This window comes from Geobacter sp. SVR, assembly GCF_016865365.1.
Lineage (GTDB): Bacteria > Desulfobacterota > Desulfuromonadia > Geobacterales > Pseudopelobacteraceae > Pelotalea.
The window spans coordinates 2,873,165-2,929,565 of sequence record NZ_AP024469.1; the positions used below are offsets into that span (position 1 = coordinate 2,873,165).

Sequence of the window (56,401 nt, forward strand, 5' to 3'; positions counted from 1 at the left end):
AAACTGAACGATTTCGTCGAGGAGGTCGAAGGGCTGGAGGAGCTCTCGGCCCCGCCCCGCCGGTTCCCGCAGGAACTTGACAGGGTGGCAAAATCCTACTATAACCTCAACGTTAAGCTTCGCAAATCCCAGCAGGAACTGGGTATCCGCAAGGACAAGGTACGGCAGGAGTAACCGAGCAGCAGTCAGGCCGCGAGGCATCATGATGCAGACCGAAAACAATCATCCGGTCGAATTCGCACAGCCCGAACCCGAGGCGGGCGAGCTGCTGGCAGTCGTGATCGAGGCGGACATCAGGCGCCTGAAGACCTTTTCCAACCGGGGTCTCTGGGCGCTTTCGCTGTTCCTGCTGATCTCCCTGATGGCCTGGCGCGACTTTCCCCTGCTGCCGCTCCCCGACACCATCATCGCCTCCCTGGGCGCTCCCCCCTCACCGCAAGTGATCAGCACCGTGCTGCTCCTGTACACCTTTTCCGCCATCATCCTCAGCCTGTCACGCATGATGGCCGCCATGGAGCATAAAAGCAGCTTCTGCCACGTGGGCTACCTGACCGGCTTCTTCCTGTTCTACCACTTTGCCAAGGCCCTGAATGACAACTACTGGGCCGTGCTCGGCGCGGGCTTCACCATCCTGAGCGTGGAGAGCTACCGCATCTGGAGCTACTGCAACGAATTCATCAAAAAGAAAACAGAACAGCTGGAGTATGTACGCCGCACGGGCCGGATGCCGTTGGAGGAGTAGCCATCATTTTCCCGGAGCCGGTGAATGTGGGGATATGGCAGGGGCAAAAGCCAGCGCGGATGCGGTGGCTTTTTTGAATTCATCAGGTACATTTCCACTTAGGGCCGGATTACTGCCGGGCACAGAGAGGTAAAACGCCATGACCACTACCCGCCGCTATTCCCCGGAGGCCCTCCAGCATTCCAAGGAAAAATCCGATGCCATGCTGGAATGGCTGCGGGGCCGCGGCAAAACCATCATCGTCATCCACGACAATCCCGATCCGGACTGCCTGGCATCCGCCATGGCTCTGCGCCATCTCATTGCCGTGAAGCTGAACCGGGATGCGGTCATGACCTTTTCCGGCATGATCGGGCGCAGTGAAAATCTTGCCATGACCAAAGAGCTGGGCATCATGCTCACTCCCCTCGAACTGGTGGATCTGAGCGAAGTCAGCGCGGTCTGCATGCTGGACACCCAGCCCGGTACCGGCAACAATTCGCTCCCCCCGGACTGCCGTGTGGACGTCGTCATCGACCACCACCCCCTGCGGGAGGCAACCGAGCGGTGCCGTTGGGTGGATGTTCGCGAAGAGTACGGCGTCACCGCCACAATTATTTACGAATACCTGCTGGTCCAGCAGGTCCCTATCGGCACCGCCCTGGCCACGGCCCTGTTCTGCGCCATCAAAGCCGATACCCAGGACCTGGGGCGCGAGGCTACCCGCCACGACCGGGATGCCTATCTGCACCTCTTCCCCCTGGCCAACAAGCGGCTTTTGTACGAAATCCACCATCCAAAGCTGCCGCTGGAATACTTCCAAACGCTCCACAGAGGAATGGAGAACGCGACGGTCTACGGCAACCTGCTGGTTGTGAACCTGCAAAAGATCTACTTTCCCGAAGTCGTGGCGGAGATGGCCGACCTCCTGATCAGGCTGGAGGGGATCGAAACCGTGCTGAGCATCGGGGGGTACAACAAGGAGCTGATCCTCTCCCTGCGCACCACAAGCCGCCAGCACAACGCGGGGGAGATCATCAGACGGCTGGTGAACGGCAATGGAACAGCCGGCGGACACGGCATGATGGCCGGGGGAAAGATCGATCGTATGCCGGGGGGCCAGACGGCGCTGCAGCAGGTGGAGGCGTCCTTGGTCCGGCAACTGCTGGAGGAACTCGCCATCACGGATGTGACGCCGAAGCATCTGATCGTACGCTGACGCCACTGCCGAGCCGCAGGGGCGACATCCGAGACCCGGAACCTCATCGCGTTCCGGCCGTCAGCGTGGTATAAGATGATAAACGAAAGGCTGCTTCGATCGACAGGCAGCCTTCATCTTTCGAAAAGGAGGCGAATACATGAAGCCATTCGCACTGTTGCTCCTCATGGCCATGCTGATCTTCCCCGCACAGGCGGTTCTGGCCGAAGAGGAGCTGTCGCCGCTCTCCATCACCCTCGAAGGGTACGGCTATCCCTACCCGGTGCAGTATCTGCCGCTGTCCATGGAGGGGCAGGACCTGCGGATGGCCTACATGGATATCCACCCCCAGAGTACCTGGAACGGCAAAACCGTGCTGCTGCTCCATGGCAAGAACTTCTTCGGCGCCTACTGGAAAGACACCATCGCATTCCTGGCCGACAAGGGCTACCGGGTGGTGGTGCCCGACCAGATCGGGTTCGGCAAGTCCTCCAAACCCAACATTCATTACAGCTTCCACGCCCTGGCCGCCAACACCCGCAAGCTCCTGGACAAACTGGACATCAGGGAAGTGATGGTCGTGGGGCACTCCATGGGGGGCATGCTGGCGACACGCTTTGCCCTGATGTATCCGGAAACCGCCACCGGACTGGTGCTGGAGAATCCGATCGGACTGGAAGACTATCGCCGCATCGTTCCCTATATCGGGGTGGACGACCAATACCAGAGCGAGTTGAATGCCACGGCCGAGAACATCCGCGCCTATCATAAAAGCTACTTCGTGGTATGGCAGCCGGAGTACGGCGAGTACGCCGAGGTGGCGGCCCGCCAGAAGCTGTCCGGGGAATTCCCCCGCCTGGCCCTGTCCTCGGCCCTGACCTACGAGATGATCTACGAACAGCCGGTCTGTCACGAATTCAAGGATCTGAAGGCAAAAACCCTGCTGGTGATCGGCCAGTCCGACCGGACCGTGGTGGGCAAGGCGCGGGTCAAGAAGGAGCTGCTGCCCACGGTGGGGCAATACCCGGAACTGGGGCGCCGGACGGCGCAGCTGATTCCAGGAGCACGGCTGGTGGAAATTCCGAATGTGGGGCACATCCCGCATATAGAAAAGAAAGAGCGATTTCACGCGGCCCTGCTCGAATTTCTGAGCGGACCGTGATGTCTGAAGCCAGGCGGACCGGATGAGCGCTACAGACGAGCATACAAGGAAGGGAGCCGTCATCCGTCAGCTTTTGCGCGCCCTGCGCTCCCGGAACTACCGCCTGTTCGTTGCCGGGCAGAGCGTTTCGCTGGTGGGGACCTGGATGCAGCAGGTGGCCATGAGCTGGCTGGTCTACCGTCTGACCGGGTCTGCCACGCTGCTGGGCGTAGTGGGCTTCTTCAGCCAGATCCCGTCGATCCTGATCTCCCCGGTGGCCGGGGTACTGGCCGACCACTGGGACCGGCGGCGCCTGCTGATCGTCACCCAGATGCTGGCCATGCTGCAGGCGGCCTTTCTGGCAGCCGCCGTACTGACCGGCATCGTTCAGGTGTGGCAGATCATTGCCCTGAGCCTGGTCCTGGGCATTGTCAATGCCGTGGACATACCGGTGCGGCAATCGTTCGTCGTCCAGATGGTCGAGCATAGGGACGATCTGAGCAATGCCATTGCCCTCAACTCATCCATGGTCAATGGCGCCCGTCTGATCGGTCCTTCGGTGGCCGGGCTGCTGGTGGCCTCGGTGGGCGAAGGGATCTGTTTTCTGCTCAATGCCGCCAGCTATCTGGCGGTGATCCTGGCGCTGGCAGCCATGCGCATCCCGCCCCGTTCGCACCATCACCATCACCGCCCACACATCCTGCACGAACTCCGCGAAGGGGTCGCCTATGCCGCGAAATTCGGGCCTATCAGAAGCATCCTGCTGCTGGTGGCCCTGATCAGTCTGATGGGGATGCCTTATGCCGTGCTGGTGCCGGTCTTTGCCAAGGACATTCTCCACGGAGGCGCGCACACCTTCGGCTTCCTGATGACTGCGGCAGGCTGCGGAGCCTTGTCCGGCACGCTGTTCCTGGCCTTGCGCGACAGCGTGCTCGGATTGGGGCGGGTGATCGTCAAGGCCACTGTCTGCTTTGCCGCAGGCATCGCCATCTTCGCACTTTCCGACAATTTTCCGCTTTCCCTGGCTGCGCTGGCCCTGGCCGGATTCGGGGCAATGACCGTGGTGGCATCCTGCAATACCATTCTGCAGACCATTCTGGAGGAAGACAAGCGCGGCCGGGTAATGAGCCTGTTCACCATGGCCTTTGTAGGCATGGCGCCCTTGGGCAGCCTGGCGGCCGGTTCCCTGGCCGGCATCATCGGGCCCCGCTACACGCTGTTGATCGGTGGCGGCGGCTGCCTGGCAGGGGCGGCGATGTTCGTGCGGCAATTGCCCGGCATCAGGGAAAAGGTGCGCCCGATCTACCGGCGCATGGGCATCATCCCGGAAGTGGCCGAGGGCATGGAGACGGCAGCGGAGCAGCCGCCGGTCGAGGAGGAAACCGAGCGGTGACGCCGGATTCGCCGACCTGAGAGCGGACGAACGAAAGAGATGTTTGAGGCGGGAGGGCAGCCGCTTTTGTATTTCCGGGGATGTCGGCTACACTTGAATCGTATGGAGCAACCTTGAGGTTACCGAATCAAAACCACGGGGAGGATCTATGCCGCTCATCCAGGTAAAGCTTATTGAGGGAGTATTTTCGTCGGCGCAGAAGCGGGAAATGATACAGAAACTGACCGACACGATGGTTTCCATTGAAGGGGAGAACATGCGCCAGGCAACGGTGTGCATTGTGGAAGAGGTCAAAAGTGGCGACTGGGGCTTTGGCGGAAAGTCATTCAGCACGGAAGACGTGAAGGCCCTTGCGGCCGGGGAACGGAAGGGATAGCGGGCAGGGTGCCGGGATAGTCACTCTAAGAGGTAAAGACCTCGATTCCAGCGGATTCGAGGTCTTTTTTCATCCCTCTGCCGATCTCCTTACATTCCCGTTTTTATGACAAAAGATTTCAGACCTGCGATCTTTTCGCCCTGGAAGCGGTAAATGTCGCAGTAGGAGTAGGGAACGTCATCCCCGTCTTCCTTCATGGTCATGTCACCGTGCGCCGCGACAAAGTCACCCTCGGCGATCAGGGCGTCGACGGTAAACTTCGGCGGTTCAAAGTCCATTGATGCCATCCACTGGCGGATGGCGCCCTTGCCCTTGACAGTCTTGTTGCCGACCATCGTCCAGGTCACGTCGTCCGTGCAGAACATCAAGAATCCTTCCAGATTGTTCTCGGCAAAGGCGCTGTTCACCTTTTCAACGATTTCTCTGTTCCTGGCTGACATATCAACCTCCCGCTGTTCACCCGGCCCCCTTCACTCTTCATACGGCTCCAGCTTTTATTGTAACGGGTTTGACGGACGGAGCAATCGTTCCCTACGCCGTCTCCAGTTCCAACAGGGCGGCCTTGCGGTCCAGGCCGCCGGCATAGCCGGTCAGGGAGCCGTTTGCTCCAACAACCCGGTGACAGGGAATGACGATGCTGATCGGATTGTGGCCGACCGCCCCCCCTACCGCTTGGGCCGAAGGCACAATACCCTGCCGCTGCGTGGCCACCTGCCGGGCCAGCGCGCCGTAGGTGACGACCTCACCGGAAGGTATGGAGCGCAGCAGCGCCCAGATCGCCATCTGGAACGGCGTACCCTGTGGGGCAAGCGGCAGATCGAAGGTTCGCGACGATCCGGCAAAGTAGGCTGCCAGTTGACTCCGTAGCGTCACGAGAACGGAATGTTCCCCGTCCCGCTGCCATTCGGCGCAGCCTGCCGGCGCATATTTCTGCCCCACAAACCACAGCCCTGCCAGGGCTTCCCCTTCCACTAGCGCCACCATCTCGCCCAGCGGCGTATCGATCCTGCATGTCCGTTTCATTGGTCGGTACTCCTTTCATCATGGAAACCAGGAAAAACACTATTACATGGATAGACAGGATGAACTTCATAAGATTGGCGTCAATATTCCGCAACAAGGCTTATTTCCCCTCTCCCTGAGGGAGAGGGTCAGGGTGAGGGGGGAAGTGGTTGATATTGCTGTTCTGCTCTCTGACCTGTCTTCGCAATAGAGGACACACTCAAAATTCTATGCTGCCATCTTTAGCTCCTGCTGCTCAAACTGTTCAGGAGTGAGATAGCCAATCGCAGAGTGAATCCTCTTGCGGTTGTAGAAACCTTCGATGTAACGAAATATCCGGCTCTGTGCTTCTTGCCGGGTCGTGAAGGAGCAGTGGTAAATCAGTTCTCTCTTCAATGTGGAGAAAAAGGTCTCCGTAATTGCATTGTCATAGCAGCATCCGGTTCCGCTCATGCTTTGGATGCCAGCTGCTTTCCCGACCACGGCACGAAACCGTTTGCTGCAATATTGCGAACCACGATCCGTGTGAAAGATGAATCCTGGTGACGGCCGACGCCTGACTATCGCATTGGTAAGGGCAGCTATAACAAGATCATCCGTCATGCGTTTGTTCATGCTCCAGCCCACGATCCGGCGGGAGAATACATCGAGGACCACTGCCAAGTACAGCCAGCCCTGGACCGTTTCAATGTACGTTATGTCGCCGGTCCAGAGCCGATTGGGAGCGTCAGCGGAGAATTGACGCTTCACCAGATTGTCCGCTACAGGACGCTTGTGATCTGAATTCGTTGTAACCTTGAACTTCCGCGTCGTCTTGACTTTAAGGCCGTTTTCTCGCATCAGGCGCCAGATGCGGTTTTTACCGACGCGCCGCCCTAACTGCCGTAGGTTATGGGTAATCCGTTTCGCGCCATATGTTTTGTCGCTCTCTTCGAAGGCTGATTTGATCGTTGGCAACAACGCCTGGTCTTCGCGCTGCCGATTCGTTACTCGGCCGGCCGCATGGGCGTAGTACCAACTCCGAGTCACTCCCAGAACTCGGCACATCTCCTTCACTCCGAATTCGGAGCGGTGCTCGGTTATGAACCCGAATAACGATGCGGATCCGTTGAGAAGATGGCCACAGCTTTTTTTAGGATTTCACGCTCCCGACGGAGTTGCTCGTTCTCTTTGCGGAGTTGCTTAAGCTCTGCTTCGGCAGATATTTGACTGGCTATAGCCGGATCCTGCTGGTCACGGTGTTTCCGGATCCATCCTTTTAAGACTCCATGCGTGATCCCGAGACTGCTTTCAACTTCGCGAATGGTGCGGTTGTCTTCCAAAACCAGCTTCACCGCTTCAGCTTTAAACTCGGCATCGTATTTTCGGTTCATTCTCATGACACACCCTCCTGGTCCGTTAGGATATAAGGTGTGTCCTCAAATGTGAAGATAGCTCACTCCCCCTCATCCCGCCTGCGGCCCCCTTCTCCCTCAGGGAGAAGGGTTCATCGGAAGATAAGTCCCAATCGGGTCAGCTTCCAAAACCCTATCCTGTCAATCCTGTTCATCCCTGTAAAATGTTTTGGTGTTACGGCTTATCTCCGTGTCCTTGTAGTGAGGTGCGCAGTATCAGGTTCATCATGGCACCTCGCCATCGGCGTGCCCCAGGTGATTCCACAAGCTGATCGCGGCGTAGGACCGCCAGGGCGCCCACTGCTGGGCCAAAGCCAGCATATCCTTTTCCGACGGATTTCCCAGCGCCTTTTTCACTCCATAATCGGTATGGGGAAAGGCATCCGGCCAGCCCAGGGCGCGCATGGCCAGATACTGCACGGTCCAGGGGCCGATACCCGGAAGCCGCAACAGATTGGCCATCTCCCGCTCCGGGTCCGCGCCCGGCCCCAGGCGGATCGCCCCGGACTGCAGCGCCTCTGCCAGGGCCCGGATCGAGCGGGCGCGGGCGCCATTTACCCCCAGTGGTCCCAGTTGGTCCTCTACCGGCTGTTCCAGGGCGCAGAGCCGAGCCGGGGTCGGAAAGGTCACGGTCAGCTCTTCGAAGGGAGTAGTCAGGGGTTCGCCCAGATGGGCCGCCATGCGCTTGGCCAGGGTCCGGGCAGCCTTGACCGTGATCTGCTGTCCCAGGATGGCCCGCACCGTCATCTCGAAAGGGTCGAAGCAGCCCGGCAGTCGCAGGCCAGGCTCGAACACCTTCTGCCCCCCTGCCCTCATCTCCCCCAGTTTTTCCTCGATCTCACCCGGCACGCAGTTCAGATCGAACATGAACCGCACCCGCGCCAGCACCTGATTGACAGCCGGGAACAGTGATGCCGAGACCCGCACCGCCAGTTGGTTGCGCTCCGGCTTGTTCTCCACCGCAATCCAGCCCCGCAGGGTCGCGCCCTTGTGGTTGACCGCCACGGTGCGTTGGTAGGCCGCATCCTCCACCTGCTCCACTCCCGGTATGGCACGCATCTCCAGGAATCGCAGCAGCGTCCCCCAGGCCAGGGGTGGCCGGTAGGCCAGTGACAGCGTCACCGATTCAGTCGTGTCCTGCCCGTCACCGTTCCGTTTGCGGAAGTCGGCCGGGGCAAGACCGTAGCGCTGGCGGAAGATGGCGTTCAGGCGCCTGACGCTGCCGAAGCCGGCATCCATGGCCACCTGCATGACCGGCAGCGTGGTCTCGGTCAGGAGCTGTTTAGCTGCCAGCAGGCGCCGGGTCTGCAGCCAAGCCACCGGCGGCACGCCGTATTCGCGGGCAAACACCCGCCGCAGATGGCGGTCGGCTACTCCCAGCGACTCCGCCAGATCGGCAATGGACTGGTCCGACAGCCCATCCGCCTCCATCCGCTGTGCCGCCATTCGTGCCAACCGCGATTCCGCATCCACCCACGCCAGCCCGGGAGCCAACTCGGGCCGGCAGCGCAGGCAGGGGCGAAAGCCAGCCGCCTCCGCTGCAGCGGCGCTGGGATAAAAGGAACAGTTCTTCGCCTTGGGAGTAATGGCCCGGCAGACCGGTCGACAGTAAATCCCGGTGGAGCTGACCCCCACGAAAAAGCTGCCGTCGAAGCGCGTATCGCGGGACTGCAGGGCGGTATAGCATGTTTCGGTATCCAGCAGCATGGCTGCGCTCCTTGCTTTGTTCCTCATCCAGACAAGTACAGAGTAGCATGGAGTGCGGTGGCTGTGCTCGTCATTTTCGGACATGGAAATTTTTGCACTCAGTCAGCCGGACAAGATGGTTGTTAACTTCATTGACAAGGCAAAGGTTCAGCATAATTTAGCCCAAATTAATTACAGTTCACACAAGTTGTCTATGCGAGAGAATCGATAATTGAACTACTTCGCAGAGTGGATATCCCCAATATTTCACCGGCATACTCGTGGCTTCGAATTCATTCAGTGAAAGAGAGCTGATGCCTCAACTCAACATGACAATATCTTGCAGGAGGCGTTATGGAACAAGACAGCAACGAACCCATTAATAACAATCATAGATAAGCCTTTGTTACAGTTATTATGGTGGCATTTTATTTTTGCAATAGTAGGAATTGGAACGGAAGCATATATCGTCTTGTTCGATATGCCACGTATATATCTACAAGACAATTTTAAAGTTATAGCCGGCCTGCCAATAGATACTGCTATTTATTTGGGAATTGTCACTCTTCTCAGGCAAACAAAGGTAAGATAATTTTTAAAACATGGCAAATCGAGGTATCAGGTGCGGGTGAATCAATAGTTATATGGGTTGTTTGTTATTTATTTATAGCCTTTTAATTTGGTTATTATGGTAAAAATGAGTTTGCTTCGCGATCCGTATGGATCACAAACAATGGATCAGGCTTGCACTCTTTGATATTCGGGGAAAGTTGAGCATAAATATCAAATGGTGCAAGCCTGACCCAGCTGATCTTCCGTTCCCGATAGCCAACGGCAAGCCGATCGATGGAGCTACGGCCATCCAGGAGACGGTGAGGGGGAATATGGGACTGACGGACCCTCCAAGCTCGCCACCGGCAGCGAAATAAAGTCATTGCATCAGCCGGCACCGCCACCGATGCCATCTCACGGCCCATCGGGAGCACCACCGCAGTCCCTGCAAGCGTTTGATTCCCAGTTCTCTGGCGCCGACGATAAAATGCGCGGTCTAGAATCCATAGTTCAGCCATCAGGCCCGCCTGTCGCCTCTCCGGCACTGACCGTCACCCCTGAGCCGGCCACACCAGCCGCCGCCACACCCCAGGACAGGCCGACGGATGGAGTCACAACGCAACACACCGCACAAGTACGATGCCGAGTTTAAAGCTGAAGCGTTGAAGCTGGTTCTAGAAGACAACCGCACCATCCGCGAAGTTGAAAGCAGCCTCGGGATCACCCATGGAGTTTTAAAAGGGTGGCTCCAGAAGCATCGTGACCAGCAAAATCCGGCCATTGCCAGGCAGGGATCTGCAGAAGCAGAGCTTAAGCAACTACGCAAAGAGAACGAACAACTCCGCCGGGAGCGTGAAATCCTAAAAAAAGCTGTGGCCATCTTCTCGACGGACCCACATCGTTATTCGGGTTCATAACCGAGCACCGCTCCGAATTCGGAGTGAAGGAGATGTGCCGAGTTCTGGGAGTGACTCGGAGTTGGTACTACGCTCATACGGCCGGCAGAGTAACGAGACGGCAGCGCGAAGACCAGACGTTGTTGCCAACAATTAAATCCGCCTTCGAAGATAGCGAAAGCACATATGGTGCGAAACGGATCACCAATAAACTACGCCAGCTAGGGCGGCGCGTCGGAAAAAACCGCATCTGGCGCCTGATGCGCGAAAACGGCCTTAAAGTCAAGACGACGCGGAAGTTCAAGATTACGACGAACTCAGATCACAAGCGTCCTGTAGCTGACAATCTGGTGAAGCGTCAATTCTCCGCTGCCGCTCCTAATCGGCTTTGGACCGGTGACATAACGTACATTGAGACGGCCCAGGGTTGGTTGTACTTGGCAGTGGTCCTTGACGTGTTCTCCCGCCGGATCGTGGGCTGGAGCATGAACAAACGCATGACAGACGATCTTGTTATAGCTGCTCTTACCAATGCGATAGTCAGGCGTCGGCCATCACCAGGATTTATTTTCCACACGGATCGAGGGTCACAGTATTGCAGCAAACGGTTTCGTGCCGTGGTCGAGAAAGCAGCTGGCATCCAAAGTATGAGCGGAACCGGGTGCTGCTATGACAATGCAATTACGGAAACCTTTTTCTCCACACTGAAGAGGGAGCTAATTTACCACTGCTCCTTCACGACCCGGCAAGAAGCACAGAGCCGGATATTTCGTTACATCGAAGGCTTTTACAACCGCAAGAGGATTCACTCTGCGATTGGCTATCTCTCTCCTGACCAATTTGAGCAGCAGGAGCTAAAGGTGGCAGCATAGAATTTTGAGTGTGTCCTCTATTGCGAAGACAGGTCAGCCTATGGGGGGTTTTCGTCACTGCTATTTCTCCCATTGCCTTTCGTTTCAGATGAAGTCTCACTAACAAAAATCATTTGAGAACTTAATATATTATCCTCCAAACCTTCTTTACAACCTGCTGAGCCATGCCAACATCCAACAAAATATGTTGCGGGTGATCACTTTAAAGTTAAACTAATTTTTATTTATTTATATACTTTTTCCAATTGACTAAATTTTATTTTAAATGGTATACAGTCCGCACTCAAAAGCGATCCTCTTTTTAGGGCATCCGCAGAATGCAACTACACATCACCAACATTGGATAGCAATATGAAAAACACACAGCGTACAGGCAATTCGGTGTTGTGGAACGCAGCGCGAGATCTCAATCCTCTGATAGTGGGGATGTTACCTTTTGCAATAGCCTTCGGGATTTTTGGGGTCACCTCCGGAATCCCGGCTTTTTATGTCATCCTGATGTCGGCAACGGTCTATGCGGGACTTGCCCAGTTCGTCGTAGTGAACATGTACACATCCGGAATTGATCAAATTCCACTGCTGATCGGATTTGTCATGTTGGTGAACGTCCGGTTCTTTCTTATGGGTATCTCATTGCTGCCATACAGTGCGCTTCAGCCAAAATGGCAACGCTTTTTGCTTGCGTTCGGCTTGTCAGACGAACCGTATGTGGTGGTCATCAATAGATTCACCACCAAGGGGTATAACCTGCACTATCAAGTGTATGCGTATAGCCTGGTATATCTGTTCTGGGTACTTGGAACTGCGATTGGATGCGCAGTGAGCCGAGTTATTACCGACCCGCTCGCATTGGGGGTGGATTTCGCCATGTGTGCGGCTTTTCTAGTAATGCTGTTTCCCCGTCTTCGCTCTCCCCAAAACCGACTTGCCGCAATCGTGAGTAGCGGCAGCGCGGTAATACTGCACCAAGCAGGGCTGGGTGAAGGGGCCATTGTGGCCGCAAGCATTCTTGGGTTCTGCACTGTTGTGGCAGTCAAAAACTTGTTCTCAACGTACGTCCGGGAGGCATAAAGATGCAGACAAAGCTGTTGACCCTTATCGGACTAATGGCTGTGGTTACGTATGTAACTCGAGCTGGGCATTTATTGATTCCTCAAGACAAAATTCCGACCTGGATTCGAGAGCATCTTGACTTGATCCCTGTTGTGATTATGTCATCAATCGTATCAACCTCGATTTTTATTCATAATAATTCATGCAAGTTGGAATACTCAGCAACGTATATCGTTGCGGCCGTCATCACCGTCCTGACGTATGTTTTTCTGCGTCGCGGGGGGGTGGCCGTCATGGTTGGACTGGGTTTCCATATTGGTCTCAAAATGTTTTTTTGAGAACCACGAGAGCTGTGATAGTGCCGAAAATTTCTGAGGAGGCAATCGAATGATTCATGACAACCTGCATGCAACCCACCATCAAATTGTTCATCTTTATATGACTTCCTATACGGATCATCTTGCAGAAATGATCCGCGTGCACGATGCCGTTTCCGGGTATTACAAAAATGAGTTGGGTAAATTATTCATCATTATCCATGTGGTCGAAGATTCTCCCGTAGTGCTGAACATGTTAGAAGACACCATTCTAACCATTCGAGAGGTGCCGGGAGAATTAAAACAAGATCCTATCATCGCGATTATGATTAACGAGGATAAAACTTCAGTCGAGACCCTTGAGGCGTTAGCAAAACTTGATACGCGCAGCCCCCGCCTGCAGGTGGTTTTCTCTGTAACCGACTCTCAGCCGTTTCACCAGTATACCAACTCTCTGGAAAGCTTGTTGCGCAAAGCAGAACAGCTTTTTCTGCAATGCCGTGTGCGGTTTAATCTGGTAACGCCAGATCGTTCTCTTCCATCAATAAAAGATTACCTGAACCCCATACTATCAAGTAAGAGCTATTTACAAGCATTCTTCGAAAAATACCCACCGATTATCGATATCCCCCTTTTTGCCCAGATCGAAAATATGGACCACTTTGCAAACGAGATCATCGATTTTTGGGAATGTTTTCCCTGGGTAGAAGAAACAGTTCCCTTCATGACGAATGGATTAATGCGACTCTTTTTCATCACAAAAGAGCAGAATTTTCTACAACATATAATCCGTCGAGATGTTCAGCGATATTCTCCAGGTGAGGCAAGAACCTCCATCGCATGCTTAAGAAAGGTTCAAAAAATTGATCATAGCTTCCGTGCCGGCTTACAGCATCGGACTACATCAGCAGTCGACAACCATCAGTTTCATTACACAAAAAAATCGATTGCCTTAGATCATGATTGGGATTTTGTGTTCGATTCTTACGAGTGTCAATCACCAATTTTTATTTAATGAACCGGGAGGGGTAGATGAGTGTTGAAATTGATATTATCTTGTTGAAGTTGCCAAATCACAATATTGACTATCCGAGCTTATCTATACCAACACTGACACGTGCACTCCGGAATGATGGGATTACGGTTATTCAACAAGATGTTAATGTTGAACTTAAGGATATTCTACTTACTCAAAGATGCCTTGAAGAAATCACCTATGAGTTTTTACCAGCAATATGTGAATACTTTATCAGCGATCCTGAAGAGTACACTCGGGTAAAAAACATGGTTATTTACCTGAATAATATTGATACTACCATTGGATTTGGTGCTTTGGAAAGCGTAAAAAGTCAATTGCTGGAGCGTAAATACAAACAAATCTTTACCTCAACAGAGTCGAGTAACAACACCCTGATTCTCTTTACCATAGCAAGCTTGCTGCACAATGTTATCGATCTTGCAATCACATTGGACGAGCTGAATGCCCCGATAGCGCAGGACAACGTGGTAATTCGCTTCATGAAGGACAAGATCAAATCGATTGCAGCCATCAATTCCCGTATTGTCAGTTTTTCAGTACTCGATATTCAACGCAAGGCAACGCTTTGGTTCGCAAAGCGTTTACGCAAGGTTTACCAAGGAACTATAGTTGTAGGAGGACCTGATGTCTCTATATTTCGCGACAATTTCATCCGGCATTACCCATTCATCAACGTCGCCTTTTTGAAAGAATCCGAGGTCAGCTTGGTAAAGTTTGTTCAGGGAGTCCCTGTAGATACTATAGATGGGGTCATTTACCGTGACATAGATGGCACTGTTCGTATAAACGAGCCAAAACACGAACCAAGCAATTCAGTATATCGCCCAGATTTCGATGGATTTCCACTGGATAAATTCCTTCTTCCCACCTTGCCAATCAGTGCTTCTCGAGGTTGTAAATGGGCTATTTGTAAGTTTTGTGTCCATCATCAAACGTACACCAGTTACTATGAAAGAACAGCGAGTGCTGTTGTCGATGACATCGAGTATTTTGTCCAAAAGTATCATACACGTTATTTTCATTTTACCGACGATATGCTGGATATTACGATCGGTACTGCAATCGCCCGGGAGCTTATTCAAAGAGGCTTAGATATAAACATCCTTACATATGCTCGCTTTCAAAATGGCTTCACTCCAGAGATTCTCGATCTTTGGGCACGTGGCGGCATCAAGGTCATTGAATGGGGGCTTGAATCCGCCTCCCCAAGAATGTTGAAAGAGATGGCAAAGGGAATCTCCATAGAAAAAGTGCAAACCATTCTGAAAGATAGTCGCGAAAAGGGCATCCTCAATAAACTCATGCTGTTTCATAACTACCCTTCGGAAACCATAGACGATTTTGAGCAAACTGTTGATTTCTTGGAAAAAAATATCGAAGAACGAAATGTGCGCCCATTTTTCACTATTCGAAACAAACTGGAATTAAGATTGAATTCCGAACTGGATCATCTTTCACAACAAGCCAATCAGACTATTTTTCCAAAACGATGGAATACAAGTAGTATTTTTCAATCTAAAATAGAATATGAAGATACTCCTGACTACCCTGTAAAATTACATAAACTCGAAGCTTTTCTTGGCAGAATGCAGCATCTTGTCAGTTCACGTCGAGTTTTCAGCACAAATGACGAAAACTTAACGCTCGACCTTGTGGTGCTCGATGTCAGCGCACAAGAGGATAAAATGTGCATCCAAAGTATTTAACGAACGGCAATTCCCCGTTCAGGTCTCTGCTCCGGGATGAGGTTTGACAGAAAATTATAAGGAGAAGCAATGGATAACAAAACTATTGGATCAGTAATCTCAAGTGCTCCACGTTTCTGCGGAATTACGAGTTTTATGCGACTGCCCCATACTCGTGACCTTAACGAGGTAGATGTTGCAATCATCGGCATCCCGTTTGATTCAGACGGAGCCTTTCGAATTGGTTCCCGTTTTGCACCGGAGTCCATCCGTTCGCAGGGGAAACTGTGCCTGAGAAACTATCATATTGCCCATAATATAGCGCCTCTAGAGCATATCAAGGTTGTGGATTTTGGAGATTCTGCCGTCATACCCGGTTCTGTTGAGCGAACATACGAGGTTGTTGAATGTGAAGTATCCCCGATATTTCAGGAAGGGGTTATCCCAATCGCTTTAGGAGGGGACCACTCGATTTCCTTACCGCTGTTAAGAGCTGCAGCAAAAAAATACGGTAAGGTAGCTTTGGTACATTTTGACGCCCACCTTGATACAGGTGACGTCTATTATGATGAAATCAAATACACCCACGGCACCCAATTTCGTCGTGCCGTGGAAGAAGGTCTTGTCGACACCTCAAAGTCCATCCAGGTGGGGATGAATGGAACTATTTATCCTGAAATGACCCGCGAATATTCTGAGACTTTAGGATACAAGATCATTACAATGGACGAGGCGGCTGCGCTTGGTTCCCAAATGGTAGCCAATGCTATTCTTGAACGTACTCAAGGCTTACCAGTTTTCTTCTCTTTTGATATTGATATCATGGACGTTTCTGTCGCCCCTGGTTCTGGAGCTCCGGAAGTAGGCGGCTATCTAACTCGCGAAATGCTCCAGATACTCAGAGCACTGCGCGATCTAAACATCATCGGCGTAGATATAGTTGAGGTAAACCCGTTATTCGACAGTGGTCAGATAACCTCCATTCTGGCAGCAAATATCGTATTTGAATTTCTTGCAATGATTGCTACTCGAAAGCGACAGAGACAACCAATGTAACTTATCTTAGATATCGACAAAAAAAGGGCGGCCATACTTGATGGTCGCCCTTTTTGTTGGTATGTGATGCTGGCAGAGGCCTCGTAAGCTTCTCTGTCAAGTAAGCAGTTTGAAAGTACGAGTTTCCGGTATGGTTTTGGTGGAACCATCCAGGCCGTATAGGAGGGAGTCATACCGGTGTACATGATATTCATCAGGTAGAGGATCAGGGACCGCAGCGAGATCAAGGAGTACGGAAGACTGGCCCCTGTAGCGGCAGCAGGGCGGGAAATAATCCATCACTTTTGTCGTGCCGGACGACCAAGACCAGCAGTTCATTCAGGAAAAGCTTGTCACCGAGATTGAAAAGGGAATCATGAAAGAGGATACACGCTCTTCTTTACTGAGCATTATCGAAGGCATGAGAGAACGGGACGGCATCGAGGCTGCGATTCTCGGATGCACCGAACTCCCCTTGATTTTTGCCGATAACGACGCGAATATATCTCTCCTTAATACTACCGCACTGCATGTCGAAGAAATCTGCAAATATTGCCTTGGCTAACAAGGTGAGCTATCTTCACTTTAGCGGACACATCAATTACCCTAACGGGAACAGGAGGTGTGTCCATGGTCAATCGACGGTACGATTCAGACTTCAAGCGCGAAGCCGTGCGCATGGTTGTTGAAGATGGTTTGAGTGTTCGCGAGGTTGAACGTAGCCTCGGGATCACTTACGGAGTTTTGAAGGGCTGGGTGCAGAAGCACCGTGATCATCAAGACGCCGCGTTTGTCGGGCGCGTTGCTCCGGAGTCGCCTGAGGCTGAACTGAAGCGGCTACGCAAAGAGAATGAACGACTCCAACGGGAGCGAGACATTCTAAAAAAAGCAGTGGCCATCTTCTCGACGGACCCGCATCGATATTCGGGTTCATAACCGAGCACCGCTGCCAGTACGGAGTGAAGGAGATGTGCCGCGTTTTTGGAGTGTCTCGGAGCCGGTATTACACTCAGCTTAATGCCAAAGCGACCAAGCGGCGGCGTGAGGATCGGGCGCTGCTGGTCGATATCAAGGCAGCCTTCGACGACAGTGACCAGACCTATGGTGCGGGCCGCATTGGCCACGAGCTTCGCGCTCGAGGTACCCGGGTGGGCAAGAACCGCATCTGGCGCTTGATGAAACTGCACGGGCTGAGGGTCAAGACCATGCGCCGCTTCAAGCTCACGACGAATTCGGACCACAAACGACCAGTGGCTCCGAACCTGGTCAAGCGCAACTTTTCGGCCGAAGCCCCGGTCGGCTCTGGACCGGAGATATCACCTACATCTGGACCGCCGAAGGCTGGCTGTATCTTGCCGTCATTCTGGATGTCTTTTCCCGCCGGATTGTTGGCTGGAGCATGGACAAGAGGATGACGGATACCTTGGCTGTCACTGCGTTCAAGAATGCCCTGGTGCGGCGGCGCACTGCTGCTGGCTTGATCACTACAGCAGACCAAACGCCAAGGTACTACTTACTCGCACAGCAAAGGAAACATCCATGGATACTGAGATCGTTGCAGAAACCGCCCGCGCCACTCTTTCCGGCATCATTTCCTTTCCAGAGGTTGTCCGCAGACTTACTGAGACCGGCATTGAGTATTACCATGTAGATTACATTGCCTTGCGGAAAAGCTTTTACAGCGCCACAGGTGATGTTGTCACCACCCCGATCAACTATGAAGATCTACCCCCAGTAGCCGCCGATTTCGATGCAGTGGGGTTGCGTGCAGCAATTTGGGACAGCCAGCACCAAGGCCAGCATTACCGGGACTTTACTCGGCGTGCGATGGAGGCGGGGGTGCAGGGCTATATCGCGTTTTTACGCGGTCAGCGAGTGACTTATTGGGGCCGCGGCGGCGACCAGCATACCGAGTGGTTTCCCGGGGCAAAACCAACTGATTCCAAATGAAAGCAACAAGGACACCGAGGGTCGAGGCTTGCTTGCATTCTTTGATATTCTGAAAAGTGGAGCATAACCATCAGATGGTGCAAGCCTGACCCTGTTGATCTTCCTCAAACGACGCATACCCGCACATCTCACCGATGCGACTCTACTCCGCTTCCTTCCATTACCTCTCCAATTCCAAGACTTCATATTTCGCATGGTAGCCGCCGTATTCCGCCTCGGGGTTGCGCTGCGCAGCCCATACCAGCAACGCATCCAGGGCAGGGCAGAGGCCCCTGCCCTGCTCCGTCAGTCCGTAATCCACCCGGGGCGGAACCTGCGGATATACGGTTCTCTGAACGATCCTATCCGCTTCCAGGGCCCGCAACTGCTGAATGAGCATCTTCTGCGTAACGTCGGGAATGGCTCGTTCCAGCTCCGAGAACCGCATGATGCCGTTCGCAAACAGGTTCATGATGATCGGCAGTTTCCACCTCCCCTCCAGCACCTTCAGAGCATCCTGTATGCCCGCGGCAGCCACGGTAGGGGATATGGTTTCATGCTTACTTTCGGGTAAGTACCCGACTTTTTTGTGTGTACTTGACATAGGTGCACCCTAATCGGTAGCTTGGAAAATGTCAACCGCGGGCCCCGGATGATACCAAAACGCACACGGAGGAATCATGAAAAACGAGTTTGCGGGGAAAAAGGCGCTGGTCACGGGAGGTACCAAGGGAATGGGGCAGGCCATGGCGCTCCGCCTTGCCGCAGGGGGAGCGGATGTCATCGTTGTTGCGCGAAATATGCCCCCGGAGTTTCCGCTGAAAGGGATAGAAGCGGACATAGCCACCAGCGAAGGAACGGACCAGGTTATCGAGCATGTCAAAAAGGAGTTCGGCTGCCTGGATATCCTGATCAACAATGCCGGCGGGTCGAAATCTCCCATGGGGGGATATATCAATCAAACCGACGATGAATGGCAGAACATGTTCGAGCTCAACCTCTTCGGCGCGGTACGGCTGGACCGGGGACTCCTGCCCGGCATGACGGAGCGGGGTAAAGGGGTCATCATCCATGTCTCCTCCATCCAAAGCCACAAGCCGATCTATGAATCTACCCTTGCTTATGCGGCGGCCAAGGCGGCCTTGAATAACTACAGCAAGGCTTTGTCGCTGGAGGTGGGAAAACATGGCGTGCGGGTGAACGTCATCTCGCCGGGATTCATCGAGACCGAGGCGGCCGGCGCCTATGTCAGGCAGATTGCGGAGGATAAGGGCATCAGCATCGATGAAGCCCGGCAGGAGATCATGGACTACATCGGCGGCATACCGCTCGGAAGAACGGGGCGCCCCGAAGAGGTGGCGGAGCTGGCGGCCTTTCTTGCTTCGGACCGGGCTGCCTGGATAACAGGGGTCGAGTACCGGATCGACGGCGGAACCATTCAGACCGTATAGGAGGGCAGCTATGCCGGTGTACATGATATTCATCAGGGAGAGGATCAGGGACCGCGGCGAGATCGAGGAGTACGGAAGGCTGGCTCCTGCAGCGGCAGCAGGACGGGAAATGAAGCCTCTGTCCGTCTACGGGAAACTGGAAACGCTTGAGGGACCGGAAGCCCAGGGTGTCGTGCTGTTGGAATTTCCGACGCATGCAGAGGCAATGGCCTGGTACAACAGCGAGGAATACAGGGAGGCCAGACGACATCGGTTCCTGGGGGCGGATTACCGGGTATTTGCGCTCGAAGGAACATGATCATGCCGTGACCGTGGCTTGGGATTACTTTTGGATGGACAAATCCCGGCCGGTTTTATACATGATATGCTCTATTCATTTATCGAGTGAGACGAGATGACCGATTTTTCCTACTGGTTTGTATTTTTATCCACGGTGATTATCCTGAATCTCTCGCCTGGGCCGGACATGATCTACATCATGTCGCGTACCGTTGCCCATGGCCGAAATGCCGGGTTTGGAGCGGCTCTCGGTGTCTGCACCGGGGCTCTTTTCCATGTATCGATTGCAGCGTTGGGTCTTGCGGCGATTCTCGTTGCATCCCCGGTTGCATTCACCGTGGCGAAATACGTGGGGGCTGCCTACTTGATTTATCTGGGAATACAAGCGTTCCGGTCCACAGAAGGTCTGCTTCGCATGGATGACGACGGTATAGCCTCCATGACCTTTTCCCAGGCTTTCCGGCAGGGGGTGCTGGTCGACATCCTCAACCCCAAGGTTTCTCTCTTCTTCATGGCCTTTCTTCCGCAGTTTGTCCGGCCGGAGCTGGGGCATGTGCATATGCAGACCTTTGGCCTGGGAGTGCTGGTAATCTTACTGTCGATCCCCATAGAGAGCAGTCTTGTACTGGTGGCGGATAAGATCAGCCGTGTTCTTCGCACCAATGCATCCTATTCGCTTCTGCTGAATCGACTGCTTGGAGCGATTTTTGTGGGGCTTGGCCTGAACTTGGTATATTTCCACTTTTGAAGTCCCGGTCCATAGTATGTGGTCACGGGAACAGGCTTGCACTTCTGGCGAAAGTGGAGCATCAAATTTCAAATGACGCAGTTGTCCCTTATGGCTCCAATAGAAGAATATAGCGTACCTCGCATAACCTCCTGACTCCCATCCCTTAGTAGAAATGAAAGAGAAAGAATATGCCCAAACTCAAAATGGCTGTCCCCCATAGCCTCACGCAGGATGAAGCCATCAAGCGTATCAAGGTTCTACTCGATGACACAAAAAAGGAATTTGCTCACAAGATCAGCGCATTGCATGAGGAGTGGGATGGCAATACGGGCAGGTTCAATTTTTCCGCAATGGGTTTTTCAGTGTCAGGGACGCTGACCGTGAAGACGTCGCAGGTAGATATCTCCGGTAACTTCCCTCTTGCAGCAATGCTCTTCAAGAGGAAGATCGAATCCACGATACGGCATTGTGCGGAAACGCTGCTTGCCTGAACGACGCGAAGGCTCTGCCATGCAATGGAAGAAAATCTCAAACCTGATAATGAGACCAAAACTTGCTCATATAATTCTACTCAGCATGTTCATATCATCATGCACTGTGATCGAGCCAGCAAAGAAATTCGATATAGAAAATGAAAATAGAATCAGAGATTTGTCTATCAGACGGGATTTTGTCTCCCCCGAAGAACGCGATGTTATCGATTCCGAACTTAGATTTAGAAAAACAAAGCGGGATGGCCTTGTAATGTTTGATCCCCTGCATTTCTCGGGAAATGATGATGCCAAAATCATGACCTATCAAGCGGCGCCTGAGAATAAAAACAGCGCCCTGAACCCGTTATTGAATAAACAGCTGGGGAGATCCAGCGACTTAACGCCGGAAATAAAAGAGAAGGCATTGATTGAACTCATAGAGAAGAATTGGGGGGCACAGAGCGAAAGGAATAACCTATTGCTTAAAACACCACTTAACGCGCGGCAGGAGCCGACTCGCTGACGCTCATGGTTCACCGGTGCTGCTGGCCACAATGTGCAAGAGAGGAATTGGTGGGCACAAGACGGTAGAAACAGCCCGTTGTGCTTACATCCGCCAAGACCTGCAAACGAAGAGAGGCCGGGAATTGTCTCCCGGCCTCTCTTGTCGAGTACGTCCGTTGTGGCGTCAAATCATTCCCATGTCCCGGCCCGGATGCCCCCTCAAAGCGCATAGGTCAGGAACAGGTCGGTGCGATAGGGAATATGGATGAACTCCTTGCCCCGGGTTTCGGGATGTTCGCGCACCAGGGCCCTGACCTCTTCCAGCACCTGCACCCGTGTTTCATCAGGCAACGCCGCAATGAAACTCGCCGAAGCCACGCGGTCGACCAGGGTCTGGACCGTACCGATCTGGGTATGGGCAAATTCACAGTGCCGCAGCGGCGCGAACAGGCTCGTGGCGGCAAAGGCGTGTTGCCACTCGCCGCTTTTGTAGCGCGGTGTCCCGCCTTCATAGCGTTCGTAGATCCGTCCCAGGCAGGCCATCCAATCCACCGAATCGTCCCGGAGGTTCCAGATCAGCCCCAAGCCGCCCCCGGGCCGGAGCACGCGGCGGAACTCGGCCAGGGCCTCCTCGCCACGGAACCAGTGAAAGGCCTGGGCCGCCGTCAGACTATCAGCCGAACCGCTTGGCAGGGGGATCTGCTCGGCGCTCCCGTCCCGCACCTCAATCCACGGACAGACTGCTGCGAGCTTGCGCCGCATCCCCTCCACCGGTTCCACGGCAATGATCCGCGCCCCCGACGACGCCAGCAACCGGGTAAACTTGCCGGTCCCGGCCCCCACGTCCACCACGGTCGTTCCCGGAACAATGGCCAATTCGTGAATCAGCCGGTCGACCGCATCTTTCGGATATTCCGGCCGCCCCCGCTCGTAAAAATCAGATGCCGTACCGAAACCCACAACGGCCTTTTCGTGAACTGAAGCGATCATACAGGCCCCCCTTTTTCCTCCGATGCCAGGCGCTGAAACACCTGGGAGGGGCAGGATATCAGAATATGGCCAGGTCCGCCAGAGCGTACGTGCCCTTCAGGGACCGCGTAGGTCCGGGGCTGCAGTAGCGACAGGGCGACAGGCGCGGGAATGTGTTGACAAAAGGAACCATTTGCAGAGAATGAAGGGGCAGTCGCACCCGCGAACAGTTGCACGAGGAGAACATACAGCGCCATGAAGCAGAGCATCAAGATGCCGTCCCTTAACAGACCGCTGACGCGCTTCGCCCGGATCTCGTTCCGCGATCTGGTTTTCACCGTCCTCCCTATCCTGTTCATAACCATCCTCGGCATAGGTGCGGCTTACCGGTTCATGCGTCCGGCCCCGCCGACCACACTCACCATCACCTCCGGACCGGCAGGAAGCGTGTTTCAGCTCAATGCCGAAAAATACAGGAAAATCCTGGCCCGCAACGGCGTAACCCTGAAGATCCTGCCTTCCAACGGCTCACTGGAAAACCTCAACCGGCTTCTGGCCCCTTCATCCGGCGTCGATATCGGCTTCGTCCAGGGGGGCATGGTCGGGGACAAGCCGGCAGGCACTCTGTTCTCCCTCGGGAGCGTGTTTCACGAGCCGCTGGCCCTTTTCTACCGTTCCGGCAAGCCGATCAGCCTGATTTCGCAGCTGGCCGGCAAACGCCTGGCAATAGGTCCGGAGGGGAGCGGCACCCGCGCCGTTGCCATGACGCTGCTCAAGGCGAACGGCATCAAGCCGGGAGATGCGACACTGCTGGATCTGTCGGGTGAAGCCGCTACCTGGGCACTTGTCGATGAGAAAGTTGACGCGGCCTTTCTGATGGGGGACTCGGCCACGCCGGCCGACATGCGGAGCCTGCTGTGGACACCGGGGATACACCTGTTCAACTTCAGCCAGGCCGAGGCTTATTCGCGGCGCTATCCCTACCTGAACCAGCTTGTCATCCCCATGGGGGCTTTCGATTTCGGCAAGAACGAACCTGCCTCGGACATCCATCTCCTGGCGCCGACCGTTGAACTGGTGGCACGCAACAGCCTCCACCCCGCCCTCTCCGATCTTCTGATCGAGGCGGCCCGGGAAGTCCATGGCCGCGCCACCCTCCTGCAGCGCGCAGGGGAGTTCCCTGCACCGGTGGAGCACGAATTCCGTCTCAGTGACGACGCGAAGCGCTACTATACCTCCGGAAAGAAGCTGCTCTACCGGTATATGCCCTTCTGGCTGGCGACGCTGGTCGACCGTTTTCTGGTGGTGTTCGTCCCTGTCCTGGTGCTGCTCATACCGGGCCTGAAACTGGTGCCGGCGCTGTATGACTGGCGCATAAAATCGCGCATCTACCGCTGGTATGGGATCTTGATTTCCCTGGAGCGGGCTCTGCTTTCCCGCCAGACGACTGAAGAGCGCGAAGAAACACTCAAGCGGCTGGACGAGATCGAAACGCAGGTAAATCGGATGAAAGTGCCCCTGTCGTACGCCGACCAGTTTTACGTCCTGCGCGATCACATCAGCTTCGTCCGGCAGCGGTATTGAAGGTTTCCCTTGACCGATGTCTGATGGGTCCGGTGCCATACGACCGACGGCAGAGGTTGAGTCGGGAATCGATCGGGAAACATACGATATTGCTATTAGCGAACATACGCTCTCATGTTTTCTGGACTTCTGGACCGATAAGCCATTCCCGCCAAATATTTTCAGCGAGATACGCAGAAATTAATAGGACAAGTCAATTACAAATCAATAATACAAGAACGATCAGCCGGAAAAACCAAGGCTTTTTTGCCTCAAGCGGTTGCAACTCCGGTTGACGCCGTTCTTTTCATCATGGTATGTGGTAAGCATGTTGTCCCGTACCAGGAAACTCCTGCCCGATTACAAGACCAACCCCTCCTCCCTGCTCCTGCTCATCACATGGACGGCAGGCGCCTCGATCGCCATTATCCTGACCCTCTACGGCCTCACCATTCACCGGACCATTTCGGACGAAATAATCCGCGATGCCAAAGAGGCCTCGGTGAAGGTGTGCAACGCCCTGTTCGAGGACCAGAAAAACGAACTGATAACGCCGGGAACAGAGGGGGAGGCGAAGCTCCGGCTCGCTCCCGACGCTTTCAGACGGGTCGATCGCCACTACCGCAGGTTTCTGAGCAATTTCGAGATCCTCAAAATAAAGATATACGACTCCCAGAATACGATCATCTACAGCACCGATGCCAAAATCATCGGCAGGGGCGATTCCGGGAACAAGCTTCTGAACAGGGCCTTACGGGGGGAAGTACATTCCAAGCTCGTGAAAAAGGAGAAGATGCTGGACCTCTCGGATGAGGCCAGGTTCAATGTCGAGGTGGTGGAGACATACGTCCCCATAAAGGTCGGCAACAGGGTCATCGGCGCATTTGAAACCTACACGGATGTCGTTTCCTCCTACGAGCAGATCAGCCGCATCGTGCTGACATCGGTCCTGAGCCTTACGGTTATTCTTCTACTGGTCTTCGGCCTTTCGTACCTGATTATCAAAAAGGCGGTCGTTCTTCTCAAGACGGCGCAACAGGAACTTGCCGTCAAAGTCGTGCAGCTGGAAACGGCACTGTCGGAGGTGAAGAACCTCCAGGGCATCATCCCGATCTGCATGCACTGCAAGAAAATTCGCGATGACAAGGAAAGCTGGCATCAGCTGGAACAGTACATATCGCAGCATACCGAAGCCCATTTCAGCCACGGCATCTGCCCCGAGTGTTTCGCAGCGGAGATGCAGACCATCAAAAAACGGAAGTCCCTGGATACCGCCGACCGCACGGATACGACCGCACCATCCCCGGGCATGTCGTAGCAGTCTTTTACACCACGCCGGCCCCCATCCCATGCAGCCGATTGATGCCTGCATATCCCCATCTACCGGACGTACCGCACCGCTTCCGATTACCACTTCCTTCACACATTCTCCCATTGCTCCTGCTGCAGTACTTCACGGCAATCACGAACAAGCGCTCCGCAGAACCTCCCATCCTTGATTTCCGTCAAAAAACCACATCTGAATACCGGCTATGATCGTTGTTACCCCGAGGTTACACACGAGGAGAAACGATCATGGAGCCGCACGATTACCATAACGAGGGGGCCGTTTACCGGGCGATCCTTACCAGTATGGGCGAGGGGATCATCTTTGCCGACCACAACGACCGGATCGTCTGCGTCAACGCCGCTGCCGAGCAGATCCGGGGGGTCAAGGCCGCAAATTTTCTCGGCCGCGATCTTCTGGCTATCCACTCTCCGCCGGCCCGGGAACGGATCAGAGGTATCCTGGCCAGCCTGCGCAACGGCCTCATCCCCTCCCACACCCGCCCCCTGAAGGCCAGGGGCAGAATCTTCGAAAACAACTACTACCCGATCCGGAACGATCATGGCAGTTTCATTGGCACCGTGATGGTCAGCCGCGACATCACCGAGAAGGAGCAGTTGAAGGAGGAGAACTCCGTGCTGCGCGACCAGTTGATGAGCGAGCAGGGCTACGGAGGCATGATCGGCTACAGCCAGGCCATGCAGCCTGTCTTCCAGATCATCCGCGCCACCGCCCCTCTCGATTCGACCATCCTGATCAGCGGCGAAAGCGGCACCGGCAAGGAGCTGGTAGCCCGGGCCCTCCACCAGCAGAGCCGGCGCAGCGGCTGCCCGCTGGTCAAGCTCAACTGCGCGGCGCTTCCGGAAAGTCTCCTGGAATCGGAACTGTTCGGCTACGAAAAAGGGGCCTTCACCGGAGCGGTGCGGGAACGGAAAGGGAAATTCGAACAGGCCCAGCACGGAACGATCTTCCTCGACGAGATCGGCGAAATGCCCCTGGCTGCCCAGGCCAAACTCCTGCGTGTGCTGCAGGAGCGAACCATCGAGCGGGTCGGCGGCAACCGTGAGATACGGGTGGATGTGCGCGTGGTCGCAGCCACCAACCGCGATCTGCGTCACGAAGTGGCCCAGGGGCGCTTCCGCGAGGACCTGTTTTACCGCCTCAATGTGATTCCGCTCCAGCTCCCCCCGCTCAGGGAGCGGCGCGAGGACATCCTGCCCCTGACCGAGCTCTTCATGGCCACCTTTGCCGCGCAGATGGAGAAACCGCCCCTGACGCTGACCCCGGCCGCAAAACGGGCCCTGGTGGCCTACCATTATCCCGGCAACGTGCGCGAGCTGAAAAACGCCATCGAGCGGGCCGTAGCGCTCTGCGCCGGAAATCGGCTGGAGCTGACCGATCTTCCCCCTCAGTTTGTTGCCCCCTCCCCTTCCCCCCGTGTGCCCCTGCCGCATCCCAGCCGCATGTCCCGGCAGGCGGAACTGGCCACCACCCTTACCGACTTCGAAGCCGGTCTGATCGACGAAGCCCTGGCAGCAGCCGGACAGTGCAAGAGCGAGGCGGCCCGGCTGCTCGGCATCTCCCGCAAAACGCTCTGGAAAAAGATCAAACAGCGCGAAGCGATGACAGCTCCCGCGTAACGTCACCGGAGAGTAACACCCCGTTACCGCAGCCTCCCGCCGGGCTTCCTCCCTGCCCTCATCATTCCGCAAAAACAGCAGCTTATCTCCGCGAGGCTGTTGGTACGCATTCTGCGATAGGCAGTGGCGAAACGTACCACCAGCATCAGGGAGACAGCATGCAACTCTTGTCGAAAAGACGGCCGATGGCGATCATCCTGGCACTGGTCCTGCTGACCGGCGCCATCACCCTTTTCATGGCCTTCGGCCCTCCCCGGCTTCTGGCCAAATCCGAGGCACCCGAATTCTGCGGCGGCTGCCACGTCATGGGCGAGCAGTACACCGCCTGGAGCCACGCCGGAGCCCATCGCCGGCTCACGTGCGTCGATTGCCATCTTCCCAACGGCAATCCGCTCGAACACTACGTCTGGAAGGGAATCGACGGCATGAAGGATGTGGTTTCGTTCCACACCGGCCTGATTCCCGAGCGGATCGAACTGTCGCAGCACGGGAAGCGGGTCCTGCAGGCCAATTGCATCCGCTGCCATGGGGCAACCGTGGCGCAGATGGATACGACCCGGCAATGTTGGGGCTGCCACCGGCAACTGCGGCACCGCCTGACCGGCAGCATCGCTACCCGTTGAAACGAAGCGTCGGCCCTGCTGTGCTACACAGTGCGGCCACGGCTCTCTCAGATCCTCTCTAAAGAATGTCGCCGATTCAGATATGCAGGAACGGATTTCCATCCGATAACCGAAAACAAGGAAAGGGAAAGAATCATGAGGATGAACAGGTACTATCGCTGGACGTTGGCGGCCTTGCTGGCCGTGGCCGGAGCGGCCGGCTGCGCGCCGAAGAAGGTGGAGCAGGTCGAAACGACGCAGATTGCCGATGGTGAGATCGATCCCAAGGCATGGGGCAAGGCCTTTCCGGTGGAGTATGAGCTCTGGCGGAAAACCGGCGAACCGACGCCGGCCGGCAAGAGCAGGTATAAGCGGGGCTATGACGAGGGGAAGGAACAGCCGGACAAGCTGGATGAGTACCCGTTTCTGGCGCTCTTGTACAATGGCTGGGGTTTCGGCGTGGAATACCGGGAGCCGCGGGGGCACCAGTTCATGATAAAGGACCAGCTCGAAGTCGATCCGGGGCGGGTCAAGGCAGGAGGCTCCTGCCTTACCTGCAAAACTCCCTATGCCCCGATCCTCCAGGGCAAGATGGGCCAGGAATACTTCTCCAAGCCGTACAAGGAGGTCCTCGACATGATCCCCAAGGAACACCAGACCCTGGGGGTGGCCTGCATCGACTGCCACAGCAACCGCGACATGGCGCTCAAAATCTCCCGCGGTTTCACCTTGGGCAAGGGGCTGGAAAAACTGGGCATGGATGAGACCAAGCTTACCCAGCAGGATATGCGTTCCCTGGTCTGCGCCCAGTGCCACGTCACGTACAGCATTCCCAAGGATGCCGGGATGAAGTCCACCGATGTCTTCTTCCCTTGGGAAGGGAGCCAGTGGGGCAAAATCACCATCGAGAACATCATCAAAAAACTGCGCAGCACGCCGCAGAGCAAGGAGTGGACCCAGAGTGTGACCGGATTCAAGATGGCCTTCATCCGGCACCCGGAATTCGAACTGTTCTCCAACAATAGTGTCCACTGGCAGGCGGGCGTTGCCTGCTCCGACTGCCACATGCCCTACACCAAGGTGGGCAGCAAAAAGGCTTCGGACCACCGCATCATGAGCCCCCTGAAGAACGACCTCAAGGCATGCCAGCAGTGCCATGCCGAAACGCCCGAATGGCTGCGCAACCAGGTCTATGCAATCCAGGACAGGACCACGTCGACCTTTATCCGGGCCGGTTACGCCACCGCCACCGTGGCAAAGCTGTTTGAGCTGACCCACAAGGAACAGGCGGCCGGCAAGGTCATCGACAGAACACTCTATGACCAAGCCAAGGACCACTACGAGGAGGCCTTCTACCGGGTGGTGTTCATCGGCGCCGAAAACTCCACCGGCTTCCACAATCTCACCGAGGCCCTGCGGGTGCTCGGGGATGCCGCCAGCCATGCCGGCAAGGCCGAGGCTTACCTGCGTCAGGCTTTGGCAGCGGCAGGAGTGACGGTGCCGATGAAGGTGGATCTCGAGCTTGCCAAGTATCTCAACAACCGCGGTGTCAAGAAGCTCATGTTCAAACCGGAGCATGAGATCAAGGACCCGCTAGCCGGCAAGTAGCCGGGCAGAATTCATTCTCCCACACCTCAAATGCAATGGAACGCGGATCAAATCTGATCGAACGGATTAGCGCGGATCAGATTTCAAAATATGCATCAATATGTGTCAATACGAATCAATCGATGTCAATACAGGTCATCCGCGTTCCATTGCATTTCGCGGTTTACTATTCAATTCAGGATCAACGTTATGAAGAGAGCGAGTCGTTCCAACCAGTTTGTCGTTGCGCGCCTGATCGTTCAATGGGGTTTTCTGGCCGGGGTGATCGTCATCGGCGTCCGTTTCGGCAGGTTTGTCCGCCACTTCGAAAGCAGCGGTGCTGCCCCGTTTGTTGCCCGGTCGCCGGGGGTGGAAGGGTTTCTTCCCATCGGTGCCCTGGCCAGCCTGAAGCACTGGCTGGTTTCCGGAGAGATCAACCCGGTCCACCCGGCCGCGCTGATGATTTTCCTGACGATTGTGGTCATGAGCCTGCTGACCAAGAAGTCGTTCTGCTCCTGGCTCTGCCCGGTGGGCACGCTTTCCGAGGGCGCCTGGAAACTGGGCATACGGCTCTGCGGCCGTAACTTTCGCGTGTGGAAGTGGCTCGATATCCCCTTGCGGGGGCTCAAGTATCTGATGCTGATCTTTTTCGTGAAGATCATCCTGATCGATATGGCGCCGCCCGCTTTGGCGGAGTTCCTGGCAGCTCCTTACTGGGCGGTCAGCGACGTCAAGATGCTGCGTTTCTTCAGCCACCCCTCGCCCACCAGCGTGGCCGTGCTCACCCTGCTGGGCTGCTTTTCCCTGCTCTACAGGAATGCCTGGTGCCGCTATCTCTGCCCCTACGGCGCCCTGCTGGGGATCGTGAGCGTGCTGAGCCCCTTCACGATCCGGCGCGACACTGCCGGTTGTACCGGCTGCCGCCGCTGTTCCGTCGCCTGCCCGGCAAGCCTTCCGGTCCACTCCCGCACAACCATCCGTTCCCCAGAGTGCACCGGTTGTCTCACCTGCGTGTCCAACTGTCCTGAAAGCGGCGTCCTGCGGATGGATCTGCCTTTCCGGCGGCCCTCGGCCCCGGCCTGGCTCTTTCCCTGTCTGGTGGTGGCCCTGTTTGCAGCCGGCATCGGCTGCGCAATGCTCTCCGGGCATTGGGAGAGCGTGCTGAGCTATGACGACTACCGGCGGCTAATCCCCATGGTCCCGTACCTGAGCCACTGACATCAGGTGCAGGTGAACGTGGCTTGTTCATTGAATTAACACGTGTATGCAGGAGGAAAATCGAGTGCGCAGAAGGGTTAGACGTTTACCGGGAAAGATGAGGGGACGGCTCAGGGGACACCATGCTCCCCTGTCGCTCAAATACGCCCTGTGGGGTTTGATCAGCGGAACGGCATCGATCCTGGCCATTCTAACCGTAACGCACATGGCCGGCCATCCGCTCCTGATCGGTTCCTTCGGGGCATCGGCCGTGCTTCTGTTCGGCGCGGCGGAATCGCCGCTGGCGCAACCGCGCAACCTGCTGGGGGGACATCTGGTTTCCGCCCTGGTGGCCGTGGCCGTTGTCGCGCTGGGCGCCACCGGGATGCTGGCCATTTCCCTGGCAGTCGGCCTTTCCATCTTCCTGATGTACCTGACCCGCACCGTCCATCCCCCCGGCGGGGCAACCGCCCTGATCGGGGTACAGGGGCACGCCGGTCTCTTTTTCATTCTCATCCCGGTCCTGGCAGGAGTGCTGATTCTCCTGGCAACCGCGCTTCTGACCAATAATATCGTCCATCACCGGCAGTATCCCCGGCACTGGCTATGATCCGGAACAAATGCGGGCTCCGGCTCCATGAGGCAGTGCGACGCTCCTTCCGGGTGGAAGCTTGAACATCTCCGCTGCAAGAGCTATGATTGACGGTGTCGGGCATCTTTCCCGGCACAGGCCCCGGATTGGAAAGCGCCCGAAAACGGAGACGACACTGACATGAGGCCGACCAAATCGAATTCCCTGTTTACCAGATTTGCGAAATGGACCGCCAGGATGGCCGGCAGGCCGATCTCGTTCAACCTGGCTGTGGCACTGATCGCGGGATGGGCGATCACCGGACCCTTGTTCGGATTCAGCGATACCTGGCAACTGGTGATCAACACCGGCACCACCATCGTCACCTTTCTGATGGTATTCCTGATCCAGAACACCCAAAACCGAGATTCCGAAGCCATCCAGGTCAAGCTGGACGAACTGATCCGCGCCAACAGCGACACCCATAATGCGCTGCTCGATCTGGAGGAACTGGAAGAAGAGGAACTGGACCGCATACGCCTGAAGTACGAGAAACTTGCCGAAAAGGCACGGGCGGAGCTCAGGAGAGGCAACAGCGACAAGGGAAAGCCGGAAGCATGAGCCGACAGGGCCCCACGGAATTACGATGTGTCTGATAGTCTTTGCCAATGACTGCCATTCCGCCTACCGCCTGATCCTGGGCGCCAATCGGGACGAATACCGGAACCGGCCGGCCGAAGCCGCCTCGTTCTGGAGCGATGCTCCGCACCTGCTGGCAGGCCGCGACCTGCAGGCCGGCGGTACGTGGCTGGGAATGACGACCGGCGGAAAACTGGCGGCTGTCACCAACTACCGCGATCCCCGCCAGCAGATCACCCATCCCCGCTCCCGGGGGGGACTGGTGGCGGATTACCTGCTGGACCGTGCAATGACGCCCCGGGACCTGACCACGACCCTCAGCCGGGACGGCGACCGCTACGACGGCTTCAACCTGCTGTACGGCACCTGCGATGAGCTGCATTACTTCACCAACCGCGGCGGCTCGTCCGGTCCCGTCCGGCCGGGCATACACGCCCTCTCCAATCACCTGCTCGATACCCGCTGGCCCAAGGTGGCCGCAGCCAGGGAACGCCTGGAGCACTTGCTGCAGCGGGACACGGTGGATCCGGAGGAGATGTTTTCGATGCTCTCGGATCCCACCCCCTTTGCCGATGCGCAGTTACCCGATACCGGCATCGGACTGGAGCGGGAGCGCCTGCTGTCCCCCCTCTTCATCAACGGCACAGACTACGGAACCCGCTGCACGACGCTCCTGCTGGTCGACCGGGACGGTCACGCGCAGTTCCTGGAACGTGTCTTCTCCCCTTCCGGCCAGGCTGCGTCGACACAGCGTTTCAGCTTCCGGATCCGGCCATAGCCCCGCCCTTCCGAAAACCATACATTTGAACTTCGCTCCGGACAAACTTCAAAAAATCCCAATAAAAGAGATGACAAGCCGTAACTTTGTGTTATAATTGCCTCCTTTTTTTCCGCCCCCTCCCTGCGGGAGGGTTCCGCGTTTTTACCGGTGCGCCGCGATAGCGGCACAGGCACCATCACTCGATCAAGGATAAGAGATGAGCGACTGTTTCTGGCGGCCGATCAGCGTTGACTGTGTGGATCCGGTCTGTTTTCCCGACGTGGCTGTGTACCTCAAGCGGGGAGGCAACTATGTGCTCTACAAGGACAAGGAAAGGGGTTTCACCCAAGACGACCTGCGTCGCCTGGAGACCACCTTCACTGAATTTCTCTATGTCAGGAGCAGCGACATGGAGGAGATCAACAGCTACATGGAGAAAAACCTGGCCGACATACTCGCCAGCACGAATGTGAGCGGCGCTGCCAAGGGCAGGATTCTCTACCAGACCTCCGTCAACCATGTCATCAATCTCTTCGAATCCCCGGAAATGGCCGCCAATCTCGAGCGCTGCCGCAAACTGATCCGCCACATGATCGAATATGTGGCTAACGAGCCCCATGCGCTGGAGCCGCTGCAGTCCATCGCTGCCCACAACTTTTACATCTTCGCCCACAGCGTGCAGGTGGCTGCCCTGAACCTGCTTGTCCACGAAAAACTGTTCCAGATAAGTCCCGACGAAATGACCGACGTGGGAATCGGCTCGCTTCTGCACGACTTCGGCATGATTTTCATATCCGATCAGATCCTCGAAAAGCCCGATGCCCTGTCCGAAGTCGAGTACTACAAGGTAAAGGAGCACGCGCAGAAAGGCTACGAGTACCTGAAGCAGACCGGTCTCTTCAGCGACGTGGCCCTCACCATCGTCCGCCATCACCACGAACGCCATGACGGCAACGGCTACCCCACCGGAATAAAGGGAAGCGTCATTCCCCGCAGCGCCCAGCTTTCTGCCATCTGCGACGTTTACAGCGCCCTGACCACGGATCGGCCGTTCCGCAAAGCCTCCACGTCCGGCGAGGCGCTCAGGATAATGCGAGAAGAAGCCAAGTCAGGATTTTTCAACTACGAGCTTTTTGATAAATTCGAAGACCTCATCGTTACCTTGAAAGGCGTATCGAACCAGGAACGCGACCAGCTTCTGGCGTCAAGACCCACTTCCGGCCGCGTGGAAATCATTCTCAGAAGCCCGGATGTGCGCTACCTGATCCCCTCCTGAATCCTGCTGCGGCTCCCCCTGGCCGGGAACCGCGGCAGGCCGCATTGCCGGCACCCCGCTCTCCCCCCGTTCCACCGAATACCCCCATCGTCTTCTTCCCCATTTGACCCATCCCGTATATCTGGAACAATATCTAGGTAGTTCCGTCCGGAAACTCCGGATGGGAAACAAGCGTTTTCCAGTCCGCCCCGACGGGAGAATTCATGCTCAAAAGCCCGTTGCTGCTCGTCTGCCTGGCCATCGGCTGCGGTGCCCTGCTCGGCAGCGTCTCGATCAGAAAGATATCGCTGGGGGTTGCCGGAGTGCTCTTTGCCGGCATCCTGTGGGGCTACGTCGCGCCGGGGGTCAGCCCGCCGGATGTGCTGGCCACCTTTGGCCTAGCCCTTTTCGTGTATGCCATCGGCCTCTCTTCCAGCGATTTACTGTTCGACATCTGGTCCCATGGCGGCTGGCGTTTCCTGCTGATACCGCCGGTTGCCGTGGGGATCGCCTTCGCTGTTCTCCTGCTGGCCTCGCGTATGCTCGATATGCCTTCCAGCACCGCATCGGGCATCTTTGCCGGGGCTCTGACCAACACCCCCTCCCTGGCCGCCGCTACCACCGTCCTCGGAAAACGGGGAGCCGAAGCGACCTTGGCGTATGCCACCACCTATCCGCTGGGGGTCCTGATCCCGATCCTGATGCTGGCATGGCCATTCAGACACGAAACGCCCCTTTCAGGAGACAAACTGGCAAGCGCAGCCATCGCGGTGGGCACTGTCCGGGAGCCGGGCGAGGCAATCGACGGCCTGCTGGAACGTCACTCGCTGACGGTGCGCTTCGGCCGCTGCGTTCGGGAAGGAGAACATTTCGCCCTGTCAGGCTATTCGGTCATCAAAAACGGAGACATCGTAACCGTGGTCGGATTGGCGGATGACGTGCGCCGGGCCGTCGAAGCGCTCGGCTCGGAGCATCGCGGCGACCTCCGGAGCGACAGGAGCCAGCTCGATTACCGGCGCATTTTCGCCTCCAGCCCGGCCGTATGCGGCAAAACCCTGGATGAGATCGGGATATTCCGCAACTTTGAAGGCATCGTAACGAGAATCAGACGCGGCGACCGCGATTTCATTCCGACGGCGAGAACCACCATCCTGCCGGGGGACCGCCTGCGGGTGGTGGCGCCGCGCGAGAGGCTTTCGGAGATCACGGAATATGTCGGGGACTCCTATCAGGAGGCGAGCGAATTCAACATCCTGACCTTCGGCCTCGGCCTTGCCATGGGCATCGGCCTGGGAACCGTGGACATCAGCCTTCCGATGGGGTTGGGGATGTTCGAGATCGGTCCGGTGGCAGGTTGCCTGATAGTGGGGCTGATCCTGGGGGCACTGGGCCGGACCGGTCCGCTGACCTGGCACATGCCGTACGGCACCTCGATTTCATTGCGCCAGTTGGGCCTGGTCCTCTTTCTGGCATGCTCCGGCATCAAGGCGGGCAGCCAGTTGCACACGGCACCCGTCGACCTCTCCACCCTGCTCGTGGGCGCCGGCATCACGACGGTGGCCTGCCTGGCAACGGTCGCCATGGGCCTGGCAATAGCCGGCACATCCTGGCCGTTCATCGGCGGCATTCTGGCGGGAATTCAGACGCAGACGGCGGTGCTCGGCTTTGCCGTTGAACACTGCGGCAACGAACGGGTCGAGGCAGGCTATGCCGAGGCATATACGCTCAGCATGCTGCTGAAGATACTGCTGGTCCAGATCCTGCTGCTGGTCATGAAATCCTGACGCAGCGGCGACCGCGGCCTTGCCGGAGCTTTTCACATGAATACGGAACAGACCATGAACGGATCTTCTCCCCACCGTCAGGCATCGGCATCTGCCCCGCAGACAGGGGAAACTGCCCCGGACTTCTATGATCTGCTGTGGTCGCAGTCCCCTCTGATTCCCCCCCATCGTTTCAATACCTGGCCGCTGATTTCCCGATTGCTGTCCTCTGCGCCGCAGCGGCTGGAGCTCGGCCCGGGCCTGCGCCCCCGCCTGCCGATCTCCGGCACCCATTTTGTGGACGCCAGCCCGGTGGTGATCGAACGGTTGCGTGCAGCAGGCGGCATCGCCCTCTGTGGCGACATAACCGGGCTGCCTTTTCGGGAGGGCACCTTTCAACTGGTTGCCGCCTTTGACATCATCGAACATGTGCGGGATGACCGGCGCGCTTTGCACGAAATAAGCCGCCTGCTCATGCCGGGGGGCACTCTGGTGTTATCGGTTCCGATCCATGCCCGGCTATGGACCGGATTTGACGGATTTGCCGGCCACATGCGCCGGTACGAACCCGGAGAGCTGCCAGAGCTGCTGGTGATGCACGGCCTGACGATCGAAAGCAGCGCCGCCTATGGCATGCAGCCGGCAAATCCGCGCCTGCTGGAGCTGGGTGTATGGTGCCTCAGACATCGCAGGCGGGCGGCCATGTGGTGGTACAACCGGATCCTGATGCCGCTGGGTCTGTTTTTCCAAAAGCGGCTGGACTTTCGTGACGGCCTGATCGAAACGGATGGTGTCGACGAAGTGGTGCTGGTATGCCGGAAATGCTGAAATGAGTAACAGCCATATTAAAAAGGGCGGCCGGCGCCGCCCTTCGGGCATTCAACAGTTCGGTGACTGCACCGCCATGTTGAGGCGTTACCGGATCATTGATCCCGCTCCCCCGGTTTTACCCTCCATGGCCCGCGAGGTGTACTGGCTGAGGTGGTAGTGCTGCAATGCCAGCACAGCCAGACCGGAGATGAACACCACGTTCATGTGGCTGGCCAGGGCATCGGACACGAAGTACAGGACAAAGAAACTCAGCCGAAAGCAGAGATGATTCCAGGTGCTGCCGGGTCTGGCAGCATGATACAGGCGGCCGGAGATGACGATCAGCGAGCTGATGGTGGAAACTCCCAGCACGATGTCGATCAGCATCACCGGAGGACGGGGACCGAGCTGTTCCAGCAGATCGGCCGGCAGCAGACCGCCGAGGGTCTGGTCTCGAAAGCAGAGGGCCACGGCGCTGGCAACCAGGAAGATCAACAGCCCCCACAACCCCTGGCGGGACAGGACATGCAGCTCGTCCAGGCGGCTTCCGGCGGTTGATGATGCACCGTTGAGTCGATCTTCCTCGACGGACCTCCTCGAACGTTCCTTCCTCATTTTGTCGATGATCGTCGCTGACATGGCTCTCCTCCTTTCGACATCCTCGTACTGTGGAGAATCTGAAACCTCCCGCCGCTACGCCGGGAACATCACCTGTCGCCTATAAGTTTCGTCCGCATTCCCGACGCCGCGCCAGCCCATCCTCAATGCTTGGCGGTCTGGCCATGTTCCTCGACATCTTCCCAGCCGGTCCACATCGGCTTCCAGTATGCCAGCGGCGTCTTGCCGAGAGTGGCCAGATAGACATGGGTGAACAGGAAGGCGCACAGGCTGCAGGCCAGCAGGAAATGCGCCGCCACCAGAATCTTCAGGCCGCCGGCCAGCACCACCATTTCGCGCAGCGGTGCCACGTTCATCAGCAGGATACCGGTCAGGCTGACCAGCGGCACCAGCACGAACATGATCGCCAGGTAGGCCGACTTCTGCAGCGGGTTGAACTTGTTGTCCGGGGTGGCGTGGTGCGGATTGGGCACCCCGAAGAAGTAGGCGAAAAAGTAGAAGATCACCTGGCGGGGGAAAAGCTTCAGATCCGTCAGGGTCGGTATGTAGATCTTTTCCATCGTGTTGGATGCCAGCTTGTAGTAGAAGAACCAGATCGAGAACGACAGCGCCACGCAGATGCCGGCCGTGTTGTGCAGCATGATCGCGCCGCGGTAGCTGCCGAAGAGCGGGACATACTCCGGAAAGCGGATCTGGGCGCCGGTCAGACAGAGGGTGACGATACCGAGGGCGTTCAGCCAATGCCAGATGCGGACCGGGAGCGGTTGGAGATAGATTCTGGTTGTCATGGCGGTTGCTCCTTTATCTGTTTTTTCTCGTCAGAAAACGCAGGAAACCATGCCCCACCGGCATCACCAGGCCGCCGGCAATGATGGCCAGGCCGATCTTGTTCAGCGTCGTATTCCGTGCCGAGCCCATCAGATAGAAATCCGGGATGGTGTGCAGGGCATCCAGCACCGCCCCCCGCTCAACCGACATGGCTGCATAGGTCCCGTCCGGCTTGGGCAGCGTCAGGTAACTGGTCTGCATGATCTCCGGGCCCGAGGCATGGCAGAAGGTACAGTTCCAGCGGTCGTCAAAGGTCTGGAAAGTATGGGTCGGGTTGAGCGGGACGATCATGCCGCGCAGGTACAGTTCCTTGTTGTCAGGGTTGAGGTTGAAGCGGCGCAGTTCGTCCAGCGAAATGTAATTGTCGTGGTTGCGGTCGATCAGGGCCTGCAGTTCGCCGCTGCCCGCCTTGGTGGCCAATTCCGCATAACTGGCGGTCCGGATCGCTTCACCCTCATCTTTGTCGCGGTGCTTGGCGATGTAGATGGAGACCACAAAACTGGCGGCCTTGCTGTGGCAGGCGACACAGGCGATCGATTCCATGTGGAGCCCGGCCTGGGGCAGCCAGCGGGAATGGCTGGTGATGATTTTCTGTTTTGTATGGCAGTTGGCGCACTGGCGGTTCAAATCGTCTCCCGAGACCTGCTCGGGCCTGACCGCCTGATGGGGATTGTGGCAGCCGCCGCAGGCGGCCTTTCCGGCATGCGCGCTCTTTCCGTATTCGACAGCCACCGTATCGTGGCAGTCGCGGCAGGTGGTGGTATGGGCCACGGATCTGCCGTCGGGGTGGCTCGCGCTGACTCCGTCGTGGCACGATCGGCAGCCGAAACGGGCATGGGTGGTGTGGCTGAAGCGATCCTGATCGACATAGGTGCGTTTATCGACCTTGGAGCGGTCGCCGTGACACTTCAGGCAGTCGTCGTTCTTGGTGCCGACTTCGCCGTAGGAAAAGCCGGCGCCTGCTGCAGGCAGGGAGAGGAGCAGTCCCAAGAACAGGCCCGCCACCAGGGTGAAACATGCATGCTGTAGCTGGATGCGGATTCCGTGATTCACGATTGACCTCCTTTCGATATGATGGCTGGCCTCCGAAGGGGTGGGAAGCCGGCTGCTTCCGATACGGCGAAACCGGCTAGTGCGTCTGCTTTTCCTGGGCAGCCTGGTCGGCGATGTGTGTTTCCCGCTTCCTGCCTGCCCTTCTCAGCAGGGGAACAATCTGGGCCGTTACGATCAGGGCACAGAAGCCGATGAATATCCAGACCCCCAGATCGTTGGGAGCGGCCCGGTTCTCTGCCGCAAAGGCCTGGAGGGGCGTTCCGGCCGCCGTCAGTATCCATGCTGCCATTGTCGTTTTTCCGTTGACTGACATTGTGTAGCCTCCTTTCACAGGGATATTCCGTCTTTATCAATCGGTTTCATCTTGTGTCAGAGTGGATCAATAAATATCATACTGAATGCAACAACCTATTCCTGACCACACTGGAGCACCGGCCGAAGTGCATGATAGAAAACCCCTTCCCGGCGCACACGGCGTACCATCGGCAGCGAGGCTTCATCCGACACAAGCACCACTGCCAGGTGGCGGTTGCACTTCTTCAGCAGCTTCACCAGCTCCACCAGTCCCACCTGCCGGTCGAAATCGCTCCCCAGAAGCAGCACCGGCGTCTGTTTCTTGACGATGTTGCAGAGCACCTGGGCCGTGGATTCGGTGGTTTCCACCTGATAACCGGCATCCGCCAGGTGCTCGGCAACCTCCCGCAGGAAAGCGGTATCCTTGTCTGCCACCAGTAAACTCTGCTCTTTCATGGCGATCCTCGCTTCAACGGGCTGATCCGTTATCGCTTGTCGGGATGTTCGGCAGAGGCTTCCGCGGTTTCGTTTCCGCGTCCGATCCTGAAAATGCCCTTGAGCATTGCTGCCAGAAGGAGCAGGCCCGGAACGATCTGCAGCGTGATGATGGCTCCGAAGAAGATCAGGAAGAGCTTGGACATCAACTCGCCATCGTTGGGCGCGCTGTTGACCAGGGCGAATGCCGCCGTTCCTGCCACGACCAATGCCACTATCAGGGTATTGGCGATCCTGTCCGTGATACGTTTGACATTCCTGGCTTCCATGGCTGTCTCCTTTCATTTGTGGCGGTGATGAGCCTTTGCCTTCATAGGAGCAAGAGCGATACCAAAACCACAAGTCCTTTAAATTACAAATACTTATACACAGACGACACGCATTCCGATCCAGTGCTGCCACAGTTCCACAGAGTGGGACCGCTAGCCAAGAAACGTTCAAGCCATTGAAATAAAAGAAATTATTAGCACAGGAGGGAATAAAATGCGCTGAAGCTCGTTCTTGCCGCACAGGAGCCGGTTCCTGTTGCACAGGAATAAGGGCTGGAATCAGGGAAAAGGCGAAGCACCCGGAGGCACAGGCAACTCTGAAGACGGGAAAAATCGGGATGTTCGGTCCGGGCGGGGAAGGCGGCCATCAAGCGCTGCGTTACAGCTCCGGAACTGGCGGCGAGGCAGTCTACGTATCTCAGAGGTTGTTCGACGATCTGCTAGGGAGTGGGGTCGGCTTCCGCTTCTGCCGGGTGTGACGGCCGGGGCTTGAGATGTTTGTCGGGCGGCGTGCTCTGCTTCTTCAGCAGGGCGTACAGACGCGACTGGGACAGCCCCGAAATCCGGCAGGCCCTGCCGATATCGTGGTCGGCCTGGACCATCAGGTCATGCAAGTACTGCTGCTCGGCACGGTTATAGACCGAATCGCGGAAGGCCTGGATCTTGGGGAGGTCCTTTGGCTCCGCCTGCTCTGCTGCCGGTTCTGCAGGAGGAACAAGGCTGTCCTTCCTCAGGGAGCTGCGCATGACTTCGATCCGGATCTGCATCGGCAGGTGTTTCGGAAAGAGGATCACTTCGGAGCGGGCAGCCACAATGGCACGTTCCAGCGCATTGACCAGTTCACGAACATTGCCGGGCCAGGCATAGGCGGCCAGGTGCTTCAGGAATTCAGGGGCAAACCCCTTGGGGGGCACGGCGTAGCGTTCGCAGAGGCGGTCCACATGGTAGCGGGCCAACTGCCGGACATCCTCGGCGCGCCCCCGCAGCACGGGCAGCTCGATCACAAAGGAGCGCAGCCGGAACAGCAGGTCGTTTCGGAAACGCTCCTGCCTGACCATCTCCTCCAGGTTGCGGTTGGTGGCAGCCACCAGCCTGAAATCGCTGGTAAGTTCACGCGTGCTTCCCAAAGGACGGAAACGACGCTCCTGCAATACCCGTAAGAAAGCCTTCTGCAGGGTCAGCGGCATCTCGCCGATCTCATCAAGAAACAAAGTACCGCCGTCAGCCTGGCGGATCAATCCCTCCCGGGCCTGATCCGCCCCGGTGAAGACCCCCTTTTCGTGGCCGAACAGCATACTCTCGATCAGGGTCTCGGGCAGGGCGGCGCAATCCACCACAACAAAGGGACGGTTGGCCCGGAGACTGTTCCGGTGCACCGCCCGGGCGAACAGCTCCTTGCCGGTGCCGGTTTCTCCGGTGATCAGCACGCTGGCATCGCTGGCAGCCGCCTGGGCCACCTGATCGAGACAGCACATGAGCTGCGGGCTGCAGCCGATGATGTCCTCCCGCTTCAGGGATGCCGCGACTCCTGCGGCCGCTCCGGCCTGCTTCTGCTTGCGGTACTGAAGAGCACGCACCAGCGAAAGCATTATCTCCCTGACCGAGGCCCCCTTTTCCAGATAGTCCCAGACACCGCTCTTGATGGCCAGTTCCGCCCCGCTCGGGTCGCCGTAGCCGGTCATGATGATGATTTCCGGCGCATGCGGCAGCTTTTCCAGGTGAGGCAGCGCATCCAAACCGTTGCCGTCCGGCAGGCGCACGTCGAGAAAAACCACATCGAAGAGTTCCTGGGACGCCTTTTTCAATCCGACTGCCAGGGTATGGGCGCAGTCGGCCTCGTGTCCCTTGCGCCGGGCCACCAGGGAAAGCGACTGGCATACCAGCTGGTCGTCATCGATGATCAGGATCTTGGCCATCAGGCTCCCTCCGGGCATGGGCATCATCCAGCGCACGTCGGATCAGGCCGGCGATCTCGGCCCGCTCCAGCGGTTTCAACGCCAGTTCGCAGATGTATTCGGCGGTTTCGCCATCCCCGGTGGCGGCACCGCTTGAGAGGGGATCGTAGCCGGTGCAGAGGACGATCGGGATATCCGGCCGGATCAGGCTTATCTCGCGGGCCAGTTCAGTGCCGTTCATACGCGGCATGGTCTGGTCGGTGATGACGATATCGAAACTGTCCGGCTGGGCGCGGAACAGCTGCAGGGCCTGGCGCGGATCGCTCCTGGCCACCACGTTGTAGCCGAGCTGCCTGAGCATGCGCTGTCCGGCGAACACCAGGTCCTCTTCGTCGTCCACCAGCAGAATGCGTTCACTGCCGTGCTCGGCCTGCACCGGCCGCAAATCTCCCCTGGGCCGGCCGGCAGCTTCGATTCGCGGCAGGTACACGCAGAAGGTGGCCCCCCTGCCCGGCTCGCTCTCCACGGTAATGGCGCCGCGATGGTTCCTGACAATGCCGTGGATCACCGATAGCCCCAGCCCGGTACCCTCTTTCTGCGATTTGGTGGTGAAGAAGGGGTCGAAGATCCTCTCCATGGTGCCGGGATCGATGCCGTGCCCGGTGTCCCGCACCATGAGGCGCAGGTAGGAACCCGGCGCCAGGTTGCCGATGGAGGCCGCGGCAGCGCCGTCCAGATCGGCGTTGTCCAGCCAGACCTCCAGCACGCCGTGGGGCTGGCAGCGCATGGCGTGCAGGGAATTGGTGCAGAGATTCATCACGATCTGATGAATCTGGGTCGGATCGGCCAGCACCTGTCCCAGCTCCTTGCCCAGGTTCAGCGCTATTTCGATGGAAGCGGGCTGGGACGCCCGCACCAGCTTCAGGCACTCGTTCACGATCAAATCGACCTGGACCTCCTGCGGTTCCTGCTCTCCCCTGCGGCTGAAGGTCAAAATCTGCTTGACCAGGTGCTTGCCGCGCAGCCCCGATTTCAGGATCACGTCCAGGAGCTCGTGCAGCGGGCTTTCGGACGGGGTCTCCGCGATGGCCATCTCGGAACAGGTGATGATCGATGCCAGCGTGTTGTTGAAGTCATGGGCGATCCCGCCCGCCAGGGTGCCGATGGACTCCATCCGCTGCGCCCTGCGCAGCTGCCGTTCCAGCTGCCTTTCGTTGGTCACGTCCCGGATCAGGGCCACATAGCTGATTACCTTCCCGCTCTGGTCCGACACAGACCAGGTGCTGACGTTGATCTCGAAAGTCACGCCGTCGTTGCGCCGGTAGGAGAGCTGGCCGGTATAGCCCTCGCTGTGGGGGATGGCGTTCAGGATGGTGGCGTAGAAGTGGTGGTCGTCGTCCTGATGCTCCAGCGCATGGATGTTTGCTCCGATCATCACCTGGGGAGGCCGGCCGGTGATGGTTTCGATGGCGGGATTGACGTACTGGATCACCCCCTCGGCGTCAAACAGGAACAGCCCTTCCTTGGCCTGCTCGATCACCGAGGCCAGCAGCCGGCGCTCCCGTTCGCTGGCCTTGCGTGCCTGGGCGGCCCTGAGGGCGGTGATGCCGTAGGACAGGTCATTGGCGAGTTCGCCCAGCAGTTTGACTTCATGGCCGTCAAAGGCGTTCGGTTCCCCGGCGAAGATGACCAGTGCGGCAAAGACCTGATGATCGCTGCTGAGCGGCAGAGAGATGGAAGAGGCGAAACCGTGCCTGAGCGCCTCATCGCGCCACTGCATCCATTTCGGATCGTATTCGATGTACTGGGCCACCACCGGCCTGCCGGTCCTGATGGCAGTGCCGGTCGGCCCCCGTCCACGATCGGTATCGGACCAGTTCGTCTTCAGGTTCTTCAGGTACCCGGTTTCATCGCCCCACTGCACCACCGGGTGTATGCTCAGCTCGTCATCGTGTTCGGCCAAGCCGACCCAGGCCACCCGGTATCCTCCGACCTGGACGATGGTCCGGCAGATGGACTGCATCAGCTGCATCTCGTCCGTGGCCCGGATCAGGGCCTGATTGCACTCGCTGTAGGCCTTGAGCGCCCGGTTGAGGCGCCCCAGCGCCTGTTTGCGCTGCAGGATGCCCGACTCGCTCTTGCGGATCATGACGTACAGGAGCCAGGCCGTTGCCAGGACGAAAATCGTATTGTGCAGCTCGATCTGCTTGAAGGCGCTGGGATCGATCAGAAAGGAGGTCACCACCTGGGTGGACACCAGGAGCAGCCAGATACCGCCGATGCAGGCGTAGAAAATGGCGATGCTGAGCGGGTTGATGCGTATGCACCAGGATGGCCACTTCAAGGGAGCGTCCGAGAGGAGTCAGAGTGGACGACAACGGGGTGGCGGCAGATACCGCCAAGGGACGTGGAGAACTGCCACAGGCGTATCGGGAGGGAACGGCTACTCACGGGCATCGACCTTTCCACGGGGAAGTGCAGCCGATTTACCCTTCAACTGTAGCGCAGGTTATATAACCGTCAAGACGGCAGCCTACATTGCGGGGACCAAGGGAACAAAATCAATTTTTACCACGGAGGACAACCTTCTTTACAGGGATGTACAGGATGAACGGGATAAAAAAACTAAGACTTCCAAAGAGCTTCTGAGATTCTATCCTGTACATCCCTGTAAAATGCTTTTGATGTTACGGCTTTCTCCGTGTCCTCTGCGCCCTCTGTGGTGACAGCTTTTTTGGAGTTTTAGTCTTTCACGCCGTCGGCCCCGCCTCATCCAGCTGCATCTCCTTGATCGCCATCTCACGCATCTTGAACTTCTGGATCTTGCCGCTGGCGGTCATCGGGTAGTTCTCGACGAAGCGTACATACTTCGGGATCTTGTAGTTGGCGATTTTGTCACGGCAGAAGGCACGCACTTCCTCTTCATCCATTGTCATGCCCTTTTTGAGGATGATCGAGGCCATGACCTGCTCGCCGTATTTGCGGTCAGGCACGCCGTAGACCTGGACGTCGCTGATCTTGGGATGGGTGTAGAGGTATTCTTCGATTTCACGGGGGTAGATGTTCTCCCCACCGCGGATGATCATGTTTTTGATGCGGCCCGTGATTTTGCAGTAGCCGTTTTCGTCCATGATGGCCAGGTCGCCGGTGTGCAGCCAGTTGTCGCCGTCAATGGCACGGGCGGTTTCGTCCGGCATTTTGTAGTAGCCTTTCATGACCAAATAGCCGCGCGTGCACAGTTCCCCCTGTTTGCCGGGGGGCAACGTGGCTCCGGTTTCGATGTCGACGATTTTGACTTCCACGTCCGGCAGGGCCCGGCCTACGGTGGCTACCCGCAGTTCGATGGCGTCGTCCGTGCGGGTCTGGGTGATGACCGGTGAGGATTCGGTCTGGCCGTAGGCGATGGTGATTTCAGAGGCGTGCATGTCGGCTATGACCTTTTTCATGACTTCGATGGGGCAGTTGGAGCCGGCCATGATGCCGGTTCTGAGGCTGGTGAGGTCGAAGGTTTTGAATTGGGGGTGTTCCAGTTCGGCGATGAACATGGTGGGGACGCCGTGGACGGCGGTGCATTTTTCCTTTTCGATGGTCTGCAGGACTTTGAGCGGGTCGAAGATTTCCACCGGGACCATGGTGGTGCCGTGGGTGACGCAGGCCATGACCCCCAGCACGCAGCCGAAGCAGTGGAAGAAGGGCACCGGGATGCAGAGCCGGTCCTTTTCGGTCAGGCGCATGCATTCGCCGATGTTGTAGCCGTTGTTGACGACGTTGTAGTGGGTCAGCATGACCCCTTTGGGAAAGCCGGTGGTGCCGGAGGTGTACTGCATGTTGATGGTGTCGTGGCAGTCCAGCCCGGCTTCCACGGCGGCCAGGCGCTGGTCGCTGATGTCTTTTCCCTGGCCGATGATGCTGTTGAAGTTGAGCATGCCGGCCGGGGTGTTGTCGCCGATGAAGATCACCCGTTTGAGGTGGGGCAGTTTGGGGGTGTTCAGCTGGCCCGGCTGACTGGTGGTGAGTTCGGGGATCACGTCGTTGACGGTCTGGACGTAGTCGGAGTCTTTGAAGCTGCGCACCATGAAGAGGGTGGTGGAGTCGGACTGGTTGAGGATGTATTCCAGTTCAGCACTCTTGTAGCTGGTGTTGACCGTGACCAGTACGGCGCCGATCTTGGCGGTGGCGAATTGCAGGATCACCCATTCCGGTACGTTGTAGGCCCAGATCGAGAGGTGGTCCCCTTTTTTGATGCCCATGGCCAGGAGCCCTTTGGCCACCTGGCGGCAGAGCTCGTTGAACTGGTGGTAGCTGTAGCGCAGGCCGCGCTCGGGGTAGACCAGCGCATCGTTGTCGGGAAAACGGCGGGCCATGTCGTCCAAAAGCCCGCCGACAGTCAGTGTGATCGGTTGCGACATACCCTCACCTCCAATTTTATACATGCAGGGATTCAGGCTGAATCAGCCTCAAGTGACTGATCCAGCTATCATAGAGCATCGCTGTTAGTCAAGAGCCAATCGGTGACAAACGGCCTGTCGAGAGCATGGGTCAGGCGGCGCCAACCACTGTGTAACTCACACAAGCATAAAAAATACACATCAACCACCCGTATACCCCATACCGGAAAAGCAAATCACAGGGGCATTACACGACACCCCTGACAACATCTTCCGGAAGTACCCGACAAATGGACAAAAACCATCAGGCCCCGGAAAGTTCTTCGTCCAGGACTTCACTTTGGCATTCCTGTTGCTAATTAATGCCCCAGCAAGGCGGCACAGGTGTGCCCCAGATGAGCGCAGCCGCACAAGAAGCGGCTACAGGCGCACCAGGAACCGGAACATCCGGAGGAGGTTCAGAGTGCTTTACAAATCAGTGAACGAATCCTTCAACGAGTTCATCGTCGAACGGAGCGATCCCAAATGCATACGCTGCAAGGTATGCGTACGTCAGTGCGCCTACGAGGTGCATCGCTATGTAGAATCCGATGACTGCCTGATTGAGGACCACACGCTCTGCATAGGCTGCCGGCGCTGTTCCGCCCTGTGTCCGACCGGAGCCATCACCATCCGCGCCAACCAGGAGGTCTTCAAGAAGAACGAGTCCTGGTCAACGGCCCACATCCGCAACGTGTACGCCCAGGCCGATACCGGCGGCATATTGCTGGCCGCCATGGGTAATCCGGCCAAGTACCCGATCTTCTGGGACCATCTGCTGCTCGATGCGTCGCAGGTCACCAACCCCTCCATCGACCCCCTGCGCGAACCGATGGAGCTGCGTACCTACCTGGGGAAGAAACCGGATAACATCGAGGTGGTGCGCGACCCCGCCACCGGTGCTCCCAGCCTGAAGACAAAACTCACTCCGCAGCTCAAACTGGAGTATCCCTTCATTTTCTCGGCCATGAGCTACGGCGCCCTGAACCTGAATGCCCATCGCGCCATGGCCGCTGCCGCCGAAGAGCTGGGCACGATCTACAACACCGGTGAGGGGGGGCTGCACAAGGACCTCTACAAGTACGGCAAGAACGTCATCGTCCAGGTCGCCTCGGGGCGCTTCGGCGTCAGCGAACAGTATCTGAACGCCGGCGTGGGAATCGAAATCAAGATCGGCCAGGGAGCCAAGCCGGGTATCGGCGGGCACCTGCCGGGCGAGAAGGTCAACGACCAGATTTCCGAAACCCGCATGATCCCGATCGGCTCCGACGCCATCTCGCCGGCACCGCATCACGACATCTACTCGATCGAGGACTTGCGCCAGCTGATCTATGCGCTCAAGGAAGCCACCAACTACACCAAGCCGGTTTCGGTCAAGATCGCTGCCGTGCATCACATTGCCGCCATCGCCTCCGGCGTGGCCCGTGCCGGTGCCGACATCATCACCATCGACGGATTCCGGGGGGGGACCGGGGCAGCGCCTCAGGTCATCCGCGACAATGTCGGCATTCCCATGGAACTGGCACTGGCGGCCGTGGATTCCCGCCTGCGCGACGAAGGGATCCGCAACCAGGTTTCGATCGTGGTCGGCGGTGGGGTACGCTCCTCCGGCGACGCCATCAAGGCCATCGCCCTGGGAGCCGACGCCATCAACATGGGCACCTCGACCCTGCTGGCCTTGGGCTGCACCCTCTGCCAGCGCTGCTACACCGGCAAATGTCCCTGGGGCATCACCACCAACAACCCCTACCTGGCCAAGCGCCTCAACCCGGAACTGGGAGCGGAAAAGCTGGTCAACCTGGTGCACGCCTGGGGCCACGAAATGAAAGAGATCCTGGGGGGCATGGGTCTGAACGCCCTGGAATCGTTGCGCGGCAACCGGTACAAGCTGCGGGCAGTTGGTCTTTCCGAAAAAGAAATGTACTTGCTCGGCGTCATGCCGGCAGGGGAGTAAGCATATGAAACGAATCTACACCATCGAAGACGCCTGTATCGGCTGCCACTTGTGCGAAATCGGCTGCATCACCGAACATTCGCTTTCCAAGGACCCTGTCAAGGCATTCCTGCACGAGAAAGAGCGGCCCATTTCACGCTGCACCGTGGAGGAGCGGGACGGCGGCGTGATATCCCTGTCCACCACCTGCCGGCACTGCGACGAACCGGACTGCCTGCGGGCCTGCATCTCCGGCGCCATTCAGAAGAATGCCGAAGGGGTTGTCCGCATCGACCGCGAACAGTGCGTGGGCTGCTGGTCGTGCGTGATGGCCTGCCCCTACGGTGCGATCCAGCGAAACCTCGCCAGCAAGAAGGCCAACAAGTGCGACCTCTGTCCGGATCGCGAAACACCGGCGTGTGTCGATGCCTGCCCCAACAGAGCACTCGTGTACCGGGAGGGAAGCCAGAAATGAATTACGTGATCGTCGGAAACTCCGTGGCTGCCGTGGGCGCCATCCGTGCCATCCGGGCACTCGATCAGGACGGTACCATTACCGTGATTTCGCGCGAGCGGCATAACGCCTACGGCCGGCCGCTGATCTCCTATCTGCTGGGGGGGCTGATCAACGAAAAGCGCATGTCCTACCTGCCGGAGGATTTTTACGAGCAGAACCGGATCAACCTGCTGCTGAATTCCGAAGTGGTGGCCGTGGACAGCGTTGCAAAAAAAATCACGCTGGCCAGCGGCGACAGCCTGCCCTACGACAAGCTGCTGCTGGCAACCGGCGGTGATCCGTTCGTGCCCCCCATCTCAGGGCTGGCCGACAAGGATCGCGTTTTTACCTTTACCACCTGGGACGATGCCGCCAAACTGAAGGTCATTTCCCAGGACATCAACCGTGCCGTAGTTATCGGCGGCGGCCTGATCGGCCTGAAGGCAGCAGAGGGACTGAACCTGCTGGACAAGAGCGTCACCGTTGTGGAACTGGCCGACCGCGTGCTCTCATCGGCCTTTGACCGGCCGGCCGGCAAGATCGTGGCCCGCAAGATGAAGGCCAACGGGATCGACGTGATCACCGAGGACACGGTCGTCAGCATCGAAGGCAACGGACGCGAGATCACCGGCGTTACCCTCAAGTCGGGTGATTTCATCCCCTGCGATACGGTGGTGGTCGCCATCGGCGTACGCCCGGCAGCCGGTTTCCTCAAGGGAAGCGACATCGAGATCAACCGCGGGATCGTGGTGGACAGCAGCATGGCGACCTCGGCCGAAGGGGTCTATGCGGCCGGAGACGTGGCTGAGGCAGCCGACTTTTTCAGCGGACAGAAGAATCCGATGCCGATCTGGCCTGACGCCTATATCCAGGGGGACATCGCCGGCACAGCCATGGCAGGCGGCACCAAGGCCTACGAAGGTGGCCTGGCCATGAACTCGATCGAATTCTTCAAGGTCTCCACCATTTCCATGGGGGTCACCAACCCCAGGGATCCCAGCGAATACGAGATCCACGCGTTTCAGGACATCCAGAACTACCAGTACCGCAAGATCGTCCTGCAGGACAATCGCCTGGTCGGGGCGGTTCTGGTCGGCAACGTCGACCGCGCCGGCATATTCTCGGGTCTGATCAGGGAAAAGATCGACATGACCCCCTTCAAGGAGAGCCTGCTGCTGCCGGAATTCGGCTTCATCAACCTGTCCCGGGAGATCAGGGACCAGCTCTTCGCACCACAGGGCAAAACCAGCGATACCGGACGTACTCAACGGGCCGTCGGACACTGATCGCGTTCAGGCGATCATGGATCGCCGATCCGGACATAGGGCGAATACCGGGCGAATCCAGATTCGCCCTTCCAGAGGAACTTACCCATGAAACAGCAATCTCCGTACTTCTACGAAAAAGAAATCTCCAACTGCGGCCTGACCGGATTCATCTCCAAAAAGGGGACACGTGTCGGAGGAGAGGTCATCATCACATCGATCTCGCTGATGCACGACCGCGGCAACGGCCTGGGGGGCGGCTTCGGCGCCTACGGCATCTACCCCGACTATAAAGAGTTCTACGCCTTTCACCTGATGTACGAGAACTCCATGGCTCAGCAGCTGACCGAGGAGTACCTGGAAACCAATTTTCATATCGAGCAGCAGGAGGACATCCCCACCCGCCGCACGAAAGCCATCGCCAATCCGCCGGTATTCAAGCGCTACTTTGCCAGCCCGCTGGCAACCGACGAATACCGTGAGGCCCTCGAATATCAGGGGCTGACCGAAGAAGACATGATCGTCCGGCACGTGATGGCCATCAATCATGAGATCGAAGGGGCTTTCGTGGTGTCGTCCGGGAAAAACATGGGGGCCTTCAAGGGGGTCGGTTTTCCGGAGGAGATTGCCGATTTCTTCCGCCTGGAAGAGTACAGCGGCCATATCTGGACCGCCCACAACCGTTTTCCGACCAATACCCCCGGCTGGTGGGGGGGCGCACACCCCTTTACGCTGCTGGACTGGTCCATCGTCCATAACGGCGAAATTTCGTCCTACGGCATCAACAAGCGCTACCTGGAGATGTACGGCTATCTCTGCACTATGCTGACCGACACCGAGGTGGTGGCCTACATGCTCGACCTGCTGATCCGCAAGCACGGCTTGACCCCTTCGCTGGCCTGCACCGCACTGGCCCCCCCGTTCTGGGAACTGATCGATCAGCTGCCGCACAACGAGCGCGAACTTTTGACCGCCATCCGCCAGGTCTACGGCAGCGCCCTCCTGAACGGGCCCTTTGCCATCCTGTTCGCCAGCAACAAGGGCCTGATCGGCCTCAATGACCGCGTAAAACTCCGCCCCCTGGTCTGCGCCGAAAAGGACGATTTTGTCTACATGGCCTCGGAAGAGGCTGCCATCCGCGAGATCTGTCCGGCCCCCTCCCGTATCTGGGCGCCGCGCGGCGGCGAACCGGTCATCGCAATGGTCGAAGGAACGGCTTAGAGGCAGGGACCAGTGATCAGGGACCGGGGATCGGCAAAGGCCTTTCCTGGTCCCCGGCCCCAATTTTACAAGGAGAGCTTTCCATGAAAATAGATGCCCAGGGCACTTACTACCGCGATCTCAACGTGAGTATCCGCGAAGCGGTTTCGGCAGGTGCCGAAATCATCGAGCTGGACAACGTCAATGGCCAGTACTTCATCGGCGACGGCATCAACCGGCCCGTTACCATCACCATCAACGGGGTGCCCGGCAACGATCTGGCAGCTTTCATGAATGGCGCCACCATCGTTGTGAAGGAAAATGCCCAGGATAATATCGGCAACACCATGAATGCCGGCAAGGTGATCGTGCACGGCCACGCGGGTGATGTTCTCGGCTATGGCATGCGCGGCGGCAGGATCCATATCCGCAAGGATGTCGGCTATCGCGTCGGCATCCATATGAAATCGTACGAGGAGAACAAACCGGTCCTGATCGCCGGCGGCAATGCGGGCGATTTCTTCGGGGAGTACATGGCCGGCGGCGTCCTGATCCTGCTGGGCATGTTCAGCGACAACACTTCCAAACCAAAACATGGTTATCTGTTTGGCACCGGCATGCACGGCGGCGTCATCTATGTGCGCGGCGGAGTGGACGAATCCAGGCTGGCAAAAGAGGTCGGGGTATTCGAACTCGACGGCGAAGACCTCAGGGCCCTGGAAGGGTACATCAAGGAATATTGTTCGGATTTCAACCTGGATCCGGCCGAAATACTCAAGGAACGCTTCGTAAAAGTGCTTCCGCGCAGCAAGCGCCCTTACGGCAACATGTACTGCCCGATGCCCAAATGATGAAATAACGGCTTTTCAGCAGTACCGTTTCAACCAAGGAAGATGTCCCCGGACATCTTCCTTTTTTTTGTATCAACCCTCCTGCCTCCCCCTGTCTTGACATCTGCGAAATGCGTCATATCATTCCATCATCAGACACCAATCAACCACAAAATCAAAATTGTCAAAAACACATTTCATTTATTTTTCACTTTCATTTATTTTATAAACTATTGTTTTTTATGATTTATTTTTAAAAATTATTTACGGTATACAATTTTATTGACAAAACTAAAACGCCGTACTACAAACAGAAAAATTTGTCCTACATGATTTTAAACAGATGTTTCCAAAAAACACTAGGAGCTCTTGGAGCTGATCATGGACAGAGAACGTGGCGCTTATTCGGTTCAGGCTGTAGTTAAGGCGTTTGACCTCCTTGAAACCCTTGCCGCGGAAGACTCCAACCCGACCATTCCGCTCCTGGCCAGAAAACTGGAGCTGAGCCGCAACAAAGTGTTCCGGTTGCTGGCCACACTGGAAGACAAAGGCCTGGTCGAACGCGACGAAGTCAGCGGCATGTACCGGCTTGGATTGTGCGCCTTCGAGATGGCCCAGCATATTCTCAAAAGTGCCAGCCTCATCAGATTGGCACATCCTGTCATGGAAGAACTGGCCAGGAAGCACGACGAGGCGATCTACATCACCGTCCTGAACAATGATGAAGTGCTCTTCCTGGATATGGTCGACTCTTTTCAGCAGATAAAGACAGTGCCCCTGGTCGGCAGACGCTTTCCCTTTTTCACCAATGCCGCCGGTAAAGCCATCAAAGCCATGAGTTCCTCCGATGCAATCGGAGCGATGGGTAAACGACGCGCTGCCAAGACTGGCATTCGCGATATCCAACGACTGGAATCCGAACTCGACGATATCCGCAAACGCGGAGTCGCCGTGGATATCGGCGGGCTGGGCGAAGGTATCTGCGCCGTCGCCGTTGCCATCAGGGATTACGCCGGCAAGGTGGTGGGTGCCTTGACGCTTCTGGCCCCCTCCTTCCGCATGCTGCAGGATCGTCTGGAGCAGGAAATCATTCCTTCCATGCTGGAGGGGGCGGAAGTACTTTCCATGAAATTCGGCTATGCCAAGATACACGCATGAAAGATGAATCCATTACGCGAAAGGAGACTGCGATCCGGAATCAGAGGGAAATACTACGTTTCGATTATTCACGAGAGAAAGGAGTAAAACATGGCAGAAAAACAGTATGATTGGTCCGCAATCGCCAAAAATCCGAAGTTCATCGAACTCCACCACAAAAAATCAGCCTTCCTGTTCGGCTGGTGGATCTTCTCCAGTGTCTATTATTTCCTGCTCCCCATCGGGGCAGCGTATGCTCCCGGTCTTTTCAAGGTCAAGATCATCGGCGTCGTCAACTTCGGTTACGTTTTCGCACTGTCCCAGTTCTTCGTCTCCTGGGCTCTGGCGCTGTACTACGCTCATGTTGCCAACAAGGATTTCGACCGCCTGACCAGGGAACTGGTCGATGAACTTCATCTCTAAGCAAAGGAGGATAGGACATGACCTTCAAAAAGATTATCATTGCCGCAACACTGACCCTTTCCGTCGCCGCAGCCGCCTTTGCTGAAGAGCCGAAGAAAGCTCCGGCCGCCCCCGGCGCAGCCCCTGTTGCCGCCGCTCCTGCCGCTGGCGCGCCTGCCGCCGCACCGGCAGTCGCCGCTCCCGCGGCTCAGGCCCCGGCTCCGGCTGCCGCCCCTGCCCCGGCCGCTCCGGCGAAAAAGAAAGAACTCAAGGCCAACAAGGCTATTACCCTGACCATGTTCACCGCCATTATCGCCATCACCATGGGAGTGGTTGTCTGGGCCGCCAAACAGACCAAGACAGCGGCCGACTTCTACGCCGCCGGCGGCGGCATCACCGGTACCCAGAACGGCTGGGCCATTGCCGGCGACTACATGTCGGCTGCCTCCTTCCTCGGGATTTCCGGCATGATCTCCCTGTACGGCTATGACGGGTTCATGTACTCCGTCGGCTGGCTGGTGGCCTACATCACCGTGCTCCTGATCGTGGCCGAGCCCTGCCGTAACGCCGGCAAGTACACCCTGGGGGACATCCTCTCCTTCCGCACCGATCCCAAGCCGGTCCGCGCCGTGGCTGCCCTCTCCACCGTGGCTGTTTCCACCTTCTACCTGACCGCACAGATGGTCGGCGCAGGCAAGCTGATGGCCCTGCTGGTCGGTATCTCCTACAAGACCTCGGTCATCGGCGTGGGCATACTGATGGTCGGCTACGTCGTTTTCGGCGGCATGACCGCCACCACCTGGGTTCAGATCATCAAGGCCGGCCTGCTCATGAGCGGCGCCTTCCTGCTCTCGTTCCTGGTCATGATGAAGGCCGGCTTCAACCCGATCGGCTTCTTCAGCGACATCGTCAACAACCCCAACATACAGGATCACGTTTCCAAACTGGTGCTGAAGGACGGCATCACTCTGACCGGAGCGGATGCCGGCCAGCGCTTCCTTGAGCCGGCCCTGTTCATGAAGGCTCCGCTCGACCAGATCTCGCTCGGTATGGCCCTGGTGCTCGGTACCGCCGGCATGCCGCACATCCTGATGCGCTTCTTCACCGTGCCGACCGCCCAGGCCGCACGTAAGTCCGTTATCATCGCCATGTTCATCATCGGCGGCTTCTACGTTCTGACCACCCTGCTCGGCTTTGGCGCCGCCATCCACGTTACCCCCCAGGGCATTACCGCTGTCGACGCCGGCGGCAACATGGCCACCCTGCTCCTGGCCCAGCAGCTGGGTGCCGATATCGCACCGATCATCGGCGACATTTTCCTGGCCTTCCTCTGCTCGGTTGCCTTCGCCACCATCCTGGCTGTCGTTTCCGGCCTGGTACTGGCCGCTTCGGCCGCCATCGCCCACGACATCTACGTCAACGTGATCAAAGATGGCCACGCCGACCAGCATGAGCAGGTCATGGCCGCCCGCATCACCTCCTTCGTGGTCGGTGCTGTCGGCATCGTCATCGGCATCGCCGCCGAGAAGCAGAACGTCGCCCACCTGGTGGCCCTGGCCTTTGCCGTGGCCTCCTCCGGCAACCTGCCGGTGGTCGTGCTGTCGCTCTTCTGGCGCAAGTTCAACACCGCCGGCGTCATCTCCGGCCTGGTGGTCGGCACTGTCGCCTCCATCGGCCTGGTCATGGTATCGCCCAACATGACCTATCCCAAGGTGGTCGCTGCCGGCGCCCAGAAGGTGATTACCGCCATGGAGAAGAAACAGGCTGCCCTGCCTCCGGGCGCCCAGCTTGAAGAGAAGGATGCCAAGGCCCTTGAAAAGGCCAAGGCCGATTACGAGAAGAACAAGGACGGCAAGTCCATCATGGGTCTTGACGCTCCGCTGCTGAAGCTGAAGAACCCGGGCATCATCTCGATCCCGCTCGGCTTCCTGGCCGCCATTCTCGGCTGCCTGGCCTTCCCGAACCGTCGTTCCGAAGAGATGTTCGACGAGGTCTATGTCCGCCAGAACACCGGCCTCGGCATGGCCAAGGCCATCGATCACTGATTCCTTTGATTAAAAGATGTGATATAGTGGGGGAGGCTTCGGCCTCCCCTTCTATTTTCCCGCTGATTCCGATCGGCACCCCGGACACCTGACTCATGACCTTCAACGACACGCTATCCGCTATTCCGGAATTGCACCGGATCACCCGCTACTGCGAAGCGGAAGAGGTCGGCCTGCTGCTGCGGGACCTCCGCAACGTACTGGAGCAGGACCGCCGGCAAATGCTTGCATGGTCCGAAGAATATGAAGATCTGCTGGCGCGGGTCCAGGATGCCGACTCCGGCGTCCTGACCTCCATCCATCAGGACTTGAACCGCGTCGAAACCGAGCGTTTCCTGCTGAGCTATTCGGTAACAGCCCTGCATGCCAACTGCACCCATTATCGCGACCTGATAGCCGCTCGCACCATGACACTGGTGTCCGCCGAAATGGCTGCTGCCGGCCGCCAGCCCCCTCCGGTGCCCTGCGCCCTGCTCAGCATGGGCAGCGATGGCCGCCAGGAACAGACACTGATCACAGATCAGGACTATCTCATCGTCTACGGCGATGGGGGGGGCGAAACGGCTGATCTCTATTTCAAGGACTTCTCCGATCTGCTGGTAGACAAGCTGGAAGAAGCGGGATTCAAGAAATGCACCGGCGATATCATGCCGAGCAACCCCACCTGGCGCGGATCGTATTCCCAGTGGCGCAAACGCCTGTTGGCCATCGTGCGGTACGAGTTCGACGACTATGCCAAAAACATGATGGATCTCATCGTCCTGTCCGATGCCCGCTATGTGGCCGGTGACCGGGAGTTGGCCGA

At 57.2% G+C, this 56,401-nt stretch carries 60 protein-coding genes (2 of these 60 cut by a window edge); 44 read left to right on the plus strand and 16 right to left on the minus strand.

Annotation, left to right across the window (positions count from 1 at the left end; translation table 11 throughout):
- The 6 genes from GSVR_RS13440 to GSVR_RS13465 form a co-directional block, all read left to right on the plus strand.
- Positions 1 to 174, plus strand: the 3' portion of a protein-coding gene (locus tag GSVR_RS13440; protein ID WP_173202166.1) for a cytochrome C. The gene continues 663 nt to the left of window position 1, outside the view; only the last 174 of its 837 coding nucleotides appear in the window; its start codon lies off the left edge, out of view; it ends in the stop codon at positions 172 to 174.
- Between the two features lie 28 nt (positions 175 to 202).
- A complete protein-coding gene (locus tag GSVR_RS13445) occupies positions 203 to 742 on the plus strand; it encodes a menaquinol oxidoreductase (protein WP_203978669.1) in 540 nt (179 codons plus the stop codon).
- Positions 743 to 881: 139 nt separating this feature from the next.
- Positions 882 to 1,940, plus strand: a complete 1,059-nt coding sequence (locus GSVR_RS13450; RefSeq protein ID WP_173202165.1) for a bifunctional oligoribonuclease/PAP phosphatase NrnA — start codon at positions 882 to 884, stop codon at positions 1,938 to 1,940.
- A gap of 139 nt (positions 1,941 to 2,079) precedes the next feature.
- A complete protein-coding gene (locus GSVR_RS13455; RefSeq protein WP_203978671.1) occupies positions 2,080 to 3,081 on the plus strand; it encodes an alpha/beta fold hydrolase in 1,002 nt (333 codons plus the stop codon).
- A gap of 22 nt (positions 3,082 to 3,103) precedes the next feature.
- Entirely contained in the window at positions 3,104 to 4,453 is a 1,350-nt protein-coding gene (locus GSVR_RS13460) for an MFS transporter (protein ID WP_173202164.1), read from the plus strand.
- A 148-nt stretch (positions 4,454 to 4,601) separates the two neighbouring features.
- Positions 4,602 to 4,829 carry a 4-oxalocrotonate tautomerase family protein gene (locus GSVR_RS13465; RefSeq protein ID WP_173202163.1) on the plus strand — a complete coding sequence of 76 codons (228 nt, stop codon included), beginning with the start codon at positions 4,602 to 4,604 and terminating at the stop codon, positions 4,827 to 4,829.
- A gap of 89 nt (positions 4,830 to 4,918) precedes the next feature.
- Here GSVR_RS13465 and GSVR_RS13470 read toward each other — a convergent pair whose 3' ends face one another.
- From GSVR_RS13470 to GSVR_RS13490, 5 genes are all read right to left on the minus strand, one after another.
- The gene (locus tag GSVR_RS13470; protein ID WP_173202162.1) at positions 4,919 to 5,269 is read right to left on the minus strand and encodes a nuclear transport factor 2 family protein; all 351 of its coding nucleotides are present in this window, start codon (positions 5,267 to 5,269) and stop codon (positions 4,919 to 4,921) included.
- A gap of 91 nt (positions 5,270 to 5,360) precedes the next feature.
- On the minus strand, positions 5,361 to 5,852 hold the full coding sequence (locus tag GSVR_RS13475; RefSeq protein WP_173202161.1) for a methylated-DNA--[protein]-cysteine S-methyltransferase: 492 nt from the start codon (positions 5,850 to 5,852) through the stop codon (positions 5,361 to 5,363).
- Between the two features lie 207 nt (positions 5,853 to 6,059).
- Complete coding sequence (locus tag GSVR_RS13480) at positions 6,060 to 6,914, minus strand: IS3 family transposase (RefSeq protein ID WP_203978876.1); 855 nt, start codon at positions 6,912 to 6,914, stop codon at positions 6,060 to 6,062.
- Entirely contained in the window at positions 6,911 to 7,210 is a 300-nt protein-coding gene (locus tag GSVR_RS13485) for a transposase (RefSeq protein WP_173202482.1), read from the minus strand. The genes GSVR_RS13480 and GSVR_RS13485 overlap by 4 nt, the downstream gene beginning before the upstream one ends.
- 240 nt (positions 7,211 to 7,450) lie before the next feature.
- Complete coding sequence (locus GSVR_RS13490) at positions 7,451 to 8,932, minus strand: DNA-3-methyladenine glycosylase 2 (protein WP_173202362.1); 1,482 nt, start codon at positions 8,930 to 8,932, stop codon at positions 7,451 to 7,453.
- Between the two features lie 1,136 nt (positions 8,933 to 10,068).
- Here GSVR_RS13490 and GSVR_RS13495 point away from each other — a divergent pair.
- From GSVR_RS13495 to GSVR_RS13545, 12 genes are all read left to right on the plus strand, one after another.
- A complete protein-coding gene (locus GSVR_RS13495; protein WP_173202363.1) occupies positions 10,069 to 10,380 on the plus strand; it encodes a transposase in 312 nt (103 codons plus the stop codon).
- Complete coding sequence (locus GSVR_RS13500) at positions 10,377 to 11,231, plus strand: IS3 family transposase (RefSeq protein WP_203978885.1); 855 nt, start codon at positions 10,377 to 10,379, stop codon at positions 11,229 to 11,231. The genes GSVR_RS13495 and GSVR_RS13500 overlap by 4 nt, the downstream gene beginning before the upstream one ends.
- Positions 11,232 to 11,582: 351 nt before the next feature.
- On the plus strand, positions 11,583 to 12,302 hold the full coding sequence (locus GSVR_RS13505) for an AzlC family ABC transporter permease (RefSeq protein WP_173202364.1): 720 nt from the start codon (positions 11,583 to 11,585) through the stop codon (positions 12,300 to 12,302).
- Between the two features lie 2 nt (positions 12,303 to 12,304).
- Positions 12,305 to 12,622, plus strand: a complete 318-nt coding sequence (locus tag GSVR_RS13510) for an AzlD domain-containing protein (RefSeq protein WP_173202365.1) — start codon at positions 12,305 to 12,307, stop codon at positions 12,620 to 12,622.
- A 49-nt stretch (positions 12,623 to 12,671) separates the two neighbouring features.
- Positions 12,672 to 13,616, plus strand: a complete 945-nt coding sequence (locus tag GSVR_RS13515; protein ID WP_173202366.1) for a hypothetical protein — start codon at positions 12,672 to 12,674, stop codon at positions 13,614 to 13,616.
- 17 nt (positions 13,617 to 13,633) lie between these two features.
- Entirely contained in the window at positions 13,634 to 15,346 is a 1,713-nt protein-coding gene (locus GSVR_RS13520) for a radical SAM protein (RefSeq protein ID WP_173202367.1), read from the plus strand.
- A gap of 69 nt (positions 15,347 to 15,415) precedes the next feature.
- Positions 15,416 to 16,381, plus strand: coding sequence for an agmatinase (gene speB / locus GSVR_RS13525; protein WP_173202368.1), 966 nt, complete (start codon positions 15,416 to 15,418; stop codon positions 16,379 to 16,381).
- Positions 16,382 to 16,670: 289 nt separating this feature from the next.
- Positions 16,671 to 16,925: an aspartate/glutamate racemase family protein gene (locus GSVR_RS13530; protein ID WP_173202369.1), complete on the plus strand. Its 255-nt coding sequence runs from the start codon at positions 16,671 to 16,673 to the stop codon at positions 16,923 to 16,925.
- A 65-nt stretch (positions 16,926 to 16,990) separates the two neighbouring features.
- Positions 16,991 to 17,296, plus strand: a complete 306-nt coding sequence (locus GSVR_RS13535) for a transposase (protein WP_173202370.1) — start codon at positions 16,991 to 16,993, stop codon at positions 17,294 to 17,296.
- Between the two features lie 32 nt (positions 17,297 to 17,328).
- Positions 17,329 to 17,775 (plus strand): IS3 family transposase, encoded by a 447-nt coding sequence (locus GSVR_RS22080; RefSeq protein ID WP_239077333.1) that lies wholly within the window; start codon positions 17,329 to 17,331, stop codon positions 17,773 to 17,775.
- Positions 17,706 to 18,011 (plus strand): DDE-type integrase/transposase/recombinase, encoded by a 306-nt coding sequence (locus tag GSVR_RS22425; RefSeq protein WP_370552081.1) that lies wholly within the window; start codon positions 17,706 to 17,708, stop codon positions 18,009 to 18,011. The genes GSVR_RS22080 and GSVR_RS22425 overlap by 70 nt, the downstream gene beginning before the upstream one ends.
- Positions 17,900 to 18,310, plus strand: a complete 411-nt coding sequence (locus GSVR_RS13545; RefSeq protein WP_173202371.1) for a DUF1398 family protein — start codon at positions 17,900 to 17,902, stop codon at positions 18,308 to 18,310. Before GSVR_RS22425 ends, GSVR_RS13545 begins: the two co-directional genes overlap by 112 nt.
- A 160-nt stretch (positions 18,311 to 18,470) precedes the next feature.
- Here GSVR_RS13545 and GSVR_RS13550 read toward each other — a convergent pair whose 3' ends face one another.
- Positions 18,471 to 18,893 (minus strand): helix-turn-helix domain-containing protein, encoded by a 423-nt coding sequence (locus GSVR_RS13550; protein ID WP_173202372.1) that lies wholly within the window; start codon positions 18,891 to 18,893, stop codon positions 18,471 to 18,473.
- 76 nt (positions 18,894 to 18,969) lie between these two features.
- Between GSVR_RS13550 and GSVR_RS13555 the strand changes: the two genes are divergently transcribed.
- The 5 genes from GSVR_RS13555 (at position 18,970) to GSVR_RS13575 (ending at position 21,745) form a co-directional block, all read left to right on the plus strand.
- Positions 18,970 to 19,740, plus strand: coding sequence for an SDR family oxidoreductase (locus tag GSVR_RS13555; protein ID WP_173202373.1), 771 nt, complete (start codon positions 18,970 to 18,972; stop codon positions 19,738 to 19,740).
- 10 nt (positions 19,741 to 19,750) lie between these two features.
- Positions 19,751 to 20,038 carry a DUF1330 domain-containing protein gene (locus GSVR_RS13560; protein WP_173202374.1) on the plus strand — a complete coding sequence of 96 codons (288 nt, stop codon included), beginning with the start codon at positions 19,751 to 19,753 and terminating at the stop codon, positions 20,036 to 20,038.
- Between the two features lie 96 nt (positions 20,039 to 20,134).
- On the plus strand, positions 20,135 to 20,767 hold the full coding sequence (locus GSVR_RS13565; protein ID WP_173202375.1) for a LysE family translocator: 633 nt from the start codon (positions 20,135 to 20,137) through the stop codon (positions 20,765 to 20,767).
- A gap of 170 nt (positions 20,768 to 20,937) precedes the next feature.
- Complete coding sequence (locus GSVR_RS13570) at positions 20,938 to 21,240, plus strand: polyhydroxyalkanoic acid system family protein (protein ID WP_173202376.1); 303 nt, start codon at positions 20,938 to 20,940, stop codon at positions 21,238 to 21,240.
- A 19-nt stretch (positions 21,241 to 21,259) separates the two neighbouring features.
- Positions 21,260 to 21,745 (plus strand): hypothetical protein, encoded by a 486-nt coding sequence (locus tag GSVR_RS13575; protein WP_173202377.1) that lies wholly within the window; start codon positions 21,260 to 21,262, stop codon positions 21,743 to 21,745.
- Between the two features lie 200 nt (positions 21,746 to 21,945).
- On the opposite strand, the gene GSVR_RS13580 is transcribed toward GSVR_RS13575, so the two are convergent.
- Positions 21,946 to 22,716, minus strand: coding sequence for a class I SAM-dependent methyltransferase (locus GSVR_RS13580; RefSeq protein ID WP_173202378.1), 771 nt, complete (start codon positions 22,714 to 22,716; stop codon positions 21,946 to 21,948).
- Between the two features lie 234 nt (positions 22,717 to 22,950).
- Between GSVR_RS13580 and GSVR_RS13585 the strand changes: the two genes are divergently transcribed.
- The 12 genes from GSVR_RS13585 (at position 22,951) to GSVR_RS13640 (ending at position 36,427) form a co-directional block, all read left to right on the plus strand.
- Complete coding sequence (locus GSVR_RS13585) at positions 22,951 to 24,279, plus strand: TAXI family TRAP transporter solute-binding subunit (protein ID WP_173202379.1); 1,329 nt, start codon at positions 22,951 to 22,953, stop codon at positions 24,277 to 24,279.
- A gap of 307 nt (positions 24,280 to 24,586) precedes the next feature.
- Positions 24,587 to 25,576 (plus strand): hypothetical protein, encoded by a 990-nt coding sequence (locus GSVR_RS13590; RefSeq protein WP_173202380.1) that lies wholly within the window; start codon positions 24,587 to 24,589, stop codon positions 25,574 to 25,576.
- 257 nt (positions 25,577 to 25,833) lie between these two features.
- Positions 25,834 to 27,225: a sigma-54-dependent Fis family transcriptional regulator gene (locus GSVR_RS13595; RefSeq protein ID WP_173202381.1), complete on the plus strand. Its 1,392-nt coding sequence runs from the start codon at positions 25,834 to 25,836 to the stop codon at positions 27,223 to 27,225.
- Between the two features lie 158 nt (positions 27,226 to 27,383).
- Positions 27,384 to 27,848, plus strand: a complete 465-nt coding sequence (nrfH, locus tag GSVR_RS13600) for a cytochrome c nitrite reductase small subunit (RefSeq protein WP_173202382.1) — start codon at positions 27,384 to 27,386, stop codon at positions 27,846 to 27,848.
- Between the two features lie 135 nt (positions 27,849 to 27,983).
- On the plus strand, positions 27,984 to 29,435 hold the full coding sequence (locus tag GSVR_RS13605) for an ammonia-forming cytochrome c nitrite reductase subunit c552 (RefSeq protein ID WP_173202383.1): 1,452 nt from the start codon (positions 27,984 to 27,986) through the stop codon (positions 29,433 to 29,435).
- A 189-nt stretch (positions 29,436 to 29,624) separates the two neighbouring features.
- Entirely contained in the window at positions 29,625 to 30,632 is a 1,008-nt protein-coding gene (locus GSVR_RS13610) for a 4Fe-4S binding protein (protein ID WP_173202384.1), read from the plus strand.
- Between the two features lie 46 nt (positions 30,633 to 30,678).
- Complete coding sequence (locus tag GSVR_RS13615; protein ID WP_173202385.1) at positions 30,679 to 31,221, plus strand: HPP family protein; 543 nt, start codon at positions 30,679 to 30,681, stop codon at positions 31,219 to 31,221.
- A gap of 162 nt (positions 31,222 to 31,383) precedes the next feature.
- Complete coding sequence (locus tag GSVR_RS13620; protein WP_173202386.1) at positions 31,384 to 31,803, plus strand: low affinity iron permease family protein; 420 nt, start codon at positions 31,384 to 31,386, stop codon at positions 31,801 to 31,803.
- A gap of 25 nt (positions 31,804 to 31,828) precedes the next feature.
- Positions 31,829 to 32,599 (plus strand): NRDE family protein, encoded by a 771-nt coding sequence (locus GSVR_RS13625; protein ID WP_173202387.1) that lies wholly within the window; start codon positions 31,829 to 31,831, stop codon positions 32,597 to 32,599.
- Positions 32,600 to 32,798: 199 nt separating this feature from the next.
- Positions 32,799 to 33,857, plus strand: a complete 1,059-nt coding sequence (locus GSVR_RS13630) for an HD-GYP domain-containing protein (protein WP_173202388.1) — start codon at positions 32,799 to 32,801, stop codon at positions 33,855 to 33,857.
- A gap of 203 nt (positions 33,858 to 34,060) precedes the next feature.
- Positions 34,061 to 35,620 carry an aspartate:alanine exchanger family transporter gene (locus tag GSVR_RS13635; RefSeq protein WP_173202389.1) on the plus strand — a complete coding sequence of 520 codons (1,560 nt, stop codon included), beginning with the start codon at positions 34,061 to 34,063 and terminating at the stop codon, positions 35,618 to 35,620.
- 36 nt (positions 35,621 to 35,656) lie between these two features.
- Complete coding sequence (locus GSVR_RS13640; RefSeq protein WP_203978674.1) at positions 35,657 to 36,427, plus strand: class I SAM-dependent methyltransferase; 771 nt, start codon at positions 35,657 to 35,659, stop codon at positions 36,425 to 36,427.
- An 87-nt stretch (positions 36,428 to 36,514) separates the two neighbouring features.
- Here GSVR_RS13640 and GSVR_RS13645 read toward each other — a convergent pair whose 3' ends face one another.
- From GSVR_RS13645 to GSVR_RS13685, 9 genes are all read right to left on the minus strand, one after another.
- Positions 36,515 to 37,048 carry a hypothetical protein gene (locus GSVR_RS13645; RefSeq protein ID WP_173202390.1) on the minus strand — a complete coding sequence of 178 codons (534 nt, stop codon included), beginning with the start codon at positions 37,046 to 37,048 and terminating at the stop codon, positions 36,515 to 36,517.
- Positions 37,049 to 37,170: 122 nt separating this feature from the next.
- On the minus strand, positions 37,171 to 37,815 hold the full coding sequence (locus tag GSVR_RS13650) for a cytochrome b/b6 domain-containing protein (protein ID WP_173202391.1): 645 nt from the start codon (positions 37,813 to 37,815) through the stop codon (positions 37,171 to 37,173).
- A gap of 13 nt (positions 37,816 to 37,828) precedes the next feature.
- Positions 37,829 to 38,908 carry a cytochrome c3 family protein gene (locus GSVR_RS13655; RefSeq protein WP_239077334.1) on the minus strand — a complete coding sequence of 360 codons (1,080 nt, stop codon included), beginning with the start codon at positions 38,906 to 38,908 and terminating at the stop codon, positions 37,829 to 37,831.
- 76 nt (positions 38,909 to 38,984) lie between these two features.
- Positions 38,985 to 39,221, minus strand: coding sequence for a hypothetical protein (locus tag GSVR_RS13660; RefSeq protein ID WP_173202392.1), 237 nt, complete (start codon positions 39,219 to 39,221; stop codon positions 38,985 to 38,987).
- 95 nt (positions 39,222 to 39,316) lie between these two features.
- Complete coding sequence (locus GSVR_RS13665; protein ID WP_173202393.1) at positions 39,317 to 39,658, minus strand: response regulator; 342 nt, start codon at positions 39,656 to 39,658, stop codon at positions 39,317 to 39,319.
- Positions 39,659 to 39,687: 29 nt separating this feature from the next.
- Positions 39,688 to 39,966 (minus strand): hypothetical protein, encoded by a 279-nt coding sequence (locus GSVR_RS13670; RefSeq protein WP_173202394.1) that lies wholly within the window; start codon positions 39,964 to 39,966, stop codon positions 39,688 to 39,690.
- Between the two features lie 440 nt (positions 39,967 to 40,406).
- Entirely contained in the window at positions 40,407 to 41,882 is a 1,476-nt protein-coding gene (locus GSVR_RS13675; RefSeq protein ID WP_173202395.1) for a sigma-54 dependent transcriptional regulator, read from the minus strand.
- Positions 41,857 to 44,205, minus strand: a complete 2,349-nt coding sequence (locus GSVR_RS13680; RefSeq protein WP_173202396.1) for an ATP-binding protein — start codon at positions 44,203 to 44,205, stop codon at positions 41,857 to 41,859. Before GSVR_RS13680 ends, GSVR_RS13675 begins: the two co-directional genes overlap by 26 nt.
- 406 nt (positions 44,206 to 44,611) lie before the next feature.
- Positions 44,612 to 46,270 carry an AMP-binding protein gene (locus tag GSVR_RS13685; protein ID WP_203978675.1) on the minus strand — a complete coding sequence of 553 codons (1,659 nt, stop codon included), beginning with the start codon at positions 46,268 to 46,270 and terminating at the stop codon, positions 44,612 to 44,614.
- A gap of 442 nt (positions 46,271 to 46,712) precedes the next feature.
- On the opposite strand from GSVR_RS13685, the gene GSVR_RS13690 reads away from it, so the two are divergent.
- The 9 genes from GSVR_RS13690 to GSVR_RS13730 all read left to right on the plus strand — a co-directional run.
- On the plus strand, positions 46,713 to 48,242 hold the full coding sequence (locus GSVR_RS13690) for a glutamate synthase-related protein (RefSeq protein ID WP_173201790.1): 1,530 nt from the start codon (positions 46,713 to 46,715) through the stop codon (positions 48,240 to 48,242).
- A gap of 4 nt (positions 48,243 to 48,246) precedes the next feature.
- Positions 48,247 to 48,696 carry a 4Fe-4S dicluster domain-containing protein gene (locus GSVR_RS13695; RefSeq protein ID WP_173201791.1) on the plus strand — a complete coding sequence of 150 codons (450 nt, stop codon included), beginning with the start codon at positions 48,247 to 48,249 and terminating at the stop codon, positions 48,694 to 48,696.
- Entirely contained in the window at positions 48,693 to 50,003 is a 1,311-nt protein-coding gene (locus GSVR_RS13700) for an NAD(P)/FAD-dependent oxidoreductase (protein ID WP_173201792.1), read from the plus strand. Before GSVR_RS13695 ends, GSVR_RS13700 begins: the two co-directional genes overlap by 4 nt.
- A gap of 87 nt (positions 50,004 to 50,090) precedes the next feature.
- A complete protein-coding gene (locus GSVR_RS13705) occupies positions 50,091 to 51,203 on the plus strand; it encodes a glutamine amidotransferase family protein (RefSeq protein WP_173201793.1) in 1,113 nt (370 codons plus the stop codon).
- Between the two features lie 83 nt (positions 51,204 to 51,286).
- The gene (locus tag GSVR_RS13710) at positions 51,287 to 52,033 is read left to right on the plus strand and encodes a hypothetical protein (RefSeq protein ID WP_173201794.1); all 747 of its coding nucleotides are present in this window, start codon (positions 51,287 to 51,289) and stop codon (positions 52,031 to 52,033) included.
- 360 nt (positions 52,034 to 52,393) lie between these two features.
- Positions 52,394 to 53,170, plus strand: coding sequence for an IclR family transcriptional regulator (locus GSVR_RS13715; protein WP_173201795.1), 777 nt, complete (start codon positions 52,394 to 52,396; stop codon positions 53,168 to 53,170).
- A gap of 90 nt (positions 53,171 to 53,260) precedes the next feature.
- Positions 53,261 to 53,572 carry a DUF485 domain-containing protein gene (locus tag GSVR_RS13720; RefSeq protein WP_173201796.1) on the plus strand — a complete coding sequence of 104 codons (312 nt, stop codon included), beginning with the start codon at positions 53,261 to 53,263 and terminating at the stop codon, positions 53,570 to 53,572.
- Positions 53,573 to 53,589: 17 nt separating this feature from the next.
- The gene (locus GSVR_RS13725) at positions 53,590 to 55,596 is read left to right on the plus strand and encodes a cation acetate symporter (protein ID WP_173201797.1); all 2,007 of its coding nucleotides are present in this window, start codon (positions 53,590 to 53,592) and stop codon (positions 55,594 to 55,596) included.
- A gap of 95 nt (positions 55,597 to 55,691) precedes the next feature.
- Positions 55,692 to 56,401, plus strand: partial view of a putative nucleotidyltransferase substrate binding domain-containing protein gene (locus GSVR_RS13730; RefSeq protein WP_173201798.1) — the 5' portion only. 487 nt of this gene lie beyond the right edge of the window; 710 of the gene's 1,197 nt are visible here — the first part of the coding sequence; it begins with the start codon at positions 55,692 to 55,694; its stop codon lies beyond the right edge, outside the window.

Bases quoted from the DNA above. Each gene is read 5' to 3' on its own strand.
- GSVR_RS13505 (WP_173202364.1), top strand. From the start codon at position 11,583: ATGAAAAACACACAGCGTACAGGCAATTCGGTGTTGTGGAACGCAGCG.
- GSVR_RS13465 (WP_173202163.1), top strand. From the start codon at position 4,602: ATGCCGCTCATCCAGGTAAAGCTTATTGAGGGAGTATTTTCGTCGGCG.
- GSVR_RS13670 (WP_173202394.1), bottom strand. From the start codon at position 39,966: ATGGAAGCCAGGAATGTCAAACGTATCACGGACAGGATCGCCAATACC.
- GSVR_RS13635 (WP_173202389.1), top strand. From the start codon at position 34,061: ATGCTCAAAAGCCCGTTGCTGCTCGTCTGCCTGGCCATCGGCTGCGGT.
- GSVR_RS13445 (WP_203978669.1), top strand. From the start codon at position 203: ATGATGCAGACCGAAAACAATCATCCGGTCGAATTCGCACAGCCCGAA.
- GSVR_RS13660 (WP_173202392.1), bottom strand. From the start codon at position 39,221: ATGTCAGTCAACGGAAAAACGACAATGGCAGCATGGATACTGACGGCG.
- nrfH (WP_173202382.1), top strand. From the start codon at position 27,384: ATGCAACTCTTGTCGAAAAGACGGCCGATGGCGATCATCCTGGCACTG.
- GSVR_RS13675 (WP_173202395.1), bottom strand. From the start codon at position 41,882: ATGGCCAAGATCCTGATCATCGATGACGACCAGCTGGTATGCCAGTCG.
- GSVR_RS13450 (WP_173202165.1), top strand. From the start codon at position 882: ATGACCACTACCCGCCGCTATTCCCCGGAGGCCCTCCAGCATTCCAAG.
- GSVR_RS13565 (WP_173202375.1), top strand. From the start codon at position 20,135: ATGACCGATTTTTCCTACTGGTTTGTATTTTTATCCACGGTGATTATC.
- GSVR_RS13640 (WP_203978674.1), top strand. From the start codon at position 35,657: ATGAATACGGAACAGACCATGAACGGATCTTCTCCCCACCGTCAGGCA.
- GSVR_RS13475 (WP_173202161.1), bottom strand. From the start codon at position 5,852: ATGAAACGGACATGCAGGATCGATACGCCGCTGGGCGAGATGGTGGCG.
- GSVR_RS13580 (WP_173202378.1), bottom strand. From the start codon at position 22,716: ATGATCGCTTCAGTTCACGAAAAGGCCGTTGTGGGTTTCGGTACGGCA.
- GSVR_RS13700 (WP_173201792.1), top strand. From the start codon at position 48,693: ATGAATTACGTGATCGTCGGAAACTCCGTGGCTGCCGTGGGCGCCATC.
- GSVR_RS13630 (WP_173202388.1), top strand. From the start codon at position 32,799: ATGAGCGACTGTTTCTGGCGGCCGATCAGCGTTGACTGTGTGGATCCG.
- GSVR_RS13455 (WP_203978671.1), top strand. From the start codon at position 2,080: ATGAAGCCATTCGCACTGTTGCTCCTCATGGCCATGCTGATCTTCCCC.
- GSVR_RS13615 (WP_173202385.1), top strand. From the start codon at position 30,679: ATGCAGGAGGAAAATCGAGTGCGCAGAAGGGTTAGACGTTTACCGGGA.
- GSVR_RS13695 (WP_173201791.1), top strand. From the start codon at position 48,247: ATGAAACGAATCTACACCATCGAAGACGCCTGTATCGGCTGCCACTTG.
- GSVR_RS13490 (WP_173202362.1), bottom strand. From the start codon at position 8,932: ATGCTGCTGGATACCGAAACATGCTATACCGCCCTGCAGTCCCGCGAT.
- GSVR_RS13515 (WP_173202366.1), top strand. From the start codon at position 12,672: ATGATTCATGACAACCTGCATGCAACCCACCATCAAATTGTTCATCTT.
- GSVR_RS13560 (WP_173202374.1), top strand. From the start codon at position 19,751: ATGCCGGTGTACATGATATTCATCAGGGAGAGGATCAGGGACCGCGGC.
- GSVR_RS13485 (WP_173202482.1), bottom strand. From the start codon at position 7,210: ATGAGAATGAACCGAAAATACGATGCCGAGTTTAAAGCTGAAGCGGTG.
- GSVR_RS13585 (WP_173202379.1), top strand. From the start codon at position 22,951: ATGAAGCAGAGCATCAAGATGCCGTCCCTTAACAGACCGCTGACGCGC.
- GSVR_RS13645 (WP_173202390.1), bottom strand. From the start codon at position 37,048: ATGTCAGCGACGATCATCGACAAAATGAGGAAGGAACGTTCGAGGAGG.
- GSVR_RS13570 (WP_173202376.1), top strand. From the start codon at position 20,938: ATGCCCAAACTCAAAATGGCTGTCCCCCATAGCCTCACGCAGGATGAA.
- GSVR_RS13710 (WP_173201794.1), top strand. From the start codon at position 51,287: ATGAAAATAGATGCCCAGGGCACTTACTACCGCGATCTCAACGTGAGT.
- GSVR_RS13715 (WP_173201795.1), top strand. From the start codon at position 52,394: ATGGACAGAGAACGTGGCGCTTATTCGGTTCAGGCTGTAGTTAAGGCG.
- speB (WP_173202368.1), top strand. From the start codon at position 15,416: ATGGATAACAAAACTATTGGATCAGTAATCTCAAGTGCTCCACGTTTC.
- GSVR_RS13625 (WP_173202387.1), top strand. From the start codon at position 31,829: ATGTGTCTGATAGTCTTTGCCAATGACTGCCATTCCGCCTACCGCCTG.
- GSVR_RS13595 (WP_173202381.1), top strand. From the start codon at position 25,834: ATGGAGCCGCACGATTACCATAACGAGGGGGCCGTTTACCGGGCGATC.
- GSVR_RS13575 (WP_173202377.1), top strand. From the start codon at position 21,260: ATGCAATGGAAGAAAATCTCAAACCTGATAATGAGACCAAAACTTGCT.
- GSVR_RS13685 (WP_203978675.1), bottom strand. From the start codon at position 46,270: ATGTCGCAACCGATCACACTGACTGTCGGCGGGCTTTTGGACGACATG.
- GSVR_RS13605 (WP_173202383.1), top strand. From the start codon at position 27,984: ATGAGGATGAACAGGTACTATCGCTGGACGTTGGCGGCCTTGCTGGCC.
- GSVR_RS13665 (WP_173202393.1), bottom strand. From the start codon at position 39,658: ATGAAAGAGCAGAGTTTACTGGTGGCAGACAAGGATACCGCTTTCCTG.
- GSVR_RS13535 (WP_173202370.1), top strand. From the start codon at position 16,991: ATGGTCAATCGACGGTACGATTCAGACTTCAAGCGCGAAGCCGTGCGC.
- GSVR_RS13545 (WP_173202371.1), top strand. From the start codon at position 17,900: ATGGATACTGAGATCGTTGCAGAAACCGCCCGCGCCACTCTTTCCGGC.
- GSVR_RS13650 (WP_173202391.1), bottom strand. From the start codon at position 37,815: ATGACAACCAGAATCTATCTCCAACCGCTCCCGGTCCGCATCTGGCAT.
- GSVR_RS13705 (WP_173201793.1), top strand. From the start codon at position 50,091: ATGAAACAGCAATCTCCGTACTTCTACGAAAAAGAAATCTCCAACTGC.
- GSVR_RS13725 (WP_173201797.1), top strand. From the start codon at position 53,590: ATGACCTTCAAAAAGATTATCATTGCCGCAACACTGACCCTTTCCGTC.
- GSVR_RS13550 (WP_173202372.1), bottom strand. From the start codon at position 18,893: ATGTCAAGTACACACAAAAAAGTCGGGTACTTACCCGAAAGTAAGCAT.
- GSVR_RS13520 (WP_173202367.1), top strand. From the start codon at position 13,634: ATGAGTGTTGAAATTGATATTATCTTGTTGAAGTTGCCAAATCACAAT.
- GSVR_RS13495 (WP_173202363.1), top strand. From the start codon at position 10,069: ATGGAGTCACAACGCAACACACCGCACAAGTACGATGCCGAGTTTAAA.
- GSVR_RS13610 (WP_173202384.1), top strand. From the start codon at position 29,625: ATGAAGAGAGCGAGTCGTTCCAACCAGTTTGTCGTTGCGCGCCTGATC.
- GSVR_RS13470 (WP_173202162.1), bottom strand. From the start codon at position 5,269: ATGTCAGCCAGGAACAGAGAAATCGTTGAAAAGGTGAACAGCGCCTTT.
- GSVR_RS13510 (WP_173202365.1), top strand. From the start codon at position 12,305: ATGCAGACAAAGCTGTTGACCCTTATCGGACTAATGGCTGTGGTTACG.
- GSVR_RS13590 (WP_173202380.1), top strand. From the start codon at position 24,587: ATGTTGTCCCGTACCAGGAAACTCCTGCCCGATTACAAGACCAACCCC.
- GSVR_RS13555 (WP_173202373.1), top strand. From the start codon at position 18,970: ATGAAAAACGAGTTTGCGGGGAAAAAGGCGCTGGTCACGGGAGGTACC.
- GSVR_RS13720 (WP_173201796.1), top strand. From the start codon at position 53,261: ATGGCAGAAAAACAGTATGATTGGTCCGCAATCGCCAAAAATCCGAAG.
- GSVR_RS13460 (WP_173202164.1), top strand. From the start codon at position 3,104: ATGAGCGCTACAGACGAGCATACAAGGAAGGGAGCCGTCATCCGTCAG.
- GSVR_RS13620 (WP_173202386.1), top strand. From the start codon at position 31,384: ATGAGGCCGACCAAATCGAATTCCCTGTTTACCAGATTTGCGAAATGG.
- GSVR_RS22080 (WP_239077333.1), top strand. From the start codon at position 17,329: ATGTGCCGCGTTTTTGGAGTGTCTCGGAGCCGGTATTACACTCAGCTT.